Source organism: Streptosporangium sp. NPDC000095, assembly GCF_042899335.1.
Taxonomy (GTDB): Bacteria; Actinomycetota; Actinomycetes; order Streptosporangiales; family Streptosporangiaceae; genus Streptosporangium.
The window spans coordinates 1-48,661 of the sequence record NZ_JBIAZS010000032.1 but is presented as its reverse complement, the minus strand read 5'-3'; the positions used below and the strand labels follow the sequence as shown (position 1 = coordinate 48,661).

Genomic DNA, 48,661 nt, shown 5'->3' with positions numbered 1-48,661 from the left:
AGCCGACAGATCGGAGCAAAGACACTCACTGTCGAGGCCAGGGTTTGATTGAGTCAGACCCCACCAGGAACGCCTGCCCTTCTAGTCTCACTGGGGTCGGTGGAGACCAACGGGGAGGGCCTACAGGCCCGGTCGCGAGGGTGACAGCGGGAAACGGGTCACTCGTTCGGTATCTACCGGCACACGGCAGTCCACAGGCAGCGGCCCTACAACGGACCCACAGGGGGAATGTACGGCAGGGCCGTGGAGCGGGCGGCGGCGTCGGCCGGTGGTCGCGTCCCCGGAGCCGGGCAGAAGCGGTCCCGCCCAGGCAGTGCCCCGGTGGCGAGGAAGGAGCTCATCGCCTCGTCGGCGCAGCTGCCCAGCCCGACGACGCCGTGGCCGCCCTGGTCGACCGTGATCATGGCGGCCCGCCGTCCGAGAGCGGCGCGCAGGCCGCGCGCACTCGCCAGGGGCGTGGCCGGGTCACGGGTGTTCTGCAGGATCAGCACGTTGCGCGGCCCGTGCCCGGTGACCGTCACCGGCGGCTCCACCGGTCGGGTGGGCCACGCCGCGCACGGCCAGATGTTCGCGGGCATACCCGCCGTCACCGGCCACACCTGCCGGTCGGCTGCGACCTGCCGGGCGTACAACGCCGCGCTGCGCGGCCAGGCGACGTCGTCGCAGAGCACCGCGTAGAGCGCGGCGATGCGGTTGTCCGCCGGTATCCGCGCCGTCCCGGTGCCATTGCCACCGACCGCGCCGTCGTCGGCCCTGCCGACAGAGCCCAGCCGGTCCGGTCGCCTCAGGATGGCGGGGTCCACGGTGGATCCTGAGACGGCGGCCGTGAGCTCCTGCCAGAACCCGGCGATGAAAGGGAAGTCGCCGTCGAAGTAAAGCCCCCCTCGGGTGATCTCGCGCAGTGCGTTGCCGTCGAGCACGGGACCGCCCGGGATCGGCAGGGGCCGACTGTCGAGGGCCGCGAGCAGCCGGTCATAGGTGCGCCGCACCTCCTCCGGTGTCGCACCGAGGTGGTAGACGGCGTCCCGCTCGGCTACGAAGGCCAGCAGGTCGGGCAGGCGCATCGCGATCGACTGACTCCAGGTTCGCCACATGTCCCGCCACACCAGGTCCGGGTCGACGGCGCTGTCCAGCACGATCCGATCGGCGCGTCCCGGGAACATCGAGACGTAGACGGCTCCCAGATAGGTGCCGTAGGAGAGACCGAAGTAGGACAGTTTCGGCTCACCGAGTGCGGCTCGGATGCGGTCCATGTCCCGGGCCGTGTTGGCCGTGGTGATGAACGGAAGCAGATCGCCGGAATGCTCGGCGCACGCGGCCGCGGTGTCCCGCGCGAAGGCGACGTTGCGCCCGATGCCGCCATCCGGCCCCGGGTAGGGCAACAGCAGCGTGAACTGCCTCATGAGATCGAGGCCACAGGTGACCGGGGTGCTGTGGCCGACCCCGCGCGGATCGAAGCCGATCAGGTCGTACCGATCCAGGACCTCGCGCGGTAGTACGTCCGCCAGCCGGCTGGGCAGGTCCAGGCCGCTACCGCCCGGGCCTCCCGGGTTGGACAGCAGGATCCCGCGGCGCGCCCCGGGACGCGCCGTGCCGATCCGGGAGATCGCGATCTCGATGCTCCGCCCGCCCGGGGCGCGGTAGTCCAGCGGCACCCTCAACGTCGCGCACCGCTGGCGTGGGTCGCGCGAGACGCCGCCGGATTCCACCGCCAAGCACTCGCCCCACATCGGAGCCGCTTCTCTGGCTTCGGCCACCGCCGGCTCCGGCGTACCGATCCGGGCCCCGGCCGACGTGGGCACGCCTGCCACCGTGATGGCCACCGTCGCCACGGCGATGAACAATGTCAGTTTTAATCGCACTGATACTCCTTTTCACAAGGAACAGATGCTTTCTCGATGACCGTTAAATCGGCACCGCCGGGTACGTGAGACTCTTCGCTTGATCACGCGGAGAAACAGGTCCGTGATTCGACAGCTCTCAGCAGGTCACCGGGCTTGATCGGCCACTACACCGACGTCGTGCGTTCGACGACGTGACACCTGCGGCCGGGTCGTGGTCATGACGAGGTCGGTGCTGCCGTGCCGGATGTCAGGGCCGCTCGTACGATGCGGATCGCCTCGTCCTCGTCGATGCCGACGCTGGCGATCACGGCGGCGTAGTCGGCGGCGGCCCGGTGGGCTCGCTCCCGGCCTTCCTGGCCGGTGGCCGAGACGAACGAGCCCGCTCGTCCGCGTGTCTCGATCAGTCCGGCCTCCTCCAGTTCCCGGTAGGCGCGGCCGACGGTGTTGGCGGCCAGGCCGAGGTCGGCCGCGAGGTGGCGGATGGTCGGCAGCCGGGCGCCCACGGTCAGCGTGCGGTCCTGGATCTGCCGGGCGAGCTGGGATCGTAGCTGCTCGAACGGCGGTACCGGCGAGGCCGCATCGATGACGATCATCGGACGCTCATGACCTGTCGGGCCACCGTCGCGCACGACGGCGTTTTGAAGCGGAGCGCGATGAGGGCGATCATGCTCAGGATCAGGTAGGTGATCGCGGTGGCGCCCCACCAGGTGGGCGCGGTGCCGAACAGCAGCACCATGGGCAGCGACCACTGCACGTTCGGCGTGGTGAGCTCGCGGGCGTCCTCGACGCGCATGATGACGTCGGCGGTGAGCGACTCCTCGTCCTGCGCCACGACCGGGTGGCGTAGCAGGTGGCGCAGCTGCAGGGCGGTGATGCCCGTCGCGCCGAGCAGGCCGATCAGCACGACGACGGCCAGCTGTCGCACGGTGGGATCGGCAACGGCCAAGGCGCTGGCGGCCAGCGCTATCGCGCCGGCGAACGTGGCGGCGGCGAAAACGGCGTAGGGCCCGCCGAGCACGGTCCGCCAGCCGGGCTGGATCGGGTGGGCGGCCCTGCGGGACAGCGTCGCGGCCGCCCGCAGGTCGACGCGTCGCACCCACCGGTCGAGCAGTGACTGTGCCAGCAGCAACCCGGCGACCGACGCGGCCAGGGCCAGTAGCGGTAGCGGGCGATGGGGCTGGGGGTTGCCGAACGCGGAGACGGCGGCGAGCGCGCTCACGATGATCAGCGCGGCCAGGATGAGGTAGGTGGCCAGGCGGGCGCGTTCACGGACCGCCAGCCGACTGGCGAGCAGCGGGGTGGGGTGGGTGTCGGTCAGGCCGTGCCGGGTCAGCCACGCGCCTGCCAGCCGCAGATCGGTCGTACGCGCCGACGGGCCGTCGTCCGGTAACGGTTCACGGGTCATGACATCTCCTTTGTCGCAAGCTTTGCATCAATAGGATGCGACAAATATTGCGACAAAGTCAACGCCCCGAGCTCTCGTCGCCCCGGACCTCGCTCGTGCGCGTGCCCAGTACCGTCAGATCGCAGAGGCCGGTAGGAGACTGCCCGGTCCCGGCCCGCACCGGGCAGTGTCCTACCGGCAGGTTTTCGTCTTGACCGAGCAGTGCTTGACCTCGGGGTAGCGGGCAGACGGCTTGTCCAGCAAGGGCTGGGGCTTCTTTCGCAGGTGCAGGTCGAAGAAGGCCGCAACGTATCTGCGGGTGATGTCCATGGCCCGGACACCGGGTATGTCGGCACCGTCGTCGATGCCGAGTTGGTCGACCAGCACGCCGAGGTCGGTGAAGGACGTGTGCTCCGCCCCGGTCACCAGGAGCCAGCGCTTCCAGCCGTTGAGCTTTTTCCAGTCGCGCTCCCAGGTGGCGGCCGCATCTCCCTTTCCCGGGGTGTAGGTGGCCGGCTTGCCCAGGAACAGGAACGGCCGCGACAGCCCACTGTCCGGGATCCGGACCTCTGTGGTGCCGTCGATGTCGATGCCGGCGCGTATCCGGGAGTCCTTGAGCATGGCCGCGATGGTGCTCGCTCCTCCGGCGGAGTGGCCGGCCATCGCGATCCTGGATGTGTCGATCAGGCGGGCACCCTTCCATTTCGAGTGTGACCCGGCCAACTGGTCGAGCACGAAGGAGACGTCGGTCGCCCGGCCCTTCGCCAGCTTCTCCCACCACGCCGGGTTCTTATCGATCTCACATGTGACGCAGGTGGCGACCCGCCCATCGGGAAAGGTGGTGGCGACATTCTCGTAGGTGTGGTCGATCGCGGCCACCACGTAGCCTCGGCTCGCCAGATCCTCGGCCAGCGCCGTAAGTTCGGTCCGGGGCTTGGTGTAGCCGGGGGAGAGCACGATGAGGGGCAGACCGTGCTTGCGACCCGCTGGTTCAGCATCGGTGAAGGCGTTGGTCCGCGTCCTGCTCAGAGTGTCGGCCGACACGCTGGTGATCCCCCCGCTCCTCAGCAGGAGCTCGGACTCCTTCGGTGTCATGTACGGGGCCCGCTTACGGCCCGGCGGCTTGGCCGGATACCACAGGGAGGCCATGAGCTCCCTGGCTTTCACCGAAGAGACCCAGGGGTCAGGTCGGGAGGCGTCTTTCAAGTACAGGGACGTGGTGCCGATCGGATGCGAACCGGTTGGCTTGGGCAGGTAGGGCGTGCTGCTCAATGTCGGCGAAAGGCCGGCCGAGGCAGGCGCGGACGCGGCCGAGGCGGCCCCTGACTGCGCGGACGCGGCCGATGTGGTCGCCACGAAGGCGAGCAGCCCGGCGGCGGCCACACCGCCGCGCAGGATCCGGCCCCTTCCGCTCCGGGAGATGCCCCGCCCGGTGGCGGCCATCCCTCCCTGCGCGGTGTGTGCCAAGGCACCCGCGCCGCCGTACCGTCTGCCCGTGTCCACCGGCTCTGTCACATGACCCATGAACGTGCCCGTCCTTCGATCGAAACGGCCGTTTAGAGGCGGGAAGTCCCCGCGACGGCCTGATGTCAGGGACGAGGCTAGAAGTGGCCGTGTCCATGCGCGTCGGTCGTCGTACCTATATCGGATACCTCCGGGGAACGACCCACTTGCGGTGTCATCCCTGCGATGTACTCCCAACGGACACCGCCATGGTCACTGGTGACGATGTGTGGCAGGTCACGCGAACGCGACAATGTGCCGGTGGCAGCAGACGAACGACGGCTTTGGCGGCAGTACGTACTGGACATGTTGCGGCCGGAACCGCGAATCGCCCGTCCGTCTCACAGGGCTCTCGCCGCCGACGCACTGCTCGCGGTCTTTCTGACCGTCATCGCGCTGATGGCGGCGGGAGGACTCCACAGCCGGGTTCATCGCGTCGACGTGCAGTCGCACCCTCTGATCGAGTTGCTGCAACTGCGGCCTTCCCCGGTGGTTCTGTCTCCCCCGGCGGTTCCGCTTCTCCCGGCGGTTCCGTCTCCTCCGGCATTACCGGACGCGAGCATCGGCGTCCGGCCGCCCGTCCCGGCACGGATCCACTCACCTCCCGACGCCGACGCCGACGTCGGCTCCGAGGCGTACGGGCCGCCCATGCTCCTGGTGGCGCTGACCGCCTTGCCGTTGGCGACCCGGCGCAGGTATCCGCTCACCACCTTCTGGGCGGTAGTGTCCGCGGCGTTGGCCACGAACGGCGGCGAGACATGGATCACCGTTCTGACCTGCGCGATCGCCGGCTACAGTGCCATCGCCCACAGCCGCAACCGAGTGCCCGCGGTGGCCGGCCTCCTGCTCGCGGCCGTGCTCGCCGGCGCCGTGAACCGGGACATCGGGGCCGGCCTCCCCGGTCTTCCCGGTTGGCTGGGACCCTACGTCGTCCTGCTGAGCGCCGGGGCCTGCGCGAGCATCATCCGGTTCTTGCGGCGGAGCCGGGATCGGCTCACCGAACTTCAGCAGGCCCAGGAGGACGCCATGCGGAAGGCCGTCGAGGCCGAACGTTCCCGGATCGCCGCCGAACTCCACGATGTGGTGACCCACAATGTGAGCGTGATGGTGATCCAAGCTGGCGCGGCGCGCAAGGTGATGGACGCTGAGCCGGAACTGTCCAAACAGGCACTGCTCGCGATCGAAAGCAGTGGTCGAGCCGCCATGGCCGAACTGCGCAACGTCATGGGACTGCTTGCCGGGCCGGAAGGCGGACGTGCGGACAGCCGGAGCGACGGGCTCGAACCGCAACCCGGACTCGACCAACTCGACGGCCTCGTCGAGCGGGTACGCGCCGCGGGGGTGTCGGTGGACATGGCGCTTTCGCCGCCGCGCCTCCTGCCCGACGGAGTCGGCCTCACTGTCTACCGCGTCGTGCAGGAGGCCCTGACCAACACGATGAAGCACGCGTCCGGCGCGGCGGCGTCCGTCGCGATCGGCCACAGCGGCGACTGGCTGGAGATCGAGGTCACCGATACCGGTGGCGCGCCGGGTCCTCAGTCACGGGCAGGCAACGGTCGTGGACTGATCGGGCTACGTGAGCGGCTGGCCGTCTACGGCGGAACCCTGGTCGCCGGACCCAGAACCGGGGGCGGGTATCGGGTCGCGGCCCGCATTCCGTGGACCGCCGCATGAGCGGACCGCTGCGCGCAGTCATCGCCGACGACCAGGCTCTGGTCCGCACCGGGTTCCGGATGATCCTCGCCGCCGACGGCATCGAGGTGACGGCGGAGGCGGCGGACGGTGCCGAAGCGATCGCCGCCGTACGGAGCACCAGGCCGGACGTCGTGCTCATGGACATCCGGATGCCGCAGATGGACGGGATCGAAGCCACCCGCCAGATCATGAGCGGCGGAGCGAACGAGACCCGCGTCGTCATCCTGACCACTTACGATCTCGACCACTACGTCTACGCCGCTCTCACCGCCGGCGCCAGCGGCTTCCTGCTCAAAGACGTCAGCCCCGAGCACCTGGTGGCTGCAGTACGCCTGGTGCGTTCCGGCGACGCCCTGCTCGCGCCGACCATCACCCGCCGCCTCATCGAACGTTTCGCTCCCCGTGACGAGGCGAAGGCCGACCTCCACCGCGATCTGTCCGAACTGACGCCACGAGAACTGGAGGTGCTACGCCTGCTCGCCACCGGCCTGAGCAATGCCGAACTGGCCGATCGGCTGACTCTCAGCGCGACGACGGTGAAAACCCACGTCGCCCGCATCCTGTCCAAACTCAGCCTCCGCGACCGTGTCCAGGCCGTCGTGCTGGCCTACGAAACCGGACTGATCTCCCCAAGCGGCCCGTCGGGCACCGGCTGACCTGCCTTGCCGTCCGCGGTGTCCGGCACCGCGCCTGAAGAACTTGCACATCAGCGAGTCGAATGCGTGGCACAGGGGCGATCGCCCGGGATCGTTCAGCGCCGTCTTTCGCGCCTGGTCGGACAGCGTTACGGAGCCCTCGGTCCGTGGTCGGCCAAGACCGTCCAGAGCCGTTGTCGGCCCCGCACTAACAAGATCATGTCAGTGGCGGCCTGTTACGACTGAGGTTGGGCGTCCCTCACCCGGTCGCACACCACCGCGGTGCCCAGCAAGCGGTCATGAAGCACCCGGCCTTCGGCGTCAAGGAGCATCCAGAGCCCGTCCACGAAAAGACAGAACAGCCCGACGTCGGGGACGAGGACGAGCAGGAGAAAGACCAGCGTGCGGAGCACAGCCCGGCCCGCGCCCAGCCGTCCGCCCGTACTCGCCGCGATGACCCGGACACCCAGTAGCCGCTTGCCAAGCGTCCGCCCCCACAGAGCATGCTGCGCCCAGAAGTAGAGGAATAACACGGACAAGATAGCCAGCTCCACAGGCTCCGCGCTGCTGTGAAGCATGTCGACTCGCCCCAGAAACCCGTACCCCATCCGGAACTCGGAACCGAGGCCGATCAAGGACCAGACCGGCCATACGACGACACCCAGGACGGTAACAACGATCAGATAGTCGGCCAGGGTCGCCATCGACCGTCGCCACACGATCCCGGCCTGTGATGCGCCCGGCTTGTTCCCGGTGACGGGCCGCATCTCGCGCGACGCGGCGAACACCAGCGCCGCGGCCCCCAGGAGACACAGCTCGGTGATCCACCACCCACCGACCACCGCACCGAACCCGCCGGCGCCGAACAGTGAGACCGTCTCGCCGTAGATTCCCCACCCGCCGTATGACCAGGCGAGAAGTTCGACGGCCGCGATCAGGACAAGGAGCCCCGCCACCCGTCGGCCCGTCACCCCGGGATCCCGGCGACCGAGACACGCCATGAGGCCGAGCAGCACCATGAGAGCCGGAACCGCCCACTCCTCCGCGGTCTCCATGACCACTTCGAGATCACGGCGCAACGGAGCGAACGGTGACAGCGTCAATCCGCTCTCGTACAGACCCACGACCCCGTAGATCAGGTCGGACCCCACATGGGTCTGGGGAAACTCCTCAGAAGCGAGTCGCTCGCGCCACAACGCCCAGGTCGGCAAGGCGGCGACGACCGCAGCCGCCACCCACGCCGACAGCGATAATCGGGAGAGCTCCGGCACGATGCTCCTTTCGCCCTGGGAGCGACACCCTACGACGCCCCGGCACGCGGTACAGAGGCGATGCCGGGTCTGTCACCGCACCACACCGGAGAAAAATCAGAGCCGTTTCCCATCGAGCCACGACGCGATCTTTCGGTCAGTGCTCATCGTGCAGCACTTTCACACGGGCTTTGATGATCTTGACCGGTTAGGGCTGATCCTGCCGCATCCGGCTCATTGCGGCCAGGGCATCTTCCAGGACCGGGGTCCGGGAACAGCTCCGCCCAGGTAGGTGGACTCCTCCAGCTAGTTGCGGTGTCAGCGTGATCCCTCAACCGCCTCGCGACCGAGGCCGTACCCGTCGGTGAACTCCGCAGCCCATGTCTGGAACGCCCCGTCCAGGTTCACGAGCGTGTTGTCCGGATCGAAGAGCGCGAGCCGTTGCACGATCACCAAACCGTCTTCTCAACCGGCGACCGATGGGTACCGGGCCGCCATGAGGTCGTCGGCGAGGTCGGTCATGGTGAGGTCGGCGTTCAGCGCGGTGACCACCGCCTGTGTCAACGGGCGGAGGGCGTAGACGTGCCGCACCGCATCGAGGTCCACGGGGACCTCGTAGTAGTCCTCGGCGAACCGCTGAAACGCCTCCGCGGACGGATCGGCGAGCCGCCCGAACAGGTGCGTCGCACCGTCGGGGTCGCCGACATCGTCTGGGTAGTCAATCTCGCCCACCTGCCAGCGGTCGTCGCCGGCCTCGCGCCACAGGCAGGCGGTCACGACCGGCATGCCCTCCTCGTCGCAGAACGCGGGCTCGGCCACGCAGTGGCGGAAGACCTCGGGAACGGAGTCGAGCACCCCTGACCACGGCCCGTCGTTGCCGTACGGGCTCATCACCGCCTCATGGTCGAAACCACGGATGTACGCGCCCGCTGCCGAGAAGACGATGGAGTATTCGTCCCCCGACCCGTTCCGCATCGAGGCCATCTCCTCCCCGGGGCTCCAGCCTGCGTCGAAGGAGTGATAGCGGCTGGACCAGTCCGGGCTCAGGATTGCCTCCAGCACCGCCATGGACCGGCACACGTCGCGAAGCACCCGAGTATCGGGCAACAGCCGGGCCACGTCATGAGCAGTCATGAGCCCCATCCAATCGGACGCATCCTCCTCCGCACCAAGGCATGACGGTCCGTCTCATCACGCCGAAGCAGCGACAAGAACATGACCAGCACCGCGCCGCCCAGATAGTGCATGATCGGCCCGACCTCGATGATGTTTGCTCAAATGCCGATGAGCCGGACACGGTGACCACAGAGCCGGGCCATGTCATCGACATCAGAGGTCAGCATGACCACCGGGCCCGGCTGGCGCAGTGCCACCTCGGCGACCGTCGCATCGATCGCGTATTTATGGCCGTGCAGACCTGCGGTCTTGAGCAGTCCCGCGGACGCCTTCGCCGCCGCCTCGGTCAACGGCTCGACCTTGACCCGGGAGAGTACCCACTGCAGTCGAGGCAGATTCACCCGCGTATGGCTGACTTCCACAATGGTGTTGGCACCGATGACGAAATCGGCCCCCATACTGTGGAACACCTGGAACATCGCGAGAATCTTGCGGTCCTGTGCGATCCAGGCGGAGACTCCCTGGGAGTCGAGCACGACGGTTTCAACGTGCTCGATCACGCCGCGCTCGCCGAACCCCCAGGGGGCGCCTCCCCGAAGATCCTGGAATGAGCCTCAGCCAGTTCCTCCTGGCTGAACTCCCCGTGCTCCTCCTGATGACGTAGCAGGTCCTCGCCGAGGAGTTGGTGGCGAAGCCGGCGCGCCACCGCCTCGGCGACAAAGCCGGAGATGTTGTCCGTGAGCTTCCTGAGCTCGGCGACCTGATCGCTCGGCAAGGTAACCGTGATACGCGTCGTATCCGCCATAGCAGAAGCATACTGCAGTATGCGGGCGAGTGCGGCTTCGCTCGGATGAGACTGCACGATCGAGCGATCTTGCACCTGCCGACAAAGTCATCCCTTTCCTCCCAAGCAGCCGCATAGGCTAGGCCCATAAGATGGCTGCCCGGAATCACCGTGGTCCCTCAGTTCCAACCAGGGCAAGATGAGCAGCCACAACCCCGGCGGCTCACAGCATGGCGTCACCATTTGAGGTTTCCAGCAGCAATTCAGTCATGGTGGCGGTATTGACCGCCCGAACCGTGTGAAACGCTCTCTCATCGCAAGAGCTGTCGCGTCCCTCCTGCGGTGTGGCGCTTGCCGGGCGAACATCGAGGATGCCGAGAGAGTCGACGAGCCGGCCATCGTCAGCATCGCACCCATAGTTCAGCACGAAGAAAGCGACGGGAACGATCAGGGCACCGCCCCGCACAGCAGCGGCCACGAGCACCGCGATCGTCGAACGCTTCATGAGCGAGTTCTACTTCGCGGTGCTGACGTCGATGACTCCGAGGACGTTGGACACAGGGACGGTGCCGTCAACCCCCACGCGATGGTGGTTACGCGAGTCAAGAGAGACATCGCGATTGTCGCCTTGGACCCAGATACGCCCCTCCGGGACGACTATCGGTTCGAAGATGATCTGCGAAGCCCGCTCGTTGGTCACATATGGTTCATCCACCGGCTTGCCGTCAATGACCATCCGATGCTGCGGGTCGCAGCAACTGACCGTGTTCCCTGGAACGCCGATGATTCGTTTGATCATGTAGCCGCCACTTCCGCCCCACGACTTCGGGGGCAGAAAGGCAATGACGTCACCCGTCTTGGGGGTGTACGTCCCGTCGGTCACCGTACCGGTTACCACGGCACCCTCCTTGAGCGTAGGCATCATCGCCTCGCTCGATTCGCGGTAGGACTCTCTTCCTGTCGCCTTGGAAATCAATGGCTCAGGGATGACCGGGCACGCGGAAACCCCCACAACCACAAACGAGATGATCAGTACATATAACGCACGAAACACCATCGCAGCATTATCCGGGCTGGACATCACTCCGATGACTCGCGTCTCATTACGATCTTGTAGCGGGATGCCTGAGCTTGTTCCGCTTCGGCGAACGCCCTTGGTGTGGTGGTCAGGCTGCCGGGGCGGCCTTGTAGATGTCGGGGCCCACGTAGCCGAAGCCGACCTCGACCTGGAACGTCAGAACCCGTTGTCGTCAAGCACAACGAAAAGCGCCCCGGCCATGATTGGCTTGGGGCGTTTGTGCTGCTCAGTTGCTGCGTTCAGGGGTGGGGTCGAACCGCCGCCCTTCCGCTTTCAGGCGGAGCGATCACCCTGCTCCTCTCGACGGACACGAGGTCAGAAGGCGGTGGACGGCTCCGGAGCGTGGCGACGAACCGCTCCGCGAGAGCATTCGCCTATGGTGAGCGCGGCGGGGTCTTCAGGACCCGCACGCCCTCCGCGGCGAGCACCTCGTCAAAGCCTCCGCCCAACTTGCCACCCCGGTCCCGGATCCGGAATCCGTCGGCCCGTTCGCCCAGTTTCACGAGCAGATTGCGGGCCTGCTGCGCCGTCCACGCGCCGGTCGGATAGGCGGTGATGTGGAGGATGTGCACGCGCCGCGTCTGGATCTCCATGACGAACAGCACGTACAGCCGAGGCTAGAAGGCCAGGTCAACCGCTCGGTACCAGTTCTGGCACCGGACACGCGGCCCGCAGCCTGGTTCGCCTGACGATTAGGCCGCGGCGCGTACTGATTGACATCTGCTGGCTATGTCAAATAGCTTTTAAGATATGCAACGTAGCTACGGGAGCGGGGACACCGACCATGCCTAGGGCCGGGCTCACCCGCAGCCGGGTCGTCGACGCCGCCATCGAACTCGTTGACAAGCACGGCCTTCCAGCGCTGACTCTCGCCGCCGTCGCCGAGCACTGCGGCGTCGCGGCCCCGTCTCTCTACAAGCACGTGAGCAACATCGCGGACCTGCGCACTCTGGTCGGCATACGTGTGATGGAGGAGATGACGGACAGTTTCACGGCCACCGTGCTCGGCCGCAGCGGCACCGACGCCATAACCTCGCTCATGCGGGCCTACCGCGCCTACGTGACCGCACACCCCGCCCGCTACGCGGCCGTCCCCATCGACCCGCTGCACCAGCAGGAATACGCCGCCTCCGGGCGCCGCATGCTCGAGATCATGCAAGCTGCGCTGCGCCCCTGGCAGCTCGACGAGAACGAATTGATCCACACGATCCGGGCCGCCAGAGTAATCGTCCACGGCTTCGCGTCACTGGAGGCGGCGGGTGGCTTCGGCCTGCCACACGACCTCGACGAAACCTACGAGCGCCTGATCCGGCTGTTCCTCGCCACCCTCCCCCCGCTTTAGGAGATCGCCGTGCCCCTCACCCACACCCGACTCGCTGCCGCCGCTCTGACCGCGGCCGGTGTGTTGTTCTTCCTCTACCCGGCGCTTCGCCCGTGGGCAGATGAGTCCACAGCCGACGGTGCCCTGCACGCGCTGTCCTCGCCATGGTGGGTGGCGACCCACCTCTTTGCGATGATCGGGTTCATCCTCGTCCCGCTGGCGCTGCTGCCGATCAACCGTATCGCCGCCGTCATCATGTGGATCGGCGCGGGGCTGACCCTGCCCTACTACGGCGCGGAGAACTTCGCGCTGAACACACTCGCCATCAAGGTGAGCGACGGACAGCAGTTAGACCTGCTCGGCCTCGCGGAGAGCATCCGCTACCACCCGGCAGCGGCCACCACGTTCCTCATTGGGCTGATCCTGCTGGGCGCCGGCGCACTCACCGCCGCCGTCGCGATCTGGCGCTCCGGCGTACTGCCTCGATTCAGCGCAGTGCTCTTCGGCCTCGGCTTCGCCCTGTTCATCCCACAGTTCTTCGTCGGCGAGGCGGGGCGAATCGCGCACGGCGTACTCATGGCCGCCGGATGCGGGTGGCTTGCGGTCTCCCTTTGGCGGACCCGCACCTCTCCACTTGGTCGCCCCACCATCGCGTAACACTCGACGCACAACAGCTAGTGTGCCGCGTCTAAAGTTCGTGGGCTAAGTCCAAGATGGCGGGACGGCCCAAGACCCCGGTGACGCTTTCCGCCGATGAGCGGGCCACGCTGGGCACGGCGGGCGAAGTCCTCGCAGGTCCTGGCGATGCGGTCGAAGATCGTGCTGGCGTGTGCGAACGGCCTGGACAACATCGAGATCGCCGCCGCTTTGCGGATCCACCGCGACACGGTCTCCAAGTGGGGCGGCGCTACGCAAGCCTCGCAAGGCCGGGCTGCGTCACCTGATCTCCGAGCGAACCGTCCCGCTTCCCTCGATCTGCGTGGAAGCGCTTCGGGAGCACCGTAGGCGACAGTTCGCCGAACGCTCCGACCGCTGGGACGACTGGGAGGAACACGGCCTGGTCTTCCCGTCCCGGCGCGGGACGCCCATGGAGCCGGACAACCTCCGGCGAAGCCGGGGAGCGATTCGCAAGGCCTCCGGCCTCGGCGACATGCGCTTGTTGAGTCGGCCTGAGGCGCGGTGCCGGGATTGCTCTCGGTCCGTTTCCCCAGGCCGCTCGCCGAACCCCCCGTGCCGATCTCTCGGCAACGGGCTCTCCACGGTTTCTGCCGTCAGGCGGGGTTCGCAGGAGGCCATGGGCTGGGAATCTTGTTGCCTCGGTAGGCATAATGGGTGACCGTCATACGCTTGCTGAGGCTGAAATACTCGACCCCGCCCGCGGCTATCACCCACCGGCCATCTGGACCACACACAGCATCGATGAGCTCTGGCGCACTGCACGCGACCTCCTCAAGGAAGCTGACTATGTGAGTGAAGCGGATGAGCTAGAACATGTGCAGCGAGTGCTGTTACAGCTACACGACCTTGACCCAACGTCTCAGCACTTCCGCTATCCGGTGCCCCCCAGGGAGTAACAACCCTTAACAGGGTGAACCGAGTTCATATAAGGCGCTTCCAGGAGGCTACGGAAGAGGTGGCCTCTTTCCTGGACGCAGCAGAAACCGGGATCTGCGACATGCTCGATTTTCGATCAGAGTATGAGTCTGAGATGGACCGCGAGTGACGTTGCTGTCACTGGAGATCAAAAAAGCCCCGAACGATAATCGCTCGGGGCGTTTTTCCTGCTCAATCAGTGTGGTCAGGGGCGGGGTCGAACCGCCGACCTTCCGCTTTTCAGGCGGAGCGATCACCCTGCTCCTCTCGACGGACACGAGGTCAGAAGGCTGTGGACAGCTGCCGACGTGTGCCTGTGGTGGCCGATGTTGTCGTCACTGTTGTCGTCAAGTGGATCCGTCCGCTCATCGGCGGGCACCACGAAGAGCGGACGGACTCGCGGGGTAACCATCGGCGATGGCACAGTTGCTGTCCTCCAGAAGCACAGAGAATCGCAGGACGCTGAGAAGCTCCGCGGCGGCGAGTCTTGGAATGGGGGAAGAGAACAGACATGTCTTCACGACGGCCTAGGGGCGGAGCCATCTACCCGACCACCGTGACGCCACGGCCGAGCAAGCTCATCAAGGCGTACAACGAGCCGAAGGCGAAGATCAAGCCTCGACCCAACCGCTGCCTTACGTCCGACTGCACGACCTTCGGCACATCCACGCAACCACGCCCCTCCTGGCCAGCGTTCCTATGCACATAGTCGCGACTCGACTTGGACACGCTGATCCGGCAATCACTCTCCGTGTCCATGCCCATGCGATCCGCTCAGCAGAGACCGCCGCTGATATCTTCGCCAAAGCTCTCAAATAGGAGATAAACCGGTCTCCCAAAGAGGCCCCTGATCTTGTTCAGCGCAAGCTCAGGGGCCTCTCTCTGCTTGGCGGGAGGCAATCGGTGAGCACGACATCAGCAGCCAGATCCGCAGGAATCAGATGATCAGAGGCAAACTAGCCGGCCGAGTCGCCGTGATCTTGCATGAGAAACTAATGTTTTCTCGACAAGATCAATAGACATCGGACCCCTTCATCAATGCATCATAACGATCAGGAGACTCGCCGACGAGGACAGGGACTGTCGGCTGGTATGGCCAGTATGCGTCTGCCCGTGAAGCTCCGCCGCTCTCGCGGGGCTTCATCGTCCCCGTCGACGCCGCCAGTGCCGTTAGTGTTGCCCACGCCGCGACCCGCCGCGTGGTGGATCATTCCTGCCACCCTCTTGGTTGGCTGCACCGTTACTGTGGTGGCCTGGTGGCTGCTCAGTAGCCTGCCCGCGCTGCCGAAGACAGCGGAGGAGGTTACCGCACGGCAGGGCGCGCTACAGATTGCCCTGGCTGCCGGCGCAGGAATTGGCGCCGCCATTACGGTGATGCTGACCTTCCGCCGTCAGCGCCATCAGGAACTCAACGCACTAATCACCAGCCAGCAAGCCGATCGCGTCGCCGAGCTGGCCGAACGCGTCGCCGAGCACAACAAGCAGGACGCGACCGAGCGTCGGGTGACCGAGCTGTACACCAAGGCCGCCGAACAGCTCGGCCATGACAAGGCCGCCGTCCGCCTAGCTGGTCTGTACGCGCTGGAGCGCCTTGCCCAAGACAATCCCAACCATCGCCAGACCATTGTCAAGGTCATATGCGCCTACCTACGTATGCCTGCACCACCCTCATCGGTCGACCAACCACAGGCCCGACCTGAGACCGTATGCACCGCCCGCCATTTCTGGTCATCTCTAATCAGAAACCCATCCCCCGTCCTCCCAGTTAATGCGGAGCAGAAACCCTTCATGCACGACGCGGAGGGCGAATGGCAAGTCCGGATCACCGCCGAGCACATCCTGACTGACCACCTACGCGACGAACGCACTCCTGAGCAGCATGAGGGTGGAACCACCGCCGATTCCCGTTTTTGGGAGGGCATGCGCATCGACCTGACCGGTGCTACCCTTACCGATCTCGACTTCCGTAACTGCTACCTTGTCGACGCGAGGTTTGTCGGGACGACCTTCACTGGAAACGCTCAGTTCGACGGGGCGACCTTCACCGGAGACGCTCGCTTCAACGAGGCGACCTTCGCCAAGGAGGCTTGGTTCGATAGGGCGACCTTCACTGGAAACGCTCAGACTGAGGCATGGACTTCCCCTTCTAGCGTGGAGACCTGACCTAAGGAAAAGGGCTCTCATCGAGTCAGGCGGCCGGACTTGCCGCTACATCTCAGGGACGGATCTACTCTTCACCGGCTCCGCTAGTATGTCCGCCCAAATAAGTCCGTCAACTATATCTTTGGGAGCAACAGCAGCAAGTGTCTCCGTGCTCTTGCCAAGAGGCCCTAGATGCAAAGCAGTAGCAATATAATAACGACTCTTGCAGATATCGCTGGAAGCCAAAACTTGCGCCAATCGAGACCAAGCAGCCGCCCGTTGACCGAAATCAGAAATCAGATCGACAAGCGTCTCGGCGCGTTCCACATGGCCAAGCAACGCCAATTCACATGCCAAGTCCGACAGCAGTATTACGTTTTCTCCGCTGCGCGTGCCCAGTCGGCCAGAAAAAGCCGAAAAATCTTCCCATCGCCCCTGTTCAATCATTGAGGAGGCAACACCGCGGACCGTGACCGCAAAATATTTCGTTTGGCGCAACATGGAAGCTAATTGCACGGCTTTAACCATGTCGCCCATAATCGACCTTGCAATCGCGAGAGCCGACATCGCTATCTGTCGCGATTCCTGCGATTGCTCCGCCAGCGCTATTCTTTCAATGTCCGCGAAAAGCTCTTTCGCTAGGGAAGGCTTGGAAGTAGCACATGACCGCAGGATTATCACTAAAGACTCAGCTCGGATAGACAGATCTCCTATGGCATTCGCATGAGCCAACGCCTGATCGAGATTGCCAGCAAGAACATAGTCTTTGACAGAGACCGATCGCTTCGGCAGAGGCCCCTGCGTCAAAGTCGCTAGGTGCATGTCAAGGTTGGCGCCGAGTTCGTCCAACCCCGCTCTTAGAAGAGCAGCCCTTATCGCATTTAATGCGTACGTCCTTGATTTCACAGACTCAATCGAGATCGCAAGCTCGATCACCTCTCTCGCTAAGCCTTCTGCACTAGCGCGGTCATTTGCTGCTAACGCTTCAACCATACGCCCATGGATCACCGCCCGTTTGATAGGAGGCATAACTTGATCGAGGAACCTAATGGCTTCAGCAGCGCGTCCAGCTTTTGCGAGAAGCGAAGCACGCATAGACACGTGACCGAAGTCCCGTGAGTCGTTTTCAACCGTTTCGAAGTATTTGAGGGCAGCGCTCGCCCCATAGGCACCGCATATTGCAATTGCAATGTCAGCAGAAGCTAATGAGAGAGCTTTTGAGTCTCTTCGCGTAAGTCTCTCCGCTTGGAGCGCCAACCGCATAGCCTCCATAGGATCGGAGAGAGCTATTGAAAATGCCACATCAACAAGTATCGTTGCTTGCGTGCTTAAGTGCTTCGCTCTTGCTGCTTCTTCCAGAGCCTCGTTCACAGCACCTGCTCTCGCCATAATCCTAGCGAGCCGCATCGAAAGCTGACGCTCACCGTTCGGTGAAGTACGTGACAGACTCTGGCGTAGTCCTTGGACCTCCGAACGAAGCGCCGCTGCAGTAGATGGCGCACTTGATTCGATCGTTAGCGCTAAAGCCTTCAGCGCCGACGCCTTAGGCGAGATACCAGTGATTTGATGCGCCAAATCGATAGCCCTATCAAGCTCACCATGCTGAGCACACAAACAGGCCAGATCTATCAGAACTTCATCTCTACCTCTACGCTCACTTTTACCCCCCCTCGCCCTCACATCATTCAGTATATCGACGATCTTTAGGGCTGTTCGCTCGAAATCAAGTGTACCTTTGTCGCAATGTTTCAAAATACCTAGATACGCTTCTGCCCGCTGAATCCCAGAAAGCTTTCGCGCTATCACTTCAGCCTGCTCATGTCTCCCTTCGTGAGCCAAGGCAGCAGCTCGACTAACCCGTACTCGTGCGCGTAGATAGTTGTTCTTAATTTTGGACTCAGCATTACGTGACTGTCTGGTATAGCCCTGATTTGCGAGGGCTTCAGCAAGTCGCGCCATCGGAGCATCGCTTCTACATTCCAGTTGCGCTCGCTTAGCGAGCCTCGTCGCATCATCAATCTTCCCGACGTTCACCAAGGCAACGATAACTGATCCAAAAGCCTCTGCTCTAGCCGCAGTTCCTTCGGTGGCTTCGATGAGGTCAACCGCTTGTTTGGTCTGACCTTTATGAACAAGAACTGATGCCAAGCGTCGCACGGGCAGATTACTATTTTCCGAATTGAGACTTCTCACCATGGACAATGCACGCCCCACGTCCCCCAGTTGAGCGTAGAGGGAAGGGAGGAGAAGTGGCACGAGCACATTGCGTCCTCGGATCAAATCACGGCGTGCGGCCAAACAAACCAGCTCCGCCAGATACCGCTCAGGCTCACCACTCACATGCAGGATAAGTTCTGCGGTAGAAAGGATTTCTTGAAGCGCGCGATCATCCCCTCCGGTTCTGCGCGCCAGCAGGTCCCCTCGGGACGTGTCCGCGACAAGCTTTACTAGCGGTCGCAAGCTGGCAGCATTTCCTTCAAAATCTTTCTCTACCTGTGTTAGCAAGAGCTTCGAATATCCGAATAGTGAAAACTCGGAGCTGGTATCGTTCCAGCCCCTTTCGATTTCACGCTCCGCCCATTCACTTAGACGTGAATAGTAGCTCAGCATCATATCGGATAGCTCATGTAGAGCGATTTCTTGAAGGGCCTGGTGTGCTAAGACAAGTATATCCCGAGTTGTTGCTATATGAAGGACCCGTCGAGTCCGGAGACTGCGGGCGATTGTGTTTTCTAGTGCATCGCGCACTTGATACCGGGGTCGACCGGTAAGGTCTGCAAGATCGTGTAGAGTTAAACCACTATTGGCTCCAGCGATAAATCCAATTATATCTGCTTGGAGATCTCCACCCCTAAGCGCATCACGTAGCTCAGCGATCGCAGCCTTTTTGATGTCTTTTGCCAGTGAGGAAGGAGAGAGGTGTCTCACTGTAGCTTGCCTTATAGGATGCTCAGTTGGAACATCGTCCGGCAAACCCGGATAATGTCTGCTGGTAATAATAACTTTGATCTGGCTGCTCAAATCGCGCGCCGAAGGGAGCAGGCTTGCGATACTTTCTAGTCCCGCCCCAGGACGGGCGCCTAAATCCTCATCAAGCCCGTCAATAATCAGCAGCAATTTTTTTCCGACGCGAGCAGACGCAGCAACAGCTTCTTTTAGGAGCCTCCTATATACACCGCGCCGGCCAATCGAACCATCACTACTGTATGGCTGCCTGTTCGCGATATAAGCCAGCTGCTCACTGATTGTTGTCAGGTAGGCGTTCGAATCAGACTGCGCTGATAGTCTTTGAGTGATATAGAATGCGGCTACATTCACCTGATGTGGCGGATTCAGCGCCAACCAAGACGCCAACGCCGTCTTGCCGGCCCATGGGTCTGCTCGCCACCACAAGTAATTTTCCGGGCTATCAATAAACCTGTTGACTTCCGCGAGCTCTTTTTCACGCTCTAGGAGGGAGCTTGGTGCAATGGACTCGATGTCCGCAACGTAAAACGATCGGAGATCTAACGGCTGTGCAGCGTGCCACTGAGGCCAAAGTGTCGTGACAGCTTCCTTGATTTCATCCAATTCGAGATACTTGCGCCCATTCCGCACATTACGGGCGATCCAATCTGCCCCAAGTGCGAGTGCTTCGTCGTCATCCGGCAACCCAAGATTACGCAGCTGCGAAGTAAGAACGTCCCGAATACGCAGCGGGGTAAGAGCGGTGTCAAATCGGAGCACCGAAAGCATAGACAACAGTTCGGCTTCTGTCAGTCCAGTTGCTGCAGCCCAGCTAGCACGCTGCCTCCCTCGCGAAGATTGAGGCGAACCTGTCCCGGCGTGTGGCATGAGGAGCGAAGTACGTGTGTCGCACTTGGACAGCAAAGGATCTTGCGGATCGATGGCGCGTGTAGTTACCAACGCCAAGTCAACTTTATTTCCATGCGCAGCTAGTCGCCGCCATGCCGTTGCTATCTTTCCGAGAATCGATGGACCGCCCGAACGGCTCGGTGCAAGCAAGTAATCATTGTTAATCAACTTAGTTGCATCGACTGCATACTTGACTTGCAGATAGGAGTGCGGAGCTCTCGTGCGATAGAGCACAACGTCGTCGAGATTTCCTGCTCCATCCACCTCGATGCCTACGGCCACTACCGGATTCTGTTTCAGTAGGGCATGCTCTAGTAGCGCAGTGATGCATCCCTGCCAAGCAACGTGCCACTGGTACATGTCCCCAGCGATGCGGGCGCCAGTCCTGCTCGGCGTCGGTAGAGGATCCACATCTTTATTGTGAAGCAAGATGAGGTCATCTCGCACAGATCTGAGTTATAAGGGATCCTGCATGGCCATCGACAGCCGCACGCCCCCTGCCGGGACGATCATCCACTCCAATCAGGGGGCAGTTTGGCTCCTGGGCCTTCACCTAGCAGGCAAGGGACTCCGGTCTGCTGCCGTCGATGGGCAGCGTGGGGACTGCTTCGACATCGCCATGATGGAGTCTTTTGGTCGCGGATGCCGGTCGAGGTGCTGGACCGTCGCTGCTGGAATACCCGGATCGAGTTGACCAACGCGATCTTCGAGTACCTGGCGATCTGGCCCAATCGACAGCAACGGCATAGCCGTCTGGGCCTACCCCACCCCGATACAGTCAAGAACGCGTCCACCGTGGCATAAGAATCCAGAAACGCGTCTCCACTGAAGTCGGGGCGGTTCATGCGGCCACCCTTCTCACTCGATGGCAAGGGCCGACGAAGTCGGTCTGCGGCAGCCGATCGCCCTAGCCACGTGCGGTGAGTCCCGGAGTCGGCGATCGTCACGGCCTCAGCCAGTCGCCAGCTTCGCGGCAGTTCCGTAGAGGGTTGGGAGATCACCGAGTGCTGTCGTACGTTCTCGTGAAATGCAGAGGCTTCGTTTCGGCTCTTAGGTGATCGAGCGTTCTCCAAAAGTGCTGCTGCTACCGCTCATCTTCTCTATGCGGTTCTGCCAGCGTCTGATGATGCGGCGGGGTGGCCGGGCGGGACCGGCCCGGAGAGGCCGCACGCCCGCCCGGACCGCCCGGCCGCCCGCCGCCCATCGGGCGGCGGCTTGAAGACGTAGAGAAAGTTCTCATCCGGAGTAGGCAAACTCCGGTGGCCTTGAACACATAGTGGCTCACGACGGTCTCACCTGGTACTTCACGGGTTGTCGCTGAGCGGGCTGCCGTGGTCGCGGGTCAAGCCGACGAACACCAGGGCTACTTCGATCTCGCCGATACGCCGTGGACCCAACCCCCAGATCTGATCGAGTCGGCGTGTGCGCAACAGCGCGATCACGTCCGCGACCGTGTCGGGTCGGTCGAACGAGGCTCCGCATGCTTGAGTGAGCGGGCTGTATGCCCTGGCAGACAGTACGGACTTGAGGCACTCGATCGGGCAGGCCGGTGTAATCACATGAGAGGTAAGGGTCATCGCCGCGGTTGGGGTCTGGTCATGGGGCGGCGGGACTGGAAGCTCTCGACACGGGTCGCGAGTTCCTCGGCGGTGTCGGCGGTGAGCGTGGTCGTACGGCCTTGGAGGGCGAACCACCGATACGCGAACGGGTTGTAGAGGAACGCCCAGGCGGGGAACCGCTCACGGAGAGCGTGTAGCGCTGGGGGCGTGGTGCTCATGGAGCGGGTGGAGGTAGCTCGACCCAGACCGTTCGGCCGGCGGCGTCGCCCTTGAATCCCCATGCGGTGGCGAGAGCCGTCACGAGGTAGAGCCCTCGGCCGCCTTCGCGGTTGGGGGTAGGGAGGCCGAACACGGCGGGGCCGCCCTGGTCTGCGATCTCTATGTAGGCGGTGCCGTCGGGGTTGCGCTTGACGGTGGTGGTGAAGAGTCCCCCCGGTTGTCCTGTGCGCGTGTGCTCGACGGCGTTGGTCGCGAGTTCGCTGATGATGAGCTCGGCGTCCAGGTGGTCGGGAAGGTGGGTCTTCACGAAGAGGCGGGCCGCGCGTACCTGTTCCTTCTCTCCCAGGAAGGTTCGGTGCCATCTTCCAGCGCCTTCACGGCTGTCTGGGGGTGGGGTCATCGTCGGCTCACCTCGCGATCAAGCAGGTCAGGGGCACTCACCATGTGACTGATACTTAAAGTACGAGTACCATACTTATAGTGCAAGCCACTTGGGGTACTTGCGCCGCACAATAAGTACTGATCTCGTAGAGGCTCCGACGAAGGAGGACACCCATGTTCGGTCTGATGGTCCGATTCACCTGTAAGGACGAGGCAACCGCCGAGGCGTTCGATCAGCTGGTCGGCGAGACCATCGAGAAGATCCGCGACGGTGAGCCGGGAACGCTGGTGTACGCCTCGCACCGGGTCGACGGCCAGCCGCTCCAGCGGATCTTCTACGAGCTCTACCGGGACCGCGCGGCCTTCGACACCCACGAGGAGCAGGAGCACACCAAGCGGTTCCTGGGCGCTCGGGAAGAGCTGCTGTCCTCGGTCGAGGTCGACTGGCTGACCCTCCAGAGCGGTAAGGGAACGGCGGGGTGAGCACCGAGTACCAAAGAGCCCTGGGGCGACGCATCGCCCAGGAACGCAAGCGGCGCGGCCTGTCACAGCCGGAGCTGGCGCGGCTGGTCGATCGGTCGGTGGCGTGGATCTCCCAGGTGGAGCGCGGGGTCCGCAAGGTCGATCGCATGTCGGTCCTGGAGAAGGTCGCCGAGGCCCTCGACATCCCGCTCTCAGAACTGGCCGCAGAGGCACCGGTGGTCGCCGCCTCCGCCGAGGAGATCCCGGGAACGGCCGGTCTGCGCCTGGTGCTGTCGGGAGCGCACTCCCTGCGGGCCATGCTGCACTCGGCCCCCGTCCCGGCCACGTCGGAGATCAAACCGCGGGTCGATCGGGCCTGGGAGCTGACGCACGAGAGCCGATACGTGGAACTGGCCGACCTGCTGCGGGGCCTGGTGCCCGCGCTGGAGTCGGCCGCTCGATCGGCTCCCGAGGAGCGGCGGGCGGAGCTGTTCGAACTGCTCGCGGTGACCTACCAGGCGTGCTCGGCCGCGCTCGCCAAGCTCGGCGAACCCGAGGCCGCGTGGATCGCCGCCGATCGGGCGATCGTCGCCGCGGAACGGGCGGGCAACCCGCTGATGATGGCGGCCGGCGCTTTCCGGCTCGGCTTCGTCTTCCTGGGCGCTCGTCACTTCGACCAGGTGGAGGAGACGGCTCGCACAGCCGCCGAGGCTTTGTGGTTCATGGTCGACGAGGGCGAGCCCGAGGCCATGTCGCTGTGGGGTGGTCTTACCTTGCAGCGGGCCGTGGCCGCTTCCCGGCTGAACGAGGCGGATACCGCGTACCAGCATCTGGCGCGGGCTCGTGAGGTCGCGGAGCGGTTGGAAGAGGGACGCAACGACTACAACACCGAGTTCGGTCCGGCCAACGTCGCGCTTCACGAGGTGGCGGTGGCGGTCGAGTTGGGAGACGCCGGTCATGCGCTGCGGGTCGGGACGGCGGTCGACACCTCGCCGCTTTCGAGCGAGCGGCGCGCTCGGCTCCAGATAGACCTTGCTCGCGCTCATGCCCAGCGTCGTCAGGTCGCAGAGGCCGTGTCCGCGCTGCTGGAGGCGGAAGCCATCACGCCGGAGCAGATACGGAACCACCGAATTACCTACCAGCTGGTGTCCGATTTGCTGACCATGCAGGACCCGCCCTCGCCTGAGCTGCGGGAACTCGCCGACCGAGTTGGAGTGTAGAAAAAGTACGTGCACTAATACTAAAAGTACTAGCAGGTACTCGCGGTGCGAGGTAGCGTTTGTGTTGACGCTGAAGCTCTCCCCAACAGGAGGTGACAGCCCAACGCAAACGCTCTTCTGCGTTTCAGGGGCAAAAAGCGAAAGACCGCTCTCGAAGAGCGGAGACAGGCCACACATGAAAGTGGCCTGAGCGGGAGACCCGCCCAGGCCGGATGCGGTCAGCACCCTAGTTGGCGCTTCGATGCTATCGCGTTCGGTTCTGACGGCGTGCGATCTCCCTCGTCCCCCATGCCCTGCTCAGCAGGCGACGAGAGGTGTTTTCAGCATGCGCAACATCCCCATCCCGGTCGACGTCTCCCGGCTCCAGTTCATCTGCGTGAAGGCTCCGTGCCCGCGCATCGTGAACAAGGAGACCGGCGAGTTGAAGACCGACAAGGCCAGCGGCCAGACCGTCTACGAGGTGCTGTTCTCCGTTGAGGACGCCTTCGGCAAGATCGAGCTGGTCAAGATCGGCGTCGTCGGGGAGCCCTCGGTCTTCCCCGGCAACGAGGTCAAGCCTGTCGGCCTGGTCGGCTACGTCTGGGAACTGTCCGGCCGCTGGGGCATCGCCTACCGGGCCTCTGCACTCCTGGCCGCCACCACCGTGGAGGCACGCGGTGTCTGACGGTCTCCTCCTCACGCTCGGAGTCCTGGCCACCTCGGTGGCCGGGCTCTGGACCTGGCACCGCTGGCACTACCGGTCCTTCTGGATGTGCCTCGGCTACCCACTGACCGCCGTCACGGTCCGCTTCACCTGGCGCAAGGTCGCCTTGGGCTGCGGACTGACCAAGAAGCGGCAGCGCTTCTGGTTCACCACCGTCCCCGGCCTGATCTCCTCGACCGGCCTCGTCCGCGTCAAGCGGCGCCTGCAGCGGGTCGCGGTCGACACCAAGCCGTGGATGTGGCTGCCCATGCCGACCCGTCACGGCTGGCGCGTCACCATCCGTCTCCTGGAGGGACAGATCCCCGAGGACTACGCCCAGGTCGCCGACCGGCTCGCGCACTCCTGGCGCGTGCACGCCGTACGCGTCTCCTCGACAAGGCGGGGCCGCGTCACCCTCGCCGCGACCATCCGAGACCCGCTGGTCCGGATCAGTCAGGTCCCCGTCTCGACCGAACTCCTCAAAGTCACCGTCGGCCGGTTGGAGACCGGCTCCCCCTGGGTCATCGACTTCCGGACGGTCCCGCACTGGCTCAACGCGGGCGCCACCCAATCGGGCAAGTCGAACCTGGCCAACGCCCTGATCATCGGACTGTCCCCGCAACCGGTCGCGCTCGTCGGCTTCGACCTCAAAGGCGGGGTCGAGTTCACGCCGTACGAACCTCGCCTCTCAGCGCTGGCCACCTCCCGCGCCGAATGTGTGGAACTGCTGGATGACCTCGTCGCGCTGATGGCTGACCGGATGGCCGCGTGCCGTACGGCCGGAGCACGCAACATCTGGCAGCTGTCCAGCGACCGGCGGCCGGTTCCCGTCGTGGTCCTGGTCGACGAGCTGGCCGAGCTGTATCTGATGGCCGACAAGTCCGAGAAAGACGAGATCGCCAAGACCTCAACAGCACTGCTGCGGGTCGCCCAGCTCGGGCGGGCCTTCGGGATCTATCTCTTCTGCTGCGGCCAGCGCATCGGCTCCGACCTCGGTCCCGGCGTCACCGCGCTGCGCGCTCAGTGCTCGGGACGGATCTGCCATCGCGTCAACGATCCTGAAACCGCGACCATGACCCTCGGCGACCTCGCCCCCGCGGCGCTCGTCTCCGCTCGGGCCATCGCCTCCGAGACACCCGGCGTCGCGATCGTGGCCGGACAGGACGGCCAGTGGTACCGGGCGCGCTCCTTCTACGTCTCCGAGCAGGCCGCCGAAGACGCCACTCACACCTACGCCAATCTCACTCCGTCCTGGGCGGAGATCACGGCCGGTACCCGTTGCGCCGAGGTGACCGATGCCGACCTCGCCGAGTTCCTCACCCCTGACCCCGTACTCCCGGAACTCCGGAAGGGCTGACCACCATGCGACGCCTCGCCTCCTGGCTGCTGGACTCCGGTCCCGTCATCGTCTTGGCGCTCATCGCCGGTGCCGGCTCTTTCTCCCACGTACGCAAGACAGCGGTGGAGCACGGGCAGACGGGCTGGATGGCCTGGGCGGTGGCCGTGTGCGTCGATCTGACCTGCGTCATGGCCGCCCGCGAGCGCCAACGCGACAAGGAGATCGGCCGCAAGCGAACCGGCCCGCTCTCCTGGCCGACCTTCGTCCTCGTCGCCGGAATCGTCCTGTCCCTGGCCGCCAACCTCCACCAAGCCGAACCCTCCGTATGGGGCTGGCTGACCGCGGGGATTCCCGCCGCGGCGTTCCTGATCGCCGTCTCAATACTGGAACGCCGGGCAACCGGCCCCCGCCCCGAACCCTCCCCGGCCGTACCCGAGTCGGTCACCGCGCTTCCGGTTCTCCTCTCCGTCTCCGACGACGACCAGGGCGACGGCGCCGAACCATCTTCCGCGCTCCTCGACTACGCCCGCCGCGTGGCCGACGAGCATCACGCCAAGCACGGCAAGCCCATCACCCTCGACCTGCTGCGCGCCCGCCTGGGCGTGTCCGGTCAACTCGCCTCCGACCTACTGCGCCACCTGCGCACGGCGTGAAGGGAGTTCTCCATGCCCGCCGAGACCGAGCTACTTCCGGTGGTTCGTTACCGCTGCTGCACCTGCAACGGGACCGGCGTCACCGGTGACGGCGAGACCTGCCCCGACTGCGACGGCATCGGGATCGACAACCACGGCGCATAGCCATGAGCGCCCCCCGCGTGGCCACACAACCGCCAAGTTCCGCGCCACGCCGGGGGCCATCCCTCACAGATCACTCTGCACAGGACGGAACCCATCTTGCCCACCCTGACCGATCCACACGCGGTAGCCGGAATGATCTCCCGGCTCCGTGATCCCCACTATGAGCGCTGGGCCTCCCAGATCCGCCGGACCGGCGGCTGCCGACAGCCGATCCACCTGCGCGGAAAGGTCGAATACTGGGACCGCGCGACCGGCACCCTCCTGCACCGCTACAGCACCCACCTGGAACCGGACGGCGTACTGCGGGTGGCCTGCAAGACTCGCCGCGCGACCCGCTGCCCGTCCTGCGCCGAGACCTACCGGGCCGACACCTACCAGCTGGTGCGCGCGGGCCTGGTCGGCGGCAAGGGTGTCCCGGCCTCGGTGAGCGCGCACCCGTGCTTGTTCGTCACACTCACTGCGCCGTCCTTCGGGCCGGTGCACGTACGACGGGAGAAGAACAGCAAGGTCCTGCCGTGTCGCGCCCGTCGCGACGCCGAGACATGCCCGCACGGGCGGGTCATGTCCTGCACCTTCCGGCATGGGGCCGACGAACCGTGCCTTGGTGAGCCGCTGTGCCCGGAGTGCTACGACTACGCGGGCTCGGTGCTGTTCAATGCGATGTCCCCGGAGCTGTGGCGACGCTTCACCGAGGCACTGCGCCGACGCATCGCCAAGAACGCCGGACTGACCCAACGGGAACTACGGGAACAGGCCGTCATCTCCTTCGCCAAGGTGGCCGAGTACCAGCGACGCGGGGTCGTCCACTTCCATGCCGTGGTCCGCCTCGACGGCTCGGAGGGACCGGTCACGGCTCCCCCGGCCTGGGCGACGGCCGACCTGATGACGGACGCCGTACGGCATGCCGCCTCGGCGGTCGCGGTGACCGTGCCGAAGGTTCCCGGTGAACCAACGCGGGTCTTCCGGTGGGGTGCGCAGCTCGACGTCCGACAGATCACCATGGACGGCGACCTCTCCGAACAGGCCGTCGCCGCCTACATCGCCAAATACGCGACCAAAGCCGCCGAGTGCGTCGGCACGCTGGACCGGCGCATCAACCTCCTCGATGACCTGGCCGCCCTGCCCATCCGCGACCACCCTCGACGGCTCATCGCCGAGTGCATGCGCCTGGGCGTGCTCGACGAGCTGACCGAATTCCGGCTCGTGCAGTGGGCTCACATGCTCGGCTTCCGCGGCCACTTCTCCACAAAGTCACGGCGCTACTCCACCACCCTCGGCGACCTCCGCGCCGATCGGGCCGACCACATGCGCGACGAGGCCGTCAGCACCGGCCGACTCCCCCTCTTCGAGGAGGACACCGTGCTCATCACCTCCCACTGGGACTACGCCGGACAGGGCCTGTCGGCCGGTGAAGCGCTCCTGGTCGCCGCCTTGACCGGTGTCCAACCACCTGACCACGCGAGTCGGCCGGAGGCTGCCCATGGATGACCTTGTGATCACCGTCGACGAAGCCGCTCAGAAGCTCCGCGTCAGCCGGTGGACCCTCTACACCCTGATCCGCTCGAACCAGCTCAGGACCATCAAGATCGGTCGTCGTCGGCTCGTCCCGGTCGACGCGCTGGCCGAATGTGTCGACAACCTCAAGGCGGTGGCGTGATGACCAGGACGAAACTCGGCACTCCTGAGGAAGAGCCGAAGGGCAACAAGAATCGCAAGACCCGCAAGCGGTCCAACGGGGAGGGAACGATCGTCCAACGCAAGGACGGACGATATGAGGCGAAGGTCTTCGTCCCCACCACGGCAGGAACGATCAAGCGCGTCAGCGTCTACGGCAAGACCCGCGAGGAATGCCACGGCAAGTTCATCGAACTCAAGGCGCAAGCCGATCAGGGCATTCCGGTGGCCTCCGAAAGCTGGACGGTCGGCGACTACCTGACGTACTGGCTTGAGCATGTCGTCCGGGCCGAACGGCGCCCCAAGACCGTGCAGGGCTATGAGGGGGTGATCCGGCGCTATCTCATTCCTGCCCTCGGCCGGAAACGGCTCGACAAGCTGAATGCGGCCGAGGTCCGCCAGTTCGTCACGTCGCTGCGCAACGGCTGCCAGTGCTGCCAGCGGGGATGGGACAAGGCGCGCAAGCCCGCCGAGTGCTGCGCGAAAAAGGCCAGCACCTGCTGCGAGTACAAGATTCAGCCTCGGATGGTCCAGTCAATCCACGCCGTTCTTCGTAACGCTCTGGAGAGCGCGGTCCGCGAGGAGGTCATTCATCGGAATGTCGCCAAGCTCGTGAAGGTCTCGCCGCCCAAGTACAAGGTCAACAGGGGTCTGACGGTTCCCCAGGCCAGAGCGATTCTCAAGGCGGCCCCCGGTCATCGCCTCGGCGCGCTGTACGTCCTGGCCGTCTGCCTCGGCCTGCGACGTGGGGAACTTCTCGGGCTCCGCTGGCAAGACCTCGACCTGGAGACCGGAACACTCGAAGTGATCCAGACCCTTCAGCGGGTCGGCGGTCGACTCCAGTTCGTGAAGCCCAAGACCGAAGATTCCGAGCGCACCATTCCGCTCCCGCCGATCTGCCTCGACGCTCTCAAAGAGCACCGTAAGCGGCAGTTCGCAGAACGCGCGGACCGCTGGCCGGACTGGGAGGATCACGGGCTCGTCTTCCCCTCCCGCCGCGGTACGCCTATGGAGCCGGACAACCTGCGACGGAGCTGGGCGGAGATCCGCACCGCGGCCGGACTCGGAGCCGTACGGCTTCACGACCTCCGACACACCTGCGTCAGCCTGCTCCTCGACCTCGGGGTGCCTCCGCACATTGTCCGGGAGATCGCCGGCCACTCCGACATCGAGGTCACGATGACCGTATACGCGCATTCGTCGCTCGACGACAAGCGTGCCGCCCTTAGCAAGCTTGGAAATGCTCTCGGTTGACCTCTGCTGACCTCAGATACGCCCCGAATTCACGACTCGGGGCGTATCCATTTTCAGGGCCAAGCAACCTCTGCGTTGGCGTTGCGCTGAAGGGGTACCAGGGAGTACCCTCAATCATTCATAGGATCATCCTATGAATTTTCTCATAAAATAACCGCTATTGCCGAGCCGCGTAATGCCCGCAATAAATACCCGGCAGTTAACGAAAGGTAAGTTGCTATGCCTCTCCGCCTCCAAGTAGACAGCTCGGATCGCGACGCCCTCGTAAGAGCGCTGCTCGCCCTCAGCAGTCACAGCCACGGGAAGCGACTAACTTCAGATGATCTTCGGCACGTCCCGGATGAAACCCTGGCAGGGATGCTCTTAGCCGCCTTAGAGGGCATTGCCGATCTAGGTCGCAAGGGGGGCAGGGGTAAGAGCCGCGGTTACCGGACCGTCAGGGGTTACCAGATGTACCTGGGAGTAGCCGACCTAGATGACTTCCTCGCAGCCAGAGCTCGTCGTCTCTCCGCCGACATGAACTCATACAAGTCCATACGCACGAACCGCCGCTGATAGGCGCGTTGTCGTCAACGTTGTCGTCAAGCACAACGAAAAGCGCCCCGACCATAAATGGTTCGGGGCGTTTGTGCTGCTCAGTTGCTGTGGTCAGGGGCGGGGTCGAACCGCCGACCTTCCGCTTTTCAGGCGGACGCTCGTACCGACTGAGCTACCTGACCTCGGTGGTGGATCGAACACCTACCAGAGCGGTCCTGACGGGACTTGAACCCGCGACCTCCACCTTGACAGGGTGGCGAGCACTCCAAACTGCTCTACAGGACCTTGCTTCCGGGGCTTTTGTCCCGGTCGTTCTTGCCTCGCTTAGCTTACCAGTTTTCCGGAGGTCTTCGACCTGCCGTTTCCCTGGCGAGCCTTGGCTCGGCCGTGCCCCCAACGGGATTCGAACCCGTGTCGCCGCCTTGAAAGGGCGGTGTCCTAGGCCACTAGACGATGGGGGCTCAAGACTCTCGTCTCGTTCCGTTGCCGTCTTCCGTTGGAGACCTCTGAAGCATAGGGGACTTTTGCCCTGTTGCCAAAGCGGTTTGCGACCTACGGCGACGGTGTGACGGTGACGGACCCCGTTGGAGACGGGGCGGTCGTCGGCACAGGAGAAATTGTACGGCCAGGGTCGGTCTCAACGTGACGCTGGATCTGAACCGACTGCTCGCCCAGCCCGCCCAGGGTGATGTCGTCCCAGGCCCGCAGGCGGTTCGTGTGGGCGTCGAAGTACAGAACGGAGGCCTCGACGGGGGTCGGCTCGTCGTGTTCGAGGGCCCGCAGGCCGGCTCCGCCGGTGGATCCCTGGACCAGGACGCGGGTGCCGGAGGGCAGCAGCTCGGTGGACCGCGCGTGGGAGTGGCCGGCGAGGACCATCGGGGCCGCTCCGGAGAGCCCCTTGGCGATCGTCGGGTCGTGGACGGCGACAAGATCGACCTGCTTGGGCAGCTTCGCCAGTTCGGCGGCGTGCGAGCGGCCGAGGGCGTCGAGCGATTCGAGGTTCGAGTCGACGGGGACGGATTTGTCCGGGGTGAACCGGGGGTCGCCGATGCCGTAGATGCGCAGCCCCGCCACGGTCTTGGCCTCGCCGTCGAGGACGACCGCGCCCTTCTGTTTGGCCACGGCCCGCTGGGTGGCCATGGAGTCGTGGTTGCCCCTGACGAAGACGTACGGAACCCCGAAGGTGCTGATCTCCTCGGTGAACCTGTCCTCGGGGCCCGTGCCGTGATCGGTCAGGTCGCCGGTGTCGATGATCGCATCGATCTTGAACTGGGCGGTGATGGAACGGATGAGGTTCCAGGCGATGGGGCTGAGATGGATGTCGGAGACGTGCAGCACCCGGATCGAGGTGGGGTCGGCGTCGTAGACCGGCAGGGCGGAGACGGCGTCGTAGAGCTGTGAGACGTTGTTGACGAGCTTGGCGAGCTGGACCCGGTAGGACTCGAACCTGGTCACGATCGACTCGGCGTCGCCGACGAGGGACGGCGCGCCGGCGAGCAGACCGGTGTACTTGGGCTCCACCACCGAGTCGGGCCTGAAGGTGAGGGCGACGGCGGCACCCGTACCGGCGATCGCGACGGTGATGCCCAGCAGGCCCGCCAGGGCCGGTCCCGGCCTGCGGAAGACGATCAGGGACGTCACCAGGGCGCCCACCAGGCCGCTGAGCGCAGCGCGCAGGACCAGTGTCCTGACTCCGGCGCTCAGCTCCTCCTCCAGGAGCGCTGGGAGGCGGTCGGCGGAGAAGCGCGGGTCGTCCAGGAATCCGCGGGCCCGCTCGGGGTTGATGTTCTCCAGGGTCACGCGGAGGCCGACGGGGGCGTCGTGGGTGTCGAACAGAAGTGTGCCGAAGGGGTGTGCGTCGACGACGGTCTCCCCGGTCCACGAGGGCTCCGCCGACATGCCGAGCTCCACCGGGCCGACGTTGGCCCGTACGGCACCGCCCAGCATGACGCCGAGCCACGCACCGGCCAGGGCGACGGCGGCGACGGCCACGCCGCGGGCGATTCGCCCGGTGGCGAGACCGGTGACGAAACGGCGGGCTCCCTGGGTCCAATCAGCGAATTTCATGCGCCTCCACCTCTACCCGGGATCACGGGGCAGAATGACGGGTGTGATCGAGATCTCGCGGGAGAAGTTTGAGGAGCTAGTGGCCGAAGCCCTGGACACCATTCCCCCCGAGCTGACGAAAGTCATGGACAACGTGGTGCTCGTCGTCGTGGACGACCCCCCTGAACCGAATCTTCTGGGCCTCTACACGGGTATTCCGCTCACCGAGCGGGGCGACTGGTACGCAGGAGTGTTACCCGACCGGATCGAGATCTACCGCAACCCGATCTGCTCGATCTGCGAGACCGAGGACCAGGTCATCGAAGAGGTTCAGATAACCGTCGTTCATGAGATCGCCCACCATTTCGGCATCGACGATGACCGGTTGCACGAGCTGGGCTGGTAAGCAGCCCACACTGCACGTCAAAGGCCTTCTTTCCGGAATGTCGCGGCTTATCATCACAGTTTGCATGCGCTTAATCGCTTTCGGTTGCGCAGCGGCCCCGCAACAGGCACCGTAGGTTACACAGTGAACACCCACAGTCAGTGTGCCTGCGAGCTCAGCGGAGTCCTATGGCGGCGACAAAGTCCGGCCGACTACCCGGGCGGCACCGCCGTCCGGCGGAACGCCAAGCGACCTACGGCGAGGTCATCGCCATCAGAGAGTTCCGTGCGCTCTGGCTGGGCCAAGGGCTTTCCCTCCTCGGTGACCAGCTCTCACGGGTGGCACTGTCCATTCTCGTCTTCGAACGGACGGACTCGCCCCTCGCGACGGCCTCGGTCTACGCCCTGACCTACCTGCCGCCGATCATCGGCGGGCCGCTCCTCGCGGGACTCGCCGACCGCTACGCCCGCCGGGGCATCATGATCGCCTGCGACCTGCTCCGGGCCCTACTCGTCGCGCTCATGGCGGTGCCCGGCGTCTCGTTCGCCACGCTCTGCGTGCTGGTCTTCTGCGTGGTGCTGCTCAGCGCGCCGTTCTCAGCGGCGCGGGCGGCCCTGCTGCCGGAGCTGCTCAAGGGCGATCGCTACGTGGCGGGCTCTGCCCTGCAGAACATGACAAACCAGGGCGCGCAGATGCTCGGCTTCGCCGTCGGCGGCTTCCTGATCATGGGAATGGGTCCGTACCGCGCGCTGGCGCTGGACGCGTCGACCTTCCTCGCCTCCGCGCTCATCATCGTCTCCGGGGTACGGCGGCGCCCCGCGCCCCTCCCCGCCGACGAGAACCGGCCCTCGATGTGGACGATGACCCGCGCCGGCGCCAGGCTGGTCTTCGGCGACCCCCGGCTGCGTACGCTGGTGCTCTTCGCCTGGCTCTGTGGCTTCTACGTGCTGCCCGAGGGGATCGCTGCCCCGTACGCCGCGGAGCTGACCGGAAATCCCCAGCAGCTCTCGCTGGTCACCGGTCTGCTGATGGGCGCCATGCCCACCGGCACCGTCGTCGGCGCGTTCCTTTTCAGCCGCTACGTCAGCCCATCGAACCGGTTGCGATCGATGGGCCGGATGGCGATGCTCACCTGCGCGCCGCTGATCCTGTGCGCCGCGCAGCCACCGCTTCCTGTGGTGCTGCTGTTGTGGTTCGTCTCGGGCCTGGGTGGGGCCTACCAGCTCGCGGCCAACGCCGCGTTCGTGCAGTGTGTCCCCTCCGAGCGGCGGGGACAGGCCTTCGGTCTCGTCCAGTCCGGCCTGCTCGCCTCCCAGGGCGTCGGCATCCTGATCGGCGGAGCCGCCGCCGACCACCTCGGCCCCGAGCTGGTGGTCGCGCTGGCCGGCGCGGCCGGGCTCGCCGTGGCGGCCGCGCTGGCCGTGTTCTGGAGAGGTTCCCGTAAGGAGATCATCGAGAGGGTTCGCGCGGAGGCGACCTCCTGACTCACACCTGGGGACGGGTGTCGTCCTGCCGCGGCTCCGTGCCGTACGGGGCCTGAGTGGGCGTACCGTACGGGGCCTGGGGAGCGGCGGGCGGGAAGGGGGCCTGGTGGGTGGGGTACTCCGAACCCGGCTGGTGCGGCGCGCGGTGCTGGTTGGTGGCCTTGGCCCAGCCCTGCTCGGCCTTGGTCTTGGCGTCCACCCAGATCGGATTGTCCTTGTTCTTTTCGACCATGTCCTGCAGGAGCGACCTGTCCTTCCTCTCGTCGGGCAGGAGCACCCAGCCGATCGCGTAGACCGCGATACCGAGGCCACCGAAGAAGGTGGCGATCGCGAGGGCCGCGCGGATGATGTTGGGGTCCACTCCGATGTAGCGTCCGAGGCCGGAGGCCACACCCGCGATGATGCGCCCGTCCTTGGTCCTCTGAAGCTTCTTGACGCCGGTGAAGTCGTTTTCGTTCATATCCACAGACTGCCCGAGAGTGAGCTTTCCTCACATCGGGATTCCCCCTGGCACGACCCTGACTCTCACCCCTCCCGAGGCCGGTCACGACCCTGACCTCCGTCCCACCGGCACCGGTAATACCCTGGCAGGGCCGAGAGAGAGGGAAATCCCATGGACGATCTCCTGCGCATCGACGACGCGCTCGTAGAGGAGCAGCGCCTCATCCGCGACACCGTGCGAGAGTTCGTCGCGGACCGGATCCTCCCCCACGTCGGCGACTGGTTCGAAGAAGCCGTCTTCCCCGCACGCGAGCTCGCCCCGGCCCTCGGCTCGCTCGGCGTGCTGGGCATGCATCTGGAGGGGTACGGCTGCGCGGGCCTCGACGCCGTCTCGTACGGCCTGGCCTGCCGTGAGCTGGAGGCGGGAGACTCCGGGCTGCGGTCGTTCGTGTCCGTGCAGGGCTCGCTCGCGATGTTCCCGATCTGGAAGTACGGCTCCGACGAGCAGAAGGACGAGTGGCTCCCCCGGATGGCCGCGGGCGAGGCGATCGGCTGCTTCGGCCTGACCGAGCCCGACCAGGGCTCCGACCCCGCCGGCATGCGCACCCACGCCAAGCAGGACCCCTCGGGCGACTGGATACTCAACGGCTCCAAGATGTGGATCACCAACGGCTCCGTCGCCGACGTCGCCGTGGTCTGGGCGCGGACCGAGGACGGCGTCCGCGGTTTCGTGGTGCCCACGGACACCCCGGGGTTCAGCGCCCCGGAGATCCACAGGAAGATGTCCCTGCGGGCCTCGGTGACCTCGTCGCTCTACTTCGACGACGTACGCCTGCCCGCCTCCGCCGTACTGCCCGGGGTGCGCGGTCTGAAGGGCCCGCTGTCATGCCTGTCCGAGGCCCGTTTCGGCATCGTGTGGGGCGTGGTGGGCGCCGCCCGCGCCTGCCTGGAGTCGGCCGTCGACTACTCCACCTCCCGCGTCCAGTTCGGCAGGCCCATCGGCGGTTTCCAGCTGACCCAGGAGAAACTCGCCTGGATGTACGTCGGTGTGGGGCAGTCGCAGCTCACCGCCCTCCACCTGGGCCGCCTCAAGGACGAGGGCACCCTCACCCCGCACCAGGTCAGCTTCGGCAAGCTCGCCAACGTCCGCGCCGCCCTGGACATCGCCCGCCAGGCGCGCTCCATCCTGGGCGGCAACGGCATCACACTGGAGTATCCGGTGATCCGGCACATGAACAACCTGGAGAGCGTGCTGACGTACGAGGGCACCCAGGAGATTCACACCCTCGTGCTCGGCGAGGCCCTGACCGGCATCCCCGCCTACCGCTGACCATCTCCGGGATCCATCGGTTTCCCGGACTCCTCTTCCCTGACTCCCTGACTTCGACGGCTTCCCGGGCTCACCGGCGCCGTGGAGGCCGCTGGGGAAGCCCGGAGGGCCGCCACTCGGGGGCCTGGGCCGCCCTGGTGAGCTCTTCCTGCCAGGAGACGCCCGTACGCAGGTAGTGGCGGAGCAGTTCGGCGCCCGCGCGGGCGTCGGCCAGCGCGGCGTGGGCCCCGAGGAGCGGGATTCCGGCGCGCTCGCAGCACGCGGCGAGCGTCCACCTGCCCTCGGGGATGAAGGCGGGCGCCAGCCGCTGCGTACACAGGGTCTCGGTCACCCACTCACTGCCGGGAAGGCTCCGCAGGAAGCGCAGGTCGAAGGAGGCGTTGTGCGCCACCAGGACCCGGCCGGCGATCCGCCGCCAGATCTCGTCCAGCAACTCCTCTATCACCGGCGCGCCCTGGACCATCGCGTTGGTGATGCCGTGGACGTGGACGGCCCCGGTGCCGCGCCGGGGGTCGACCAGCGAGTGCCACTCGTCGACGATCTCGCCCCGGGTGTCCAGCGAGACGAGCGCGATCTCGCAGATCCGGTCTCCCCTCGACGGCGAGAAACCGGTGGTCTCGACATCGACCACGACATACCCTGGGCGCGTGGAGACCTGGGAGGCGAAGGCGGGCTCAAGCCCCGAGCTCGTCATGCCTGCCACTCTAGGAGCCGATCCCGCCCCTCACCGGGTGTTCCGCAAACCGATGACCATGAATAGGCCTGGCGACGGACGTTAGTGGACACTATCCTCGGTACGCTGTCACCTGCGGGGCGTTAGCTCAATGGTTAGAGCTGCGGACTTTTAATCCGTAGGTTCTGGGTTCGAGTCCCAGGCGCCCTACCACTCGCGAGCAGGAACGTAGGCTCTGACCTGGGCCTACGTCCCTAGCGATCTTTCTCCGCCCATGCAGCCGGATGCAGTCGAATGCAGCCGTCTGCCAGGAGTCCCGGAATATACGCGGAATGGGACCGCCGCTGTTTCCCCAGGTCAGCCCAAGAGTCCCGGAAGCTCGCGGAACGATTCCGGGACCATGGGGGCCGACACGACGAAGGACCCCGAGGGCTACCCGGAGTCCTTCGTGTCCCGCTGTTGAGAATGTCACGTCGTGAGCACTTCCAAGATCCGCTTGTTGGCCACCTCGTGTTGGCCGTCGATGCACTTGGCGTAGACCTTGAGCAGCACATCCACCCCGTGCCCCGCCCTCTCCGCCACCTCCGGCGCGTGGACCCCCGCGTTCAGCCACAGCGAGACCGCCGCGTGCCGCAGGTCGTACGGTCTGCGTGCGAGCGGTGAGGCGACCTGGTCAGGCGTGAAGGCGTACGACCGGGCCTGCTTCCAGACCATCGAGACCGTGGAGCCGGGGAAGCTCTGGCCGGTACGGGTCCGAAACAGCCGGCCATCCTCGGCGACGCCGTACCGCTCGATGTGCTCACGCAGGATGGCCACCAGCTCCGAGGGGACCGGCACTGTCCGCGTGGCTTTCTCGTCGCGGTGCTTAAGCCCTCGTTCGTCGTTGGACTCCCCCGAGTCGGTGTAACGCTTGTTGCTCTCCGGCCGCGTCTTCTCCAGAGTGAGTGTGCCCCATCCGGTCTCCGGAAGCTCACAGTTCGCCTTGCGCAGACCGGCCGCCTCAGCCGGGCGAAGACCGGCGAAGTACATGCAGGCGAACATGGCCGCCATTATCTGGCCACGGGTACGGCCCGCATAGGTCACCGCGATCAACAGCTGACGGGCCTGCTCAGGATTGACCACCGACCGACGATCGATCTCGCCGCCGGTTTTGACCTTGCGGAACTTGACCTTGTGGATCGGATTTGCCGAAAGCTCCCCCAGCTCCACGGCGTACTCCAGAACGTGATGGAAGACCGCCCGCTTACGCCGGTAGGTCAAGGCGGCGCCGCGGCGCGCCGCCGCACGGCCCTCCCCCCGCCCGCCGTCCGGGCGTGCGGCGTGGGCGCCGGTCCCGAACGGCGGCGGAAATCGGGCCGCCCGCCGCACCGCCCGCGCGCCGCACCCAACCAACCCGCCGCACCGGGGCCGCACCGCCGCCGGTCAACTTCAGACGTGCTCATGCGGTACCGGCTCAGGATGAGCGCGGTACCAGTCGACGACGCGGTAAGTGATGCGATCGAAGGGCTCATCGTCAGTAAGTGGACGCTCGAAGTCAGCGAGGCGATCCAGATCCGCAGACAGCTCTTTCAAGGTCTCCGCATCGAACAACCCCGACGCGGTGAGCTTCTCGCATAGGTAGGCCAGGAGCTGCTCAAAGTGTTCACCCCAGTTGACGTTGCCGTTGCGCTGGGCCTCATCCCGGAGTTTCTCCACTGCCCGCAGTAACTCACCTTGGACGGTGTCCGCCTGCCCTCGGCGCGGTACGTAGGTCTTCCAGATATGGCGAGCGTCAGCGGCGTACTGGGGGTCCATGCACGTGACCGTACAACCTATGCCTCCGGCGGGGGACTCCGCTCCGGGATGATCGAGACTGCCGATCGCAGAGCCGTAGTTGGCTGCGGTGGGGCCTGATCTTCCCGCCTGCCACGTCCCAGGCAAGCCCAACATCTCGACTCCTCCGGATCAAGGCCGTCTGTGACCGTTGGCATCCAATGACCGAGGAACGTCTACCGGCTGACGTACACGCGAAGACGGCCTTGATCCTCCGTCCCTGAGCTGTTGCCCCTCCGGGGTGGGACGAGGCAGACGGGAAGATCCGGCGGGCGGGGCGGGCGCAGGTGCGCAATCCATGCCACTCTGCACCTATGCTCACCGTCCGCCGACTCCTCGACTACCTCACCGGCTTACCCGACGAAACCCCAGTCGTGATCGACGTCAATGCCGGGGATTGGTACCTCCGTGTGGAGGAGGTCAGTGTCACGACTGCCCAAGACGCCACAGCGGGCGGAGACCCCCACGAAGGCACCGAGGTTGAGATCTTCTGGGAACCCGGCCAACACGGCTGGACCGTAAACGGCCCTTCCAAAACGCTCTTCACCCTGGATGACGTAGAGAAGCTGATCGCCGAGCGTGACGCGCTCCGCCGACAACTGAAAGAGCTTCGCTTTTCGGGCCATTAGCGGGCCATTAACCAGGGTGACGAGGGGGCAACCACGGTCACTCACGACCGGTCTCACGCCCAGCTCAGCCGCCCCACCTGCCGTACTCGATGCACTTCCCAAGCTGACAGCTTCAACTCACCGGACGTGGCAGCTTCGGGTAGTGCAGGACCTCCACGTACATGATCCGTCCCTCAACGACGTCAAGGATCAGATCACCTCTCGGCGGAAGCAGTGGCACGCATCTGTGCCCGGGACCGTACGCTCCGTCCGTCCGCTCGGCCGTATAGAAGCTCTGGCAGAAGTCATCATCACATCCGCACTCCTCGTAGAACCGAATGTCCTGGGCGGAGACGGCGAGGTCCTCCTCCCCTTCTTCTCCCAGGCACGCGATGAGATCCGTGACGAGATCGGGGAACAACTCACGTACGAGCGGCCGTTCGATCCTGCTCATGTCACACAGTCTCCCAGCCCTCTCTTCGGAAGCGCCATCAAGATCCGGACCATGCACGGATTCCCTTCCCCGGGCAAGCGGGAGGCGACATCCGAAACACCAGGTCAGAGCGTTGCGAATGCCAATAAGAGCCGTCCACTTTTAATCTGTAGGTTCTGGGTTCGAGTCCCAGGCGCCCTACCCCAATGACCTGGGCAGACCTCCCATTTCCTACTCGGGAAGTCTGCCCAGGGTTGCAATGGTCGCCGTCAGGTTGCGGTCAGCCATCTCAAAGCGCCCGTCCCATCCGGCCCGCTGCCTCGATCGCCAGTGTCTCCGTGATGTGGGTGTACCGCTTGGTCGTGGTGAGCTGGGAGTGGCCGAGAACCGCCTGAATCACTCGGATGTCCACCCCTTGTTCAAGCAGGAGCGTCGCGGCGGTGTGGCGCGCGTCGTGAACGCGGGCGTCCTTGTCGATCTCGGCGAGTCGCAGGAGTTCCTTCCAATCTTCCCAGTCCTCCCCGGCATCGATCGGGTTTCCGTCCGGCGTGCACCACACGAGATCCCAGTCTTGCCACCTGTCCCCCGCCGCTTCCCGTTCGAGCCTCTGAGCCTCCCTGTGGAGCTTGAGGAGAACGATCAGAGGAGGAGGCAGAGCGATGGACCGTTTGCCCTTGCCCTTCGGCTTGGTGAACGTCCAGCCCCCGGCACGATCCGGGCAGGCAAGAGCGTGCTTGGCGCAGTCGGCGGCGCAGAACTTCGGACACGCGCCCCCGTGTTTGGCGCAGTTCTTGCGGCACGCGGTGAGGCAGACGTGCCGACGTCCAGAGGTGCGCTTAGCCTTGGGGCAGTCCTTCGGCAGGGGTAGCGGTGGAGGCGGGCAGCGCAGGCGTGCGGGTCCTCACAGCCGTGCCGGTAGCGAAGTCGCTTGATCTGCCAGAACACCCGGATCACGCCCTTGTCCAGGTCCACGTACTTCCACCGCAGGCCCAACGACTCCGATTGCCGAAGTCCCAGCGCGAGCGCCACCGACCAGCGCGTACCGTTCCGGCGATCCTTGACCACGGTCAATCAAGCGGCGGCGCGCCGCGCCGCCGTACCCGGCCCTCTGCCGCCCGCCGACCGGGCGTGCGGCGTGGGCGCCGGTCCCGGCCAGCGGCGCCCCGGGCCGTCCACCGACCCGCGCACCCGCCGTGTCCAACGAACGCGCCGACCCCAGCGACACGCCGCCGCCCAGGCCAGCCATAGATGCTGGCGATGTCGACGAAGTCGATGCTCTACGCGAGCCAAGATGTTTATGCCCCGGATAGGGGACCAGGCTCCAGAATGACCAGGCGAGTCAGAATGTGCGTCCGCTCAGGTAGACCCTCCATTATCAGGCTTGGTCAACGGTCCGAATCTGAGGTGAGGTCGGCCGGGACCCTCATCGGAGAAGTAACCGACTCCCCCTTACAAGAAGCGTGTAGGAAGATCCAGTACGGGATGGGGGCGGTACAGCCATTCACGATCCAGGCTGATCCCGCTCTCCAGCTCGACGACCGCCAGGCACAACGCCTTGATATAGCCAGCTCCGTACTCATCATCATCGAGTTCGTATTGGCGGAAGAGGGAGTCGTACTTCGCCAGTGGCCCGAGAGCCACAGTCACCTCATCCGGTGAATGTGCTTCGAAATATTCGATATCCCAAGCCCCACCGCTTCCACCACTCAAGGAGTAGCTAAGCCCAAGGTTGTGGGAGTCCCATTGGACACACCAGTGGCGAGTCTTCTGAGTGAGCGCGTCGCGGATCGGGCCGGAAAACTTCGCATAGCCATGCAGGTCGTAAGTGATGACTCCCGAGGCCGCCTGCTCGATGCGAAAGCGTCCTTCCTCCAGCGGGTCGTCGTCATCAGTGGACATGCGCAAGTCAGAAGGATGCATACCCATACGCATAATGACCTCATGGGAAGTCAGCGTCTCCGACAGTGGAAGAGTGACAGTCCAGCACAGGGTTTGTGGGTCCAACACCCAACGGTTGAGCATGTCGCGGTAGCGGGCGATCACTTCGAGAGACATGCCGAGATCCTTTCAGCGAAGCTGGGTATGACGTCCCGGCTGGAAGGCAAAGCTGAAGCCCTCCGACCGGTGATGCGAGATCGTGGACTATACCGGCCTCACGATCGCCTGGCGGTGGCTGATCTTCATACAGGGCTGGGGGCGATCGACGGTCCGAGGTTTCCCCCGGCCCACCGAGCGGCAGAGCTGGGGGCCGTGCCCGGCGTGCCCGTTGCGTGCCCGTCAGGAGGGTCAACAAGGGGGACTCACCGGGATTCACGGATAAGGCGAAACCGTCTCCTACCTGGGCAGTAGCAGGCCACAGAGACGCGCGCCGCAATCTTCCAAACTGGTGATGTCCTACGGCGATTGGGATTGCTCTCACGTTGGCCGTGTCCGTTTATAGAAATGAAGCCAAAACCTCCAAGCTCAACGCCTGGACTGGCATGCTGTAGGCATGATCGAGAAGCAGTCCGCGCCCCCTCGCCAGCATCAGAAAAAAGCCTCGTGGCTCACGATGTTCCTCGTGTGCTCCGCCATCGCAAGCTTGGTGCTCATCGGCGGCCTGCTCTTTCTTAATCGTGACGATTCTCAGCGGACAGACATGTCCACCGTGCTCAACCAGATCCGTTCGGGCGAGGTCTTAACCGCCAAGCTCATCGAGGCCGAGCGGAGAATCGAGATCACTACGAGGGACAAGAAGCGCTTTCACTCTTATTGGGGCGAGGTCGGCGATCAAGGCTCAGAGCTTACCGACGAGCTCCAGAAGGCCGAGCTTCCGGACGGCTACACAGTCGAGGTTCCCAAGCGCTGGGGGTGGTTCTCACCACTGGGGGCCGGCGGGTACCAGGGTTGCACTTCGGGTTGCAATACAGGGGCGTTCAAAGCCGTTCAGGATGGACCGCGCAGGCCCGCTGACCTGCATTGAACTGTCTGGAACAGCGCAAGATCGATCTTTTAATCCGTAGGTTCTGGGTTCGAGTCCCAGGCGCCCTACTCGCAGAACCCCCACCGACGTGGGGGTTTCTCTTTCTCTGGGAATCCATAGGTGCAGCAGACCTCCCACGGGAGACCAAAGGGAGACCGACGGTTTCGGACGACTCCCCCACGGCGACCTTCCGGGGGACCAGTGCGGCGATAGCCTCGGCCGCCTCTCGGAACACCTCCGGCATGATCGACGTTTAGGTGTCTGACGTGATCATGATCGACGAGTACCGCAGCATCACCTGAATGGTCTTCACCTCCACGCCAGCCGACAGGCCCATGGTGGCCGCGCCGTGCCGCAGGTCATGCAGCCTGATCGACGGCAAGCCCGCCTCGAAAGCCAGTCACCCGAACTGCTCACTCACCCACGCGGGATGCAACTCCGAACCGTACTCGCGGGTGAACACCCGACCCGTCTCCTGCCATGCCTCGCCCCACGCCAACCGTTTCTTGTTCTGTCGGGCACGGTGAGCTTGTCCAACGCGATCGGCGCCTCGGAGTCCGTCTTGGGGTCGGCCTCCTCGACCTTCCAGCCGACCTGGACGAGCTGCGTCTGGACGGTCAGGAGACCGGCGTCAAGGTCGATGTCGATGTCGACCCAGCGGATCCCGCACGCCTCACCGCGGCGCAGCGCCCGGAACCCGACGAGGTGAAACAGGGCGTGTAGCCGTTGCAGCACGGCACGGTCAAGGAACACGCCGAGTTGAGCAGGGACCACACCATGACCGGACTCGGCCGCTTGACCGACGCCCACACCTGCAACACGTTGACGACCTTCTTGTCCCCTGCCTCCTTACAGGCCAGCTCCAGCGCCCGCTCGTACTCGGCGGTCCACACAGTGACTCGTTCCTGTGTCCAGACCAGGCCTTTCGGTCTCTTTGAGGAGATCCGGGTTGGCGGGGGCGGCCTGTACTCGGTCGCCATAGTTCCCAAGCCGGTGAAGGCGGCGGTGTTGTTCGCCTGCCGGTGCGGGGTTCGGAACCATGTCGAGGCTCCGGAGAGGGACGGCCGGACGAGGAGTAGGTCCGGCGCGGAGCCGCTGACTTCGTAGGCGGGGGCTCCTACATGTCACCGGCCAACGCATCCGGCGTGCGCGGCGGACAGCGCGCTCTCCTTCTGCACAGCGCCGTCCAGGCTGGTGGGATCCATGACGGTGACGGCCTGGACGAGCTGCCAGGCAATGCCTGCCCACTTCTGATCGTCGCCGACGCCGTTGAAGTTCTGAACCTTGAGAGCTGCGGCCTCAAGCGGTGCCTGATTGCGAGCTTCCCAGACATCAGATACCCGAATCGGGTGAGCGAGCTCGGTTTGGAGGGTAGCGTCGTTCTGCTTCTTGGCGCGGGTGGCAGCTTCGTCGTGAGCCGTGATGAAGGAGCGGCAGGCATCGACAAGGTCAGCGGGCGGCTTACCAGCAGAGAAGCCAACAATGATGAAGATGCCGATAGTCGCAGCAGCAGTGATGGTCGCGGTCACGAGGATGATGAGAACTGTTTTCATGGACGGCCTCTATCTACGTATTCAAGGCGGCTGGGAGCATGCAAGTTGTTCATCCGTGACTCCGGTTCGGCCGAGCACTTTGGCGATGTTGTCGCCGATCTCCTCGTACGGCCATGTGTGCTGAACCTTCTCGCATCCGATCCTGTAGAGCGCAGGCATCGGCTACTGCCATGTGCGAACATCTCCCCCCAAAACACTCAGAGCGAATTCTCCCACTTTAGGGTTCGCGGACGCATTGATGAACCAGTTCCGCCCGAAAACGATCACGTAGTTGCCGCGCATGTTCGGCTGCAATGCGAAACTCCACAGTGCCGGATTGACTGGTTCCGGAAAAACGTGAACCGTTACTCGTGCGAGCCCAGTTCGGCAAACGCCATAGGCTTGCATGCCCACGTCTCGCCCGTTGATGATCAGGTGATCGTAGGTAACTCTGTCGCACAACTTCCTGGAGCTTGCCTTCTCAAGGGTGAGAACAAGATCCGTAGCGTTGAGGTAGCTTCCGCCATCGGCAGGTGGCGGGCCAGTAGCAATTATATTTCCGGGTGACGAAGAGGGTACCGCCAGTGATGTCACCGTCTGCGTTGCAGTGACCGTGACGGTTCCTTCGAAAGCGCAACCAGGTACAACCAATAGGCCGATAAGGGCGAGATTGACTCTTTTGCACCCAAGCGGCATGACGGTGACTCCAGAGACAGTAGTTACATAACGCAATAGAGACGCCCCGACCCGCGTATTGGAGGACAGAGAATGTCGGCAATTAGCGGCGACAAGGCCAACGAATCCTGGGCCGGAAGCAGCTCGCCACTACCAGGGCGGCAAATGTACTAGGAGTGCCATGACAGTTCGAAGAAGGCAGTGTCCTGACCTGCCCGAACCCGTCCGAGCGGCCATCGAGGAGCAGGTCGGCCCGGTCGCCGGCGTCCGATCGGCGGAGATTGAGCTGACCTCCAGAGTCGCCGCACACCTCACCACCACGGGGGTCGTCTTCTTCATGAAGGCGGCCCCCGCCGCCACCCCTGTCGCCGGATACCTGCTGGGCCTTCGTAGTGTAAGAAACTACATTTGATCAACACTCCGGCTCAGCGCTCGCTCTACATGATTGCCCCGCTTCCTCCTCGTTCCCACCTGACCTAAGACGAAGAAGCCCCGCTCGCCCTTCGTGGTGAAGGGCGAGCGGGGCATTGTTGAGTTCAGGACTAGTACTCGTAATCCACCGTGACGCGGTCTTGAGGTCCACTGCTCGTGGGATAGGCGCCTCCATGCAGGGTGTGCTTGACGGTGATCGTGCCTCTGGGGTCCAGACCACTGAAGGTGTAGATCCACATTCCCAGGCTACTGTTGAGGTCGAATGCGCCTGTGCACTTGTAGTCAGTGGTGGCACCCGGCTCCTGGTAGCAGATATCGACCGTCTCGGCGACCCTGCCGTTGTAGTAGGGCTGGAGCAGCAGGAGTGTGCGAGTAATCTGCCCGTTGCTTGGGGCGGCCGGGTTACTGAAGTAGGTGATGGCGTCGCCGCCGTCAAAGTTGATCGTGCCGTGGGGTTGATACACGGTCCATGACCCGGCGGTTGCTGCGGACGAAGGTAGAGCGACGACGGTCGGAGCGAAAAGCGCGGAGCCGAACAGGGCAACGGAAAGTAGGCGTCTGAGCACAATCCCTCACAAAGGGTAGGTGTAGGACGCTAGTGAGACGGCCGCCAATGGTGCCAGGTTGCCTAAATGTCCGGATATGGACATTTTTTATTCGCTTTGTGCGATGAACGTTGCATTGCGTAATCAATAGGGTTTGTCTTACCTTTTGAAGCGACAAAGCTCCTTCATCATTTCTGGCTCTGTTCACCCCCTAAGTCCATGGTGGTCACCTCAGCCTTCTCGCTTCCGCCCGTGGCGAGCTCCAGTCGAGCCCACCAGTCGAGCCCAAGCGGTGTCCCGGTCGAGGGCTCTGATCGCGGCGCTCAGTTCAGAATCCATACCGCTCATGCTCACGGGCCAGGCTGATCGTCCCCGGGCTGAAAGACAACGCCCCCGTCCGACGGGCAGGGCAGAGGTGTCAACCAGATACTGCTACTGCACGACCTCACCAAGAGCAGCTTCGAACGCTTCAGCCTGATCCGGCGTCAACTCCTTCGATACCCGCAACAACACCGGCCCCGCCACATAGTCGTACTCACTGAGCAGGGGCAGCTTCTTCCCGATCTCCTGAATGTAGTCGGCCCGCTGCTGCGCCTGGTCTGCCTCGTCGAACACCTCGACGCTACCGCCCAGCCCCACATCCCCCTTCTCCTTGCTAGCCACGTCCGCCGCGTTGATGCGGCTGTCGGTGAACGACGCCTTGGACGTGTAGCCGTTCGGCCGCCCCAACTGCTTGTTCGGGTCGGTCTCCGCCGTGTACGTCACGGTGAGCGTAACCGGCAACCCCTGCCCGGCGATCGCCTTGATGACGCCAGCGGCGTCGAGGTCGGTGGTCGGCCCGCCGCATGCGGTGAGGGAAATCAGCAGGATTGCGGCGGCTGTGAGGGCGAGGGAAAGACGCACGGGCGGGGTCCTTCGGGGAAGAGTGGGATACGCGGGCCTTGTGGGACGGCTGAGAGCGTCTCCGGGGTTGCTTGAACGAACATGGTTCTGGCGGGTGTGGCCCCTCGCGCAGGGGTTGGGGTGCCCCATTACAGATCAGAGCGGGGCCACGGGGGCGTTGCACCCCCATGGCGCCTGCCGTTGCAGGGGTGTGGCACCTGGGCTGTTGCAGCCCGTGGCAACAAGATCAAAAATTGTTCGGGTGCTCTCCACACGCAGCCGTACGCGCGGGGAGCCGCCCCGCCGTCACTCCCTCAGATGGGGAAGTGACGGCGCTCAGCCGACATCGGGCCGCTCCGGCACGTGCCCCCGCGTTCAGCCACAGCGAGACCGCCGCGTGCCGCAGGTCGTACGGTCTGCATGCGAGCGGTGAGGCGACCTGGTCAGGCGTGAAGGCGTACGACCGGGCCTGCTTCCAGATCCTCAAGCGGCGGCGCGCCGCGCCGCCGTACCCGGCCCTCCGCCGCCCGCCGTCCGGGCGTGCGGCGTGGGCGCCGGTCCCGAACGGCGGCGGCCCGAGCCGTCACCGACCCACGCACCCGCCGTACCCAATCCACTCGCCGCCCCGGCGACACGCCACCGCACAAAGCTAGCCACATCATCGCCAGCCGATCTACTCCGCTCGCGCTCGGGGTTTCCCAGCCACGCCGTTCCCGGCTCCCTGAGTCATTCATCATCCAGCGCATCAACGAAGTAGGTCCCCAAGGAGCCGGTCAAGTTTCGTGGTTTCCTCCGCCACCACCAACCCTCCTTGAGGACAGTCCGGTGATATCGAGAGATCGCCTTGCCTCCGTCGTCAACGGTCGCCGCGCGAAAACGCTCGTCGAGCGGGTGGATCTCCGAGTGCCAGATCGCCCGTACCGGGTGCGTCAACATCGGCCACGCCTCAGCCAGCCAGTCCCGGCAATAAAGATCGTTGGTGTACTCATCCACCATGTCGTCGTATCCACTCTCGATCTCGGCGACGAGCCATGCCCACTTCTCAGCCATCTCGGACACGGTGAAGACCTTGCGCCACCCCTTCGCATGCAGCACCTCACCTGCATGGACCATCGACGCACAATCCTCAGCCGACAGTCCTCTCTCATCGACCATATAGAGATCATTCCTGATCGAAGCTCTGCGCGTACCTCACGCTGACATCAATCGCTCTCGCGAGTCCAGAGCCTTCTACCTTTCGACCAAATGCCTCCGGCGGGGGCACTCGGCTCCGGGATGATCGACGTTGCACCACGAAGGCCATAGGTGGTTGAGGTGGAAGCCGGATCTTCCCGCCTGCCACGTCCCAGGCAAGCCCAACATCTCGACCCCTCCGGATCAAGACCGTCTGTGACCGTTGGCATCCCATGGCCGAGGAACGTCTACCGGCTGACGTACACGCGAAGACGGCCTTGATCCTCCGTCCCTGAGCTGTTGCCCCTCCGGGGTGGGACGAGGCAGACGGGAAGATCCGGCGGGCGCGGTGCGCGCAGTGTGCGAGAAACACCAACTTGCCCAGCTCAATGTGAACCGCTGATCTCGGGACAGCCTGGCGGCTCCGCGATCTCAACGCCGAAGGGCGCCACAACCCCCATCTTTACATCAGGCGTGTAACCGTCGGCCGTCATCCAGGGCAAGGGGGAGCTGGTCGGGAGGACTTCCTCTGCTCGCAGCTCTTCCTCTTGCCATTCAAGGAACGACTCATCCAGCGCGAGGTACTCGGCATCTGTGAGTGGCCGCACTCGACAATCCAGCGGGGCGGCGGTGCTGAGCGTCGGCACAGCCACCAATGCCATGATCAGCAACAAGGCCGTGCTCTTCCTCTTCATGCGCCATCACTCCCAACCGCTCACCACCGGACCAACGAAGTCAGCAGCATGAAGCATCTTGATCACGAATGGGAGGGTGCCGATGATTGGGAACCGATTCTGCATGTGCGGACGGTGAAGCGCTCCAGGCCAGGCCAGAGCCTCCATCAGACCCAGTGAGACTAGAAGGGCAGGCGTTCCTGGTGGGGTCTGACTCAATCAAACCCTGGCCTCGACAGTGAGTGTCTTT

At 64.5% G+C, this 48,661-nt stretch carries 51 protein-coding genes and 5 tRNA genes; 22 read left to right on the top strand and 34 right to left on the bottom strand.

Annotated features, from left to right (window positions below):
- Positions 1-206 precede the first annotated feature (206 nt).
- From ACFY3V_RS38675 to ACFY3V_RS38660, 4 genes are all read right to left on the bottom strand, one after another.
- Positions 207-1,862 (bottom strand): alpha/beta hydrolase, encoded by a 1,656-nt coding sequence (locus tag ACFY3V_RS38675; RefSeq protein WP_389780297.1) that lies wholly within the window; start codon positions 1,860-1,862, stop codon positions 207-209.
- Between the two features lie 197 nt (positions 1,863-2,059).
- Positions 2,060-2,437, bottom strand: coding sequence for a GntR family transcriptional regulator (locus tag ACFY3V_RS38670; RefSeq protein ID WP_362907457.1), 378 nt, complete (start codon positions 2,435-2,437; stop codon positions 2,060-2,062).
- Complete coding sequence (locus ACFY3V_RS38665) at positions 2,434-3,249, bottom strand: hypothetical protein (RefSeq protein WP_389780294.1); 816 nt, start codon at positions 3,247-3,249, stop codon at positions 2,434-2,436. The genes ACFY3V_RS38670 and ACFY3V_RS38665 overlap by 4 nt, the downstream gene beginning before the upstream one ends.
- A 171-nt stretch (positions 3,250-3,420) precedes the next feature.
- Positions 3,421-4,752 carry an alpha/beta hydrolase family protein gene (locus ACFY3V_RS38660; protein ID WP_389780292.1) on the bottom strand — a complete coding sequence of 444 codons (1,332 nt, stop codon included), beginning with the start codon at positions 4,750-4,752 and terminating at the stop codon, positions 3,421-3,423.
- A 240-nt stretch (positions 4,753-4,992) separates the two neighbouring features.
- Between ACFY3V_RS38660 and ACFY3V_RS38655 the strand changes: the two genes are divergently transcribed.
- Together ACFY3V_RS38655 and ACFY3V_RS38650 are read left to right on the top strand one after the other, a co-directional pair.
- Positions 4,993-6,405 (top strand): sensor histidine kinase, encoded by a 1,413-nt coding sequence (locus tag ACFY3V_RS38655; RefSeq protein WP_389780290.1) that lies wholly within the window; start codon positions 4,993-4,995, stop codon positions 6,403-6,405.
- Positions 6,402-7,082 carry a response regulator gene (locus ACFY3V_RS38650; protein WP_389780288.1) on the top strand — a complete coding sequence of 227 codons (681 nt, stop codon included), beginning with the start codon at positions 6,402-6,404 and terminating at the stop codon, positions 7,080-7,082. The genes ACFY3V_RS38655 and ACFY3V_RS38650 overlap by 4 nt, the downstream gene beginning before the upstream one ends.
- A gap of 215 nt (positions 7,083-7,297) precedes the next feature.
- Here the strand turns inward: ACFY3V_RS38650 and ACFY3V_RS38645 are convergent, their stop codons facing one another.
- From ACFY3V_RS38645 to ACFY3V_RS38610, 8 genes are all read right to left on the bottom strand, one after another.
- Positions 7,298-8,332 (bottom strand): RDD family protein, encoded by a 1,035-nt coding sequence (locus tag ACFY3V_RS38645; protein ID WP_389780286.1) that lies wholly within the window; start codon positions 8,330-8,332, stop codon positions 7,298-7,300.
- 297 nt (positions 8,333-8,629) lie between these two features.
- Positions 8,630-8,764 carry a hypothetical protein gene (locus tag ACFY3V_RS38640; RefSeq protein ID WP_389780284.1) on the bottom strand — a complete coding sequence of 45 codons (135 nt, stop codon included), beginning with the start codon at positions 8,762-8,764 and terminating at the stop codon, positions 8,630-8,632.
- 12 nt (positions 8,765-8,776) lie between these two features.
- Positions 8,777-9,445, bottom strand: a complete 669-nt coding sequence (locus ACFY3V_RS38635; protein WP_389780282.1) for a hypothetical protein — start codon at positions 9,443-9,445, stop codon at positions 8,777-8,779.
- Positions 9,446-9,585: 140 nt separating this feature from the next.
- Positions 9,586-9,987, bottom strand: coding sequence for a DNA-binding protein (locus ACFY3V_RS38630; RefSeq protein ID WP_389780280.1), 402 nt, complete (start codon positions 9,985-9,987; stop codon positions 9,586-9,588).
- On the bottom strand, positions 9,984-10,202 hold the full coding sequence (locus ACFY3V_RS38625; RefSeq protein ID WP_389780278.1) for a hypothetical protein: 219 nt from the start codon (positions 10,200-10,202) through the stop codon (positions 9,984-9,986). Before ACFY3V_RS38625 ends, ACFY3V_RS38630 begins: the two co-directional genes overlap by 4 nt.
- Before the next feature lie 232 nt (positions 10,203-10,434).
- On the bottom strand, positions 10,435-10,716 hold the full coding sequence (locus ACFY3V_RS38620) for a hypothetical protein (RefSeq protein WP_389780276.1): 282 nt from the start codon (positions 10,714-10,716) through the stop codon (positions 10,435-10,437).
- A gap of 9 nt (positions 10,717-10,725) precedes the next feature.
- Positions 10,726-11,268, bottom strand: a complete 543-nt coding sequence (lepB, locus tag ACFY3V_RS38615; protein WP_389780274.1) for a signal peptidase I — start codon at positions 11,266-11,268, stop codon at positions 10,726-10,728.
- Positions 11,269-11,663: 395 nt separating this feature from the next.
- A complete protein-coding gene (locus tag ACFY3V_RS38610; protein ID WP_389780272.1) occupies positions 11,664-11,894 on the bottom strand; it encodes a hypothetical protein in 231 nt (76 codons plus the stop codon).
- Positions 11,895-12,073: 179 nt separating this feature from the next.
- Here ACFY3V_RS38610 and ACFY3V_RS38605 point away from each other — a divergent pair, with 179 nt between their 5' ends.
- The 3 genes from ACFY3V_RS38605 to ACFY3V_RS38595 all read left to right on the top strand — a co-directional run bounded on the left by ACFY3V_RS38605 (position 12,074) and on the right by ACFY3V_RS38595 (position 13,615).
- Positions 12,074-12,631: a TetR/AcrR family transcriptional regulator gene (locus tag ACFY3V_RS38605; RefSeq protein WP_362907404.1), complete on the top strand. Its 558-nt coding sequence runs from the start codon at positions 12,074-12,076 to the stop codon at positions 12,629-12,631.
- A gap of 9 nt (positions 12,632-12,640) precedes the next feature.
- Positions 12,641-13,267 (top strand): hypothetical protein, encoded by a 627-nt coding sequence (locus tag ACFY3V_RS38600; protein WP_362907402.1) that lies wholly within the window; start codon positions 12,641-12,643, stop codon positions 13,265-13,267.
- Between the two features lie 96 nt (positions 13,268-13,363).
- Positions 13,364-13,615: a helix-turn-helix domain-containing protein gene (locus ACFY3V_RS38595; RefSeq protein ID WP_389780270.1), complete on the top strand. Its 252-nt coding sequence runs from the start codon at positions 13,364-13,366 to the stop codon at positions 13,613-13,615.
- A 790-nt stretch (positions 13,616-14,405) separates the two neighbouring features.
- On the opposite strand, the gene ACFY3V_RS38590 is transcribed toward ACFY3V_RS38595, so the two are convergent.
- Positions 14,406-14,474: transfer RNA gene (locus ACFY3V_RS38590), tRNA-Phe, on the bottom strand.
- A gap of 977 nt (positions 14,475-15,451) precedes the next feature.
- On the opposite strand from ACFY3V_RS38590, the gene ACFY3V_RS38585 reads away from it, so the two are divergent.
- Positions 15,452-16,366 carry a pentapeptide repeat-containing protein gene (locus ACFY3V_RS38585; RefSeq protein ID WP_389780268.1) on the top strand — a complete coding sequence of 305 codons (915 nt, stop codon included), beginning with the start codon at positions 15,452-15,454 and terminating at the stop codon, positions 16,364-16,366.
- A 45-nt stretch (positions 16,367-16,411) separates the two neighbouring features.
- On the opposite strand, the gene ACFY3V_RS38580 is transcribed toward ACFY3V_RS38585, so the two are convergent.
- The 4 genes from ACFY3V_RS38580 to ACFY3V_RS38565 form a co-directional block, all read right to left on the bottom strand.
- Positions 16,412-20,080, bottom strand: coding sequence for a hypothetical protein (locus ACFY3V_RS38580; protein WP_389780266.1), 3,669 nt, complete (start codon positions 20,078-20,080; stop codon positions 16,412-16,414).
- Positions 20,081-21,504: 1,424 nt separating this feature from the next.
- The gene (locus ACFY3V_RS38575) at positions 21,505-21,642 is read right to left on the bottom strand and encodes a hypothetical protein (RefSeq protein WP_389780264.1); all 138 of its coding nucleotides are present in this window, start codon (positions 21,640-21,642) and stop codon (positions 21,505-21,507) included.
- A gap of 131 nt (positions 21,643-21,773) precedes the next feature.
- On the bottom strand, positions 21,774-21,977 hold the full coding sequence (locus ACFY3V_RS38570) for a hypothetical protein (RefSeq protein WP_389780262.1): 204 nt from the start codon (positions 21,975-21,977) through the stop codon (positions 21,774-21,776).
- Positions 21,974-22,378 (bottom strand): ATP-binding protein, encoded by a 405-nt coding sequence (locus tag ACFY3V_RS38565; RefSeq protein ID WP_343963282.1) that lies wholly within the window; start codon positions 22,376-22,378, stop codon positions 21,974-21,976. Before ACFY3V_RS38565 ends, ACFY3V_RS38570 begins: the two co-directional genes overlap by 4 nt.
- A 155-nt stretch (positions 22,379-22,533) precedes the next feature.
- On the opposite strand from ACFY3V_RS38565, the gene ACFY3V_RS38560 reads away from it, so the two are divergent.
- From ACFY3V_RS38560 to ACFY3V_RS38520, 9 genes are all read left to right on the top strand, one after another.
- A complete protein-coding gene (locus ACFY3V_RS38560) occupies positions 22,534-22,842 on the top strand; it encodes a putative quinol monooxygenase (RefSeq protein WP_030905153.1) in 309 nt (102 codons plus the stop codon).
- Positions 22,839-24,041, top strand: coding sequence for a helix-turn-helix domain-containing protein (locus ACFY3V_RS38555; RefSeq protein WP_389780259.1), 1,203 nt, complete (start codon positions 22,839-22,841; stop codon positions 24,039-24,041). Before ACFY3V_RS38560 ends, ACFY3V_RS38555 begins: the two co-directional genes overlap by 4 nt.
- Before the next feature lie 325 nt (positions 24,042-24,366).
- Complete coding sequence (locus ACFY3V_RS38550) at positions 24,367-24,705, top strand: hypothetical protein (protein ID WP_389780257.1); 339 nt, start codon at positions 24,367-24,369, stop codon at positions 24,703-24,705.
- Positions 24,698-26,080 carry an FtsK/SpoIIIE domain-containing protein gene (locus ACFY3V_RS38545; RefSeq protein WP_389780256.1) on the top strand — a complete coding sequence of 461 codons (1,383 nt, stop codon included), beginning with the start codon at positions 24,698-24,700 and terminating at the stop codon, positions 26,078-26,080. Before ACFY3V_RS38550 ends, ACFY3V_RS38545 begins: the two co-directional genes overlap by 8 nt.
- 5 nt (positions 26,081-26,085) lie before the next feature.
- Positions 26,086-26,715 carry a DUF2637 domain-containing protein gene (locus ACFY3V_RS38540; protein WP_389780254.1) on the top strand — a complete coding sequence of 210 codons (630 nt, stop codon included), beginning with the start codon at positions 26,086-26,088 and terminating at the stop codon, positions 26,713-26,715.
- Between the two features lie 12 nt (positions 26,716-26,727).
- Complete coding sequence (locus ACFY3V_RS38535; RefSeq protein ID WP_389780252.1) at positions 26,728-26,859, top strand: hypothetical protein; 132 nt, start codon at positions 26,728-26,730, stop codon at positions 26,857-26,859.
- A 132-nt stretch (positions 26,860-26,991) separates the two neighbouring features.
- Positions 26,992-28,347, top strand: a complete 1,356-nt coding sequence (locus tag ACFY3V_RS38530; RefSeq protein WP_389780299.1) for a replication initiator — start codon at positions 26,992-26,994, stop codon at positions 28,345-28,347.
- The gene (locus ACFY3V_RS38525; RefSeq protein WP_389780250.1) at positions 28,340-28,516 is read left to right on the top strand and encodes a helix-turn-helix domain-containing protein; all 177 of its coding nucleotides are present in this window, start codon (positions 28,340-28,342) and stop codon (positions 28,514-28,516) included. The genes ACFY3V_RS38530 and ACFY3V_RS38525 overlap by 8 nt, the downstream gene beginning before the upstream one ends.
- Complete coding sequence (locus tag ACFY3V_RS38520) at positions 28,516-29,787, top strand: tyrosine-type recombinase/integrase (RefSeq protein WP_389780248.1); 1,272 nt, start codon at positions 28,516-28,518, stop codon at positions 29,785-29,787. Before ACFY3V_RS38525 ends, ACFY3V_RS38520 begins: the two co-directional genes overlap by 1 nt.
- A gap of 645 nt (positions 29,788-30,432) precedes the next feature.
- Here ACFY3V_RS38520 and ACFY3V_RS38515 read toward each other — a convergent pair.
- The 4 genes from ACFY3V_RS38515 to ACFY3V_RS38500 all read right to left on the bottom strand — a co-directional run bounded on the left by ACFY3V_RS38515 (position 30,433) and on the right by ACFY3V_RS38500 (position 32,391).
- A tRNA-Phe gene (locus tag ACFY3V_RS38515) sits at positions 30,433-30,506 on the bottom strand.
- 28 nt (positions 30,507-30,534) lie between these two features.
- A tRNA-Asp gene (locus tag ACFY3V_RS38510) sits at positions 30,535-30,609 on the bottom strand.
- Positions 30,610-30,712: 103 nt separating this feature from the next.
- Positions 30,713-30,785: transfer RNA gene (locus ACFY3V_RS38505), tRNA-Glu, on the bottom strand.
- Between the two features lie 91 nt (positions 30,786-30,876).
- On the bottom strand, positions 30,877-32,391 hold the full coding sequence (locus ACFY3V_RS38500) for a metallophosphoesterase (RefSeq protein ID WP_362907396.1): 1,515 nt from the start codon (positions 32,389-32,391) through the stop codon (positions 30,877-30,879).
- A gap of 34 nt (positions 32,392-32,425) precedes the next feature.
- On the opposite strand from ACFY3V_RS38500, the gene ACFY3V_RS38495 reads away from it, so the two are divergent.
- A complete protein-coding gene (locus ACFY3V_RS38495) occupies positions 32,426-32,776 on the top strand; it encodes a metallopeptidase family protein (protein WP_350941362.1) in 351 nt (116 codons plus the stop codon).
- 167 nt (positions 32,777-32,943) lie between these two features.
- Positions 32,944-34,239 (top strand): MFS transporter, encoded by a 1,296-nt coding sequence (locus tag ACFY3V_RS38490; RefSeq protein ID WP_362907394.1) that lies wholly within the window; start codon positions 32,944-32,946, stop codon positions 34,237-34,239.
- Position 34,240: 1 nt separating this feature from the next.
- On the opposite strand, the gene ACFY3V_RS38485 is transcribed toward ACFY3V_RS38490, so the two are convergent.
- Positions 34,241-34,699, bottom strand: coding sequence for a PspC domain-containing protein (locus tag ACFY3V_RS38485; protein WP_350941365.1), 459 nt, complete (start codon positions 34,697-34,699; stop codon positions 34,241-34,243).
- Between the two features lie 153 nt (positions 34,700-34,852).
- Here ACFY3V_RS38485 and ACFY3V_RS38480 point away from each other — a divergent pair, with 153 nt between their 5' ends.
- On the top strand, positions 34,853-36,010 hold the full coding sequence (locus ACFY3V_RS38480; protein WP_389780245.1) for an acyl-CoA dehydrogenase family protein: 1,158 nt from the start codon (positions 34,853-34,855) through the stop codon (positions 36,008-36,010).
- A 70-nt stretch (positions 36,011-36,080) separates the two neighbouring features.
- On the opposite strand, the gene ACFY3V_RS38475 is transcribed toward ACFY3V_RS38480, so the two are convergent.
- Positions 36,081-36,704: a 3'-5' exonuclease gene (locus tag ACFY3V_RS38475; protein WP_362907388.1), complete on the bottom strand. Its 624-nt coding sequence runs from the start codon at positions 36,702-36,704 to the stop codon at positions 36,081-36,083.
- Positions 36,705-36,820: 116 nt separating this feature from the next.
- Between ACFY3V_RS38475 and ACFY3V_RS38470 the strand changes: the two genes are divergently transcribed.
- Positions 36,821-36,896: transfer RNA gene (locus ACFY3V_RS38470), tRNA-Lys, on the top strand.
- A gap of 255 nt (positions 36,897-37,151) precedes the next feature.
- On the opposite strand, the gene ACFY3V_RS38465 is transcribed toward ACFY3V_RS38470, so the two are convergent.
- Positions 37,152-37,943 (bottom strand): tyrosine-type recombinase/integrase, encoded by a 792-nt coding sequence (locus ACFY3V_RS38465; RefSeq protein WP_389780243.1) that lies wholly within the window; start codon positions 37,941-37,943, stop codon positions 37,152-37,154.
- 168 nt (positions 37,944-38,111) lie between these two features.
- Positions 38,112-38,477 (bottom strand): hypothetical protein, encoded by a 366-nt coding sequence (locus ACFY3V_RS38460; protein WP_362907384.1) that lies wholly within the window; start codon positions 38,475-38,477, stop codon positions 38,112-38,114.
- 332 nt (positions 38,478-38,809) lie between these two features.
- On the opposite strand from ACFY3V_RS38460, the gene ACFY3V_RS38455 reads away from it, so the two are divergent.
- On the top strand, positions 38,810-39,124 hold the full coding sequence (locus ACFY3V_RS38455) for a hypothetical protein (protein WP_362907382.1): 315 nt from the start codon (positions 38,810-38,812) through the stop codon (positions 39,122-39,124).
- A 112-nt stretch (positions 39,125-39,236) separates the two neighbouring features.
- Here ACFY3V_RS38455 and ACFY3V_RS38450 read toward each other — a convergent pair whose 3' ends face one another.
- The 3 genes from ACFY3V_RS38450 to ACFY3V_RS38440 all read right to left on the bottom strand — a co-directional run bounded on the left by ACFY3V_RS38450 (position 39,237) and on the right by ACFY3V_RS38440 (position 41,591).
- Positions 39,237-39,557 carry a hypothetical protein gene (locus ACFY3V_RS38450; RefSeq protein WP_389780240.1) on the bottom strand — a complete coding sequence of 107 codons (321 nt, stop codon included), beginning with the start codon at positions 39,555-39,557 and terminating at the stop codon, positions 39,237-39,239.
- A gap of 268 nt (positions 39,558-39,825) precedes the next feature.
- On the bottom strand, positions 39,826-40,398 hold the full coding sequence (locus ACFY3V_RS38445) for a tyrosine-type recombinase/integrase (protein WP_362907423.1): 573 nt from the start codon (positions 40,396-40,398) through the stop codon (positions 39,826-39,828).
- 587 nt (positions 40,399-40,985) lie between these two features.
- A complete protein-coding gene (locus ACFY3V_RS38440; protein WP_362907378.1) occupies positions 40,986-41,591 on the bottom strand; it encodes a hypothetical protein in 606 nt (201 codons plus the stop codon).
- Positions 41,592-42,027: 436 nt separating this feature from the next.
- On the opposite strand from ACFY3V_RS38440, the gene ACFY3V_RS38435 reads away from it, so the two are divergent.
- Positions 42,028-42,498, top strand: coding sequence for a hypothetical protein (locus tag ACFY3V_RS38435; protein ID WP_389780238.1), 471 nt, complete (start codon positions 42,028-42,030; stop codon positions 42,496-42,498).
- A 417-nt stretch (positions 42,499-42,915) separates the two neighbouring features.
- On the opposite strand, the gene ACFY3V_RS38430 is transcribed toward ACFY3V_RS38435, so the two are convergent.
- Together ACFY3V_RS38430 and ACFY3V_RS38425 are read right to left on the bottom strand one after the other, a co-directional pair.
- A complete protein-coding gene (locus ACFY3V_RS38430; RefSeq protein WP_389780236.1) occupies positions 42,916-43,272 on the bottom strand; it encodes a hypothetical protein in 357 nt (118 codons plus the stop codon).
- A gap of 350 nt (positions 43,273-43,622) precedes the next feature.
- Positions 43,623-44,027, bottom strand: a complete 405-nt coding sequence (locus ACFY3V_RS38425; protein WP_389780234.1) for a hypothetical protein — start codon at positions 44,025-44,027, stop codon at positions 43,623-43,625.
- An 859-nt stretch (positions 44,028-44,886) separates the two neighbouring features.
- On the opposite strand from ACFY3V_RS38425, the gene ACFY3V_RS38420 reads away from it, so the two are divergent.
- Positions 44,887-45,117 (top strand): hypothetical protein, encoded by a 231-nt coding sequence (locus ACFY3V_RS38420; protein ID WP_362907371.1) that lies wholly within the window; start codon positions 44,887-44,889, stop codon positions 45,115-45,117.
- Positions 45,118-45,247: 130 nt separating this feature from the next.
- On the opposite strand, the gene ACFY3V_RS38415 is transcribed toward ACFY3V_RS38420, so the two are convergent.
- From ACFY3V_RS38415 to ACFY3V_RS38400, 4 genes are all read right to left on the bottom strand, one after another.
- A complete protein-coding gene (locus tag ACFY3V_RS38415; protein WP_362907369.1) occupies positions 45,248-45,601 on the bottom strand; it encodes a hypothetical protein in 354 nt (117 codons plus the stop codon).
- Between the two features lie 513 nt (positions 45,602-46,114).
- A complete protein-coding gene (locus tag ACFY3V_RS38410) occupies positions 46,115-46,585 on the bottom strand; it encodes a hypothetical protein (RefSeq protein ID WP_362907367.1) in 471 nt (156 codons plus the stop codon).
- 705 nt (positions 46,586-47,290) lie between these two features.
- A complete protein-coding gene (locus ACFY3V_RS38405) occupies positions 47,291-47,719 on the bottom strand; it encodes a hypothetical protein (RefSeq protein WP_362907365.1) in 429 nt (142 codons plus the stop codon).
- Positions 47,720-48,123: 404 nt separating this feature from the next.
- Entirely contained in the window at positions 48,124-48,432 is a 309-nt protein-coding gene (locus ACFY3V_RS38400; RefSeq protein ID WP_389780231.1) for a hypothetical protein, read from the bottom strand.
- Between the last annotated feature and the right edge of the window lie 229 nt (positions 48,433-48,661).

Excerpts from the sequence above, each read along its gene's own strand:
- ACFY3V_RS38670 (WP_362907457.1), bottom strand. The coding sequence starts at position 2,437 with ATGATCGTCATCGATGCGGCCTCGCCGGTACCGCCGTTCGAGCAGCTA.
- ACFY3V_RS38665 (WP_389780294.1), bottom strand. The coding sequence starts at position 3,249 with ATGACCCGTGAACCGTTACCGGACGACGGCCCGTCGGCGCGTACGACC.
- ACFY3V_RS38660 (WP_389780292.1), bottom strand. The coding sequence starts at position 4,752 with ATGGGTCATGTGACAGAGCCGGTGGACACGGGCAGACGGTACGGCGGC.
- ACFY3V_RS38650 (WP_389780288.1), top strand. The coding sequence starts at position 6,402 with ATGAGCGGACCGCTGCGCGCAGTCATCGCCGACGACCAGGCTCTGGTC.
- ACFY3V_RS38635 (WP_389780282.1), bottom strand. The coding sequence starts at position 9,445 with ATGACTGCTCATGACGTGGCCCGGCTGTTGCCCGATACTCGGGTGCTT.
- ACFY3V_RS38620 (WP_389780276.1), bottom strand. The coding sequence starts at position 10,716 with ATGAAGCGTTCGACGATCGCGGTGCTCGTGGCCGCTGCTGTGCGGGGC.
- lepB (WP_389780274.1), bottom strand. The coding sequence starts at position 11,268 with ATGGTGTTTCGTGCGTTATATGTACTGATCATCTCGTTTGTGGTTGTG.
- ACFY3V_RS38605 (WP_362907404.1), top strand. The coding sequence starts at position 12,074 with ATGCCTAGGGCCGGGCTCACCCGCAGCCGGGTCGTCGACGCCGCCATC.
- ACFY3V_RS38595 (WP_389780270.1), top strand. The coding sequence starts at position 13,364 with ATGAGCGGGCCACGCTGGGCACGGCGGGCGAAGTCCTCGCAGGTCCTG.
- ACFY3V_RS38580 (WP_389780266.1), bottom strand. The coding sequence starts at position 20,080 with ATGCTTTCGGTGCTCCGATTTGACACCGCTCTTACCCCGCTGCGTATT.
- ACFY3V_RS38570 (WP_389780262.1), bottom strand. The coding sequence starts at position 21,977 with ATGAGCACCACGCCCCCAGCGCTACACGCTCTCCGTGAGCGGTTCCCC.
- ACFY3V_RS38565 (WP_343963282.1), bottom strand. The coding sequence starts at position 22,378 with ATGACCCCACCCCCAGACAGCCGTGAAGGCGCTGGAAGATGGCACCGA.
- ACFY3V_RS38560 (WP_030905153.1), top strand. The coding sequence starts at position 22,534 with ATGTTCGGTCTGATGGTCCGATTCACCTGTAAGGACGAGGCAACCGCC.
- ACFY3V_RS38550 (WP_389780257.1), top strand. The coding sequence starts at position 24,367 with ATGCGCAACATCCCCATCCCGGTCGACGTCTCCCGGCTCCAGTTCATC.
- ACFY3V_RS38540 (WP_389780254.1), top strand. The coding sequence starts at position 26,086 with ATGCGACGCCTCGCCTCCTGGCTGCTGGACTCCGGTCCCGTCATCGTC.
- ACFY3V_RS38535 (WP_389780252.1), top strand. The coding sequence starts at position 26,728 with ATGCCCGCCGAGACCGAGCTACTTCCGGTGGTTCGTTACCGCTGCTGC.
- ACFY3V_RS38530 (WP_389780299.1), top strand. The coding sequence starts at position 26,992 with ATGATCTCCCGGCTCCGTGATCCCCACTATGAGCGCTGGGCCTCCCAG.
- ACFY3V_RS38525 (WP_389780250.1), top strand. The coding sequence starts at position 28,340 with ATGGATGACCTTGTGATCACCGTCGACGAAGCCGCTCAGAAGCTCCGC.
- ACFY3V_RS38520 (WP_389780248.1), top strand. The coding sequence starts at position 28,516 with ATGACCAGGACGAAACTCGGCACTCCTGAGGAAGAGCCGAAGGGCAAC.
- ACFY3V_RS38500 (WP_362907396.1), bottom strand. The coding sequence starts at position 32,391 with ATGAAATTCGCTGATTGGACCCAGGGAGCCCGCCGTTTCGTCACCGGT.
- ACFY3V_RS38495 (WP_350941362.1), top strand. The coding sequence starts at position 32,426 with ATGACGGGTGTGATCGAGATCTCGCGGGAGAAGTTTGAGGAGCTAGTG.
- ACFY3V_RS38490 (WP_362907394.1), top strand. The coding sequence starts at position 32,944 with ATGGCGGCGACAAAGTCCGGCCGACTACCCGGGCGGCACCGCCGTCCG.
- ACFY3V_RS38485 (WP_350941365.1), bottom strand. The coding sequence starts at position 34,699 with ATGAACGAAAACGACTTCACCGGCGTCAAGAAGCTTCAGAGGACCAAG.
- ACFY3V_RS38480 (WP_389780245.1), top strand. The coding sequence starts at position 34,853 with ATGGACGATCTCCTGCGCATCGACGACGCGCTCGTAGAGGAGCAGCGC.
- ACFY3V_RS38475 (WP_362907388.1), bottom strand. The coding sequence starts at position 36,704 with ATGACGAGCTCGGGGCTTGAGCCCGCCTTCGCCTCCCAGGTCTCCACG.
- ACFY3V_RS38460 (WP_362907384.1), bottom strand. The coding sequence starts at position 38,477 with ATGGACCCCCAGTACGCCGCTGACGCTCGCCATATCTGGAAGACCTAC.
- ACFY3V_RS38455 (WP_362907382.1), top strand. The coding sequence starts at position 38,810 with ATGCTCACCGTCCGCCGACTCCTCGACTACCTCACCGGCTTACCCGAC.
- ACFY3V_RS38450 (WP_389780240.1), bottom strand. The coding sequence starts at position 39,557 with ATGAGCAGGATCGAACGGCCGCTCGTACGTGAGTTGTTCCCCGATCTC.
- ACFY3V_RS38440 (WP_362907378.1), bottom strand. The coding sequence starts at position 41,591 with ATGTCTCTCGAAGTGATCGCCCGCTACCGCGACATGCTCAACCGTTGG.
- ACFY3V_RS38435 (WP_389780238.1), top strand. The coding sequence starts at position 42,028 with ATGATCGAGAAGCAGTCCGCGCCCCCTCGCCAGCATCAGAAAAAAGCC.
- ACFY3V_RS38420 (WP_362907371.1), top strand. The coding sequence starts at position 44,887 with ATGACAGTTCGAAGAAGGCAGTGTCCTGACCTGCCCGAACCCGTCCGA.
- ACFY3V_RS38405 (WP_362907365.1), bottom strand. The coding sequence starts at position 47,719 with ATGGTCGATGAGAGAGGACTGTCGGCTGAGGATTGTGCGTCGATGGTC.
- ACFY3V_RS38400 (WP_389780231.1), bottom strand. The coding sequence starts at position 48,432 with ATGAAGAGGAAGAGCACGGCCTTGTTGCTGATCATGGCATTGGTGGCT.